Source organism: Pseudomonas sp. GW821-FHT09E12 (assembly GCF_059416085.1).
In genome coordinates, this window is record NZ_JBWKOM010000001.1 from 1,048,059 (window position 1) to 1,104,200 (window position 56,142).

Consider the following 56,142-nt stretch of genomic DNA (forward strand, 5'->3'; position numbering starts at 1 on the left):
GCAACGGCAAGTAGTTGCCTTCCACCTCCGACGGGAAGGTCTCGAAACTCAGGTTATCGGCGCCCACCACCATCGCGCCGCCCTCCTCCACCAGGAACTTCGCCGCGTCCAGGCTCATGCCCGGCGGGTTGGCCATATAGGCCTGGGCCTTTTCATAGTCGCGCATGCGCCCGGTGCGGATCAGCACCACGTCGCCCTTTTCCAGGCTGACCTTCTGCGCCTTCAGCGCCTGTTGCAGGTCGGCGCGGGTCACCCGGTAATTGTCCGCCAGCATGTCCACGCCCTTGGCCGCGGCGACGTCGATCAGCACCCCGCGGGCAACGATCGGCGGCAGTTTTTCCGCGCCGGTGACGTTCCAGCCGCGATCGCCCAGGTGCTGGTCGGCGCGAAAGCCGTTCCAGATCTTGCCGTCGAGGCCGAAGTGGTTAAGCGCATCGATATGGGTGCCCATATGGGCGTACATCGACACCGCCGAGCCGGTATAGCTGACATGCCGGTTCATCGGTTCGCCGACCTGCATCGGGTCGGCGATCACATTGCCGTGGGGGGTGTGGGTCATCCACATCTGGTACGGCGGATCGCCCGCCGCCTGCCAGCTGGGCATGCCGACGAAATACTCGACTGCCAGGTCATAGGCCTGGCTGCCGCTGACCCGGGCCATGATCGCCGCCCGCGACTGCTCGGTGATCAGGTTCAGGCGGCCGATCTCATCCTTCGGCCCCCAGGGGCTGACGCCGACTTCGGCCTGGGGCGCGGCGCCGCACAGCGCACTGAACAGCGACAAGGCGGCCAGGCCGGGGATGACAGGCAACAAACGGGAAACAGCCATGACGACACTCCTGTGAAATGAAGTGTCCATGGTATGGATTAACAATTCGGCGATAATCAGCCGTTTCGTTAAGACATATTCAACCCAGGAGAAACAATATGGATGTGCTGGCAGCCATGCGCACCTTTCGCCGCGTGGTGGAGCGCGCCAGCTTCAGCCTCGCGGCCAACGACCTGGGGCAATCCACCGCCGCGGTCAGCAAGCAGGTGCGCCAGCTGGAGGAACACCTGGGCAGCCTGTTGCTGCTGCGCACCACGCGTCGCATGAGCCTGTCGGACGCCGGCCAGGCCTACTTCAGCGAGTGCTGCCACCTGCTCGACGAACTGACGGCCCTGGAATGCGCGACCCGCGCCGGCACCCGCGAGCCCGGCGGCCGCTTGCGGGTCAACGCGCCGCTGTCGTTCGGCCTCAAGGTGCTGTCGCCGATCCTGGCCGACTTCATGCGGCGCTACCCGCAATTTCACATCGACCTGACCCTCGACGACCGCCTGCTGGATGTGGTGAGCGAAGGCTTCGACGTGTCGTTGCGGATACGCCGACAGTTGAGCGACTCGTCGCTGATCGCCCGGCGCCTGGGGGAAATCGAACAGGTGATCTGCGCCGCCCCGGTCTACCTGCAGGCCAAGGGCAGCCCACAGACGGTCGATGATCTGCGCGAGCACAGCTGCCTGGCCTATCGCCTGGCCGAACACCCCGGCCACTGGCAGCTGGAAGGCCCGCAAGGCAGCAGCCGCCTGGAACTGCCGGTGCGTTTTGCCGTGGACAACAGCCTGATGCTCAGCGACATGCTCCAGGCCGGGCTGGGCATTGGCGCCCTGCCCTCGTTCATCGCCCAGCCACTGCTCGACAGCGGCCAGTTGCAGCGGGTCCTGCCCTGCTATTCCATGCCGCGCCGGACCATCTACGCGGTGTATGCCAGCAATCGCCATGTGTCGCAGAAAATCCGCTTCTTCGTCGACTTCCTGGCCCAGGCCCTCGGCCCACTCCAGGAAGCCGATCAGGCAATGCCTCAGGCGGACTGAGCCTGGGCCACCAGCCAATCGATCAGCCAGGACGCCGCCGGCCCCGGTGGCGTGTCGAGGCGGTAGATGGCGTCGAAGCCATAAGGCAGGCCCTGGCTGCCCGGCAGATCGAGTTGCACCAGGCGCCCGCTGGCCAGGTCCTCCTCGACCATCGGCGCCGGCATGTTGCCCCAGCCGATGCCTTCCCTGAGCAGCATATGCTTGGAGCCCAGGTCCGCCAGGCGCCAGCTGTGGGTGCCGACCACGCCGAAATCCTGGTTGCGCGTCAGCTCGGAACGGTCCGACAGCACCAGCTGCACATGTTCGCGACCAGCCCCCGGCAGGTTGACCGATGCTTGCACCAGCGGATGCTCCGGAGCCGCCACCGGAATCAGCTGGACGAACCCCACCTGCACCCGCTCGATACCGCCCAGATCGCGGTGCACCATGCCGCTGACACCCACCGCGGCGCGTCCCGCCAGCACCATCTCGGCCACTGCGCCCAGGGCCTCCATGTGCAAGTGCAGCTGAACCGTGGGGAACTCGCGGCGGAAGTTTTTCAGCGCATCGACGATGCGCGCCGCCGGGAACATCACGTCGATCACCAGGTGAACCTCTGCTTCCAGGCCTTGCAGCAGCCCCTTGACCTTGGCCCGCAGGCCGTCGATGCCGTTATAGATGCTCCGCGCCTCGGCCAGCACCGTGCGCCCGGCCTCGGTGAGCTGGGGTTTGCGGGTGGTCTTGCGGTCGAACAGGCTGACCCCCAGTTGCAGCTCCAGGTTGGCCATGGAATAGCTGATCACCGAGGTGGCGCGATGCAGCTTGCGCGCCGCGCCGGCAAAGCTGCCGACCTCGACGATGGTGAGGAAGATGCGCAATTGATCGAGGGTGGGCGTACCGGGGTTGCTGGACATGGGGCTGTTCTCGCAAAGGCTACGTTCTAAAAAATCGAACCTGACACTCGAAATTATTCGGCTATTACGTTCATAACGCCAGTGGCAAACTTCTCTCCATCGCGGCGCACCAAGGTGGTGAGGCCGAATCCACCGAGAGAATCCAGCATGTCCACACTGACCAACAGCCTGTCCACTACCTCGAACAGCAACGCCAGCATCAGCCTGATCGGGCGCGTCCTGCTCAGCGCCATTTTCATCCTTTCCGGTTTCTCGAAAATCGCCGCGCCGGCCGCGATGGTCGGCTACATCCAGTCGGTCGGCCTGCCCTTCCCGCAACTGGCCCTGGGCATCGCCATCGCCGTGGAACTGGGTGGCGGCCTGCTGCTGATCGCCGGCTATCGCACCCGCCTGGTCGCCCTGGGCCTGGCCGTGTTCAGCGTGGCCACCGCCCTGGCCTTCCACAACAACCTGGGCGACCAGAACCAGTTCATCCACTTCTTCAAGAACATCGCCATGGCCGGCGGCCTGCTGCAAGTGGTGGCCTTCGGCGCCGGTCGCTTCAGCCTGGATGCCCGTCGCCAGGGCTGATCGGCCTCCCCACGACAACACGGCGCCCAAGGGCGCCGCGTTGTCGTTTTTACCAGCCAGCCAGAACTACCCTGGGTTCTGTAGGAGCGAAGCTTGCTCGCGATAAGAACGACGCGGTCCGCCTGACAGACCGCGTTTTCGTTTATCGCGAGCAAGTCGAATCGCCGCCCGCTCGCTCCTACAGAAGAACTTTTGTTTTTGGCAAACCGGGGCCAATCACTCATCAAGGCTGGGTCGGCACATCCAGCCCGACCTTGACCCGGCTCATGGCCACCAGGGTCTTGAAGCGCTTGACGTTGTTGTTCTCGAAGAACAGCTCACGAGTCAATTCGTTGTACTGGGCCATGTTGCGCACGGCGAAGATCAGCACGAAATCGCACTCGCCCGCCACGTAGTAGCACTGCTGCACCTGCGGGCAGGCCTGGAAGCTGCGCTTGAGCGCATCGAGCTGATCGATGCGTTCGCTCTCCACCTCCACCTCGACAATGATGCTCAACTCATAGCCCAGGGCCTCGGGAGCGATGACCGCGCTGTAGCGTTCGATCACCCCTTCATCGCTCAGGCGCTTGAGGCGCCGGTTGACCGCCGCGGTGGACAGGTTCACCCGCAACCCCAACTCGCTTTGCGGGGTGCGCGCATCGCGTTGCAGTTCGGCGAGCAGTTTCAGGTCGTAGGCATCCAGGCTGGTGGTCATGCGGGCAATCCATGGGCGGGCAATCAGTGGTGGGCAATCAATGGAATGAAATTGTGCAAAGGCTGGCGATTATGCGAAACAAATTCGCCAGCCACGCAATATTATTTCCAGGGCTGCGAGCCGGGGCCTGGCCAGTGGCGCGCTGGGCTCGTCGATGGCTGGCCCGGCCTGGCGCTTCCTGCAACCTTCGAACGATTGCCTGGTCACACTCCCCGACGCGCTCACCGCCGGCGCCATGTGCCAGCTGGCCACCGGCAGCGCCCGGGACATTCCCCTGCTGGCCGGCGAATCCGCTGCCGCGGGCCTCGCGGGACTGAGCCTGATGTGCAAGGATGGCGCGCGGCGCAAAGTCGCGCACCTCGACGCCCACTCGCGCGTCCTGCTTATCCACACCGAAGGCGCCATGTCGCCGGCGGTGTATCAACAACGGGTCGGTGAAACGGCCGGCCCGGTCCTCCAGCGGCAACCGCCGATTGCCCGACAGGCGCCTGGAGCTGACCGCCAAGGATTTTTATGACAGCCCTCAACACCCACACCTCAGAGCAACAGATCAGCCCCGGCCGCCTGGAACAGATGGCCACGCGCATCGCCTTTTTCATCGCCGGTTTCGGCATCGCCGCCTGGGCGCCGCTGGTGCCCTACGCCAAGGCCCGGGCCGGGCTCGATGAAGGCACCCTGGGCCTGTTACTGCTGTGCCTGGGCGTGGGTTCGATCCTGGCGATGCCGATCGCCGGGGTGCTGGCCGGGCGCTTCGGTTGCCGGCGGGTGATGGCCGCCGGCAGCCTGCTGATCTGCCTGGCCCTGCCGTTGCTGGCCACGGTGAGCACGGTGCCGCTGCTGATCGCCGGGCTGTTCATGTTCGGCGCCGGGCTGGGCACGGTGGATTCCACGGTGAACCTGCAGGCGGTGATCGTCGAACGGGCCAGCGGCCGGCCGATGATGTCGGGCTTCCATGGCCTGTTCAGCCTCGGCGGCATCGTCGGCGCGGCCGGGGTCAGCGCCATGCTCGGCCTGGGCCTGTCGCCGCTGGGCGCGACCCTGGTGGTGGTGGCCTTGCTGGTCGTCGCCCTGCTCAAGGCGGCGCCGCACATGTTGCCGTATGGCAGCCGGAGTTCGGGCCCGGCCTTTGCCGTGCCCCACGGCGTGGTGCTGTTCATTGGCTGCCTGTGCTTCGTGGTGTTCCTCGCCGAAGGCGCGGTGCTGGACTGGAGCGCGGTGTTCCTCAGCGCCGAGCGCCAGGTGGATGCCGCCTATGCCGGCCTGGGTTACGCGGCCTTCGCCCTGACCATGACCGTCGGCCGCCTGACCGGCGATGCCATCGTGCACAAGCTGGGGGCCACGCGGGTGATCGTCATGGGCGGCTCGGTGGCCGCCGCGGGCCTGCTGCTGGCGACCCTGGCACCGGCCTGGGAAGCCGCGCTGGTGGGTTACGCGCTGGTGGGCGTCGGCTGCTCGAACATCGTGCCGGTGCTGTACACCGCGGTGGGCAAACAGACCGTCATGCCCGAAGCCATCGCCGTGCCGGCCATCACCACCCTGGGTTACGCCGGCATCCTCGCCGGCCCGGCGCTGATCGGCTTTATCGCCCACGGCAGCAGCCTGAGCATCGCCTTCGGCCTTATCGCGGTGATGCTGATCGGCGTGGCGGCCAGTGGGAAAGTGTTGAAGGTGTGAGCCCTTTCGCGGGCCATCGAGCGCCCACTGTGTTTTCAAGATTGCAGGAAGGCCCTGCGGGCCTTTGCGCAGCCTGCGGCAGCGGCTACAGGGATTTGCGCCGGGCATAAAAAATCGCGGGCAATCCTCGGGAGGCTTGCCCGCGATGGGCGCGACACGGTCGGTCAGAAGCCGACGCTGGCCTGGACGAAGAAGGTCCGTGGCGCGCCGACGTACATGCCGGCGTTGTTGTCGCTGGAGCGGGTGAAGTACTGCTTGTCGAAGACGTTCTTCACCCCGGCGCCGAGCTTGAGGTTCGACAGCTGCGAGCCGAAGTCATACCCCCCGCGCACGTTCCAGGTGACATAGCCCGGTATGTCACCGTACTGGCCGTCGGCGGTACCTTCGGTGATGTAGTTGTTGTTGAAGCTGCCGTCGGCGTTGACCATGCTGCCCGGCGAACGCTGCTTGGACTGGGCGAAAGCATCGAGGTTGTAGGTCCAGCGGTTGATGTCGTAGCGCAGGCCGAGGGTCGCCACCTGGCGCGAGTAGAACGGCAGGTCGCGGTCCTTGAACGCCGAACCGCCCTCTTCATAAGTGGCACGGGTGTAGGTGAAACCGGCGTTGGCGGTCAGGCCGTCGAGGCGCGGGTCCAGCGCGGCCAGGTCGTAGTGCACCGATGCCTCGATCCCTTGGTGCTTGGTCGCGCCGAGGTTGGTCCAGCCGACATCGTTGCTGATGTATTGCAGCTCGTCCGAGAAGTCGATGTAGAACGCCGTCAGCTCGCCGCCCCACACTTCATCGTTGTAGCGCGTACCGATCTCGTAGGTCTTGGCCTTCTCCGGGTTCAGGCCGCTGGCGGTCTGGTCGCCGACGCCGCCCTGGCCCAGCTGGAAGTACTGCAGGCTGCCGAACGACGTCTCGTAGTTGGCGAACAGCTTCCACGCATCGGAGAGGTGGTACATCACGCTCAGCGCCGGCAGCGGCTCGTTGCTGTTGATCTCCCGGCGCTTCTCCTCGACCCGCGCGCCATTGGTGCCGAGCACCGGGCGGTCGTGCCATTCGGTGCGGATGTTCTCGAAACGGATGCCCGGGGTGACGGTCCAGTTGCCGACGTCGATCTTGTCGTCGATATAGAAAGCCGTGGCCTCGGTGCCGCCGGTGCGGTCCTGGTACACATGGCCGTCGGACCCCGGGCGCACCACCGGCTGGTTGTTGACCAGGGCCAGGCGGCTGGCCTCTTCGTGCATGCCTTCTTTCAGGTAGCGCATGCCGACGCTGGCTTCCTGGGTGGTCGGGCCAAGGTCGAACACATGGGACACCCGCGGCTCGATACCGAAGGTGTAGTAGGTGCGCGGGTAGGAGACCAGGGTCTTCTGGTCGCGGGCGGCGATGGTGCTGCCGCGGAAACTGTCGGCGTAGTAGGTCAGCACCTCGAACTGGGTACGGTCGTCGATCTGGCGCAGGTACTTGAACGACACGTCCTTGCGGCGGCCGCTGAAGTTGTCCCAGTCGCGGTCCGACTGATAGGGGTCGGCGTCGTACTGCTTTTGCGTCAGGCCGCCGGGCATGTCGGCCTTGGCGTCGTAGTAGTGGAAGTTGAGGCTGAAATCGTCCTGGTCGGTGGGCGCCCAATGGGTCTTGAGGATCACGTCGTCGATGTCGTTGCCGTTGTTGCTGGCGCGATAACCGTTGCCGTTGACCCCCGAGTACAGCAGCGCCGCGCCGATGCCGTTGTCCGCGGTGCCGCCGAGGAACGCCGTGTCGATATGCTTCCAGCCTCCGCGCTGGGAGGTTTCCAGGGTGGTGCCGATTTCCCCGGTGGCTTTTTCCGGGATGGCCCGGGTCACGAAGTTGATCACCCCGCCGACGTTCTGCGGCCCATAGCGCACGGAACCGGCGCCGCGCACCACGTCGATGCTGTCGAGGTTGCCCGAGGAGATCGGCGCCATCGACAACTGTGGCTGGCCATAAGGCGCGAAGGCCGCCGGCACGCCGTCGATCAGCACGGTGGAGCGCGGCGACAGGCGCGAGGTCAAGCCGCGCACGCCGACGTTGAGGGAAATGTCGCTGCCGCCGGTGCCGTTGGCGTCCTGCACCTGCACCCCGGGCACCCGGCGCAGCACGTCGCCGACGTTCATCGCGCCCTGCTCGACCATGGCTTCGCGGCGGATCACCGTGCGCGCGCCGGGGTGGTTCTGCACCACCGCCTCGTTGGCGTCGCCCAGCCAGTCGCCGACCACGCTGATGCTGGTGGAGCCCAGCTCCAGGGCGCCCGCCGCGGCCGACGGCGCCGGGCTCAGGGTCACCGAGCCGGCATCGATCTGATATTGCAGGCCGCTGCCTTGCAGCAACTGGCGCAACGCCTGCTCCGGCGACAGGTTGCCGTCCACCGCCGGGGCCTGTTTGCCGGCCACCAGCTCGGGGCTGAAGAACACCTGCAGCGAGGTTTGCAGCCCCAGCTGGCTCAGCGCCTCGCCCAGGGGCTGGGCCTGGATATGAATGGCGCTCGGCGCCTGCTCGGCATGGGCCTGGGGCAGCGCGACACTGACCGCCAGGGCCAGGGCCAAGGCCAGCGGCAGCCAGCGGGTGGAAGGCAGGGACGGATTGTTGTTATTCAGGTCGTGGCGTTTCAAATTCGAGCAGTCCTGTTGATCGCAAGAAGATGCGGCTGTTAATGCAAACCAGTTGCAGTTGGACAAGAAGACGAAGAGCTCGAAAAAAACCTGAATCTATCGCGCAATTATTTCCTGGCTGCCGTCAGCATGGGTCTTCACCGCCACCGGCAGGATGCTCGGCAAGGCCTTGAGCAGCGCGTCGGTGTCGTCGGCCTTGAACACGCTGGTCAGGCGCAACCGGCCCACTGCCTCGTTGCCGACTCGCAGCGGCTGCTGGCGATAACGCGACACTTCGGCGGCCACGTCGCTGAGGCTGGCGTTGTTGAACACCAGCTTGCCGCTGCGCCATGCCGTCAACGCTTGCGAGTCGACCGCATAAGCCGCGGCCACCCGCCCCCGAGCATCGACCGCGGTGCCCAGGCCCGCGGTCAGGCTGACGAACTCGCCGTCGGCAGCCTCGCGGCCCTGGACCTTCACCGTGCCCTGCTCCACCGCCACCCGGGTCTGCGTGGCATCGCGGCGCACGTCGAAACGCGTGCCGGTGACCGTGACCTTGCCCGGGCCTGCCGCCACCACAAAGGGCCGACTGCTGTCGTGCTCGACGCTGAACATCGCCTCTCCCTCGCTCAGCTCGACGCTGCGCTGGCCTCTTTCAAAGCGCACCAGCAAGCGGCTGCGGCTGTTGAGGTCGACCAGGGAACCGTCGGGCAAGGCCACATGCCGGCGCTCGCCCAAGGCCGTGGCGAACTCGGCGCTGTAGACACCGGAGCGGCCCAGGCCGCTGAACAGCCCCAGGCCCAGCGCCACCGCCAGCACACTGGCGGCCACCGCGTAACGCAGCAGCGGGCGGCGCTTGAGGGAAGCGACGGGGGTTGCGCACAGCGCCTGCAAACGCTCTTTGGGCACCAGGTCGGTGGCCGCCCACAGCGATTGCAGCAGTTGGAATTCGTCCCGATGCGCGTCGTGCTGCGCCAACCAGGCGTCGAAACGCTGCCGCTCCTCGGCATCGATCGCCGGTTCTTGCAGGCGCACAAACCACAGCGCCGCCTCATCGCGAACCGTCGCCTGCCCGCACGCGCACTCACGAGTCTGCGTCATGGAACATCCTGTTGGGCTGGGGGTGAAAAAGTCATGGCATTCATCAGCGCGGCCCGTCCACGCGCTCGCGCAGATGCCGCAGGGTGCGGATCATATACTTTTCCACCATGTTTTTTGACAGCCCCAGGCGCTCGGCAATCTCGGCCTGGGTCAGCCCTTCGAGCTTTTGCCAGACGAACACCTTGCGGCAGTTCAACGGCAACTCGCCAAGGGCCCGTTCGATGGAGTCGGCCAGCTGGATCGCATGCATGAAATGCTCCGGGTCGCCGCTAGGCGACGCAACTGGATACACCGCCTCCGCCTCCATGGCGCCGCGCCGGTCCTCGCGACGGTAAGCATCCACCGCAATATTGCGCGCCGTCTGGTGCAGATACGCCCGCGGCTGCTGCACCGCCGCCGCATCCGACTCCAGCACCCGGACAAAGGTGTCGTGGGCCAGGTCCTCGGCCCGCGAACGGTTCTTCAGCCGACGCGTCCAGGTCCCGATCAACTCTTCGTAGTGCTCGAAAAAGCCTGGTCGGCGAGGCAGCTTGGGGGTCATTGCGGTGTGCTGAGGGTGGGGAGGCGTGAATAGTAATGCTTCTTATTAAAGGCGGCAATTGGTTCGGATGGAAGGATAGCCGGTGACGGAGCGCGACCTGACTACACCCGGCCAGCAGAATACGCTCAGCAGATAATCAACAAAAGCCCGTACCCCATTACGTCGGAGTTATAGCTGCCAGTGCTGCCGAGAACCTTTATGCGCCAGGCCGATACCTGAATGTTTAATATCAGTGAAAAGTGCTGGAGCAGGCACGGTGGGTAAACCCGGAACGAGCTCACGGAATCAAGCACTGTTCTTTGGGCGGAGCAATAAAGATTGCCCCCCATAAAAACCTGAAATAGACATTAGTATCCACAAGCACTCAGAACAAGTCTGTAGGAGTAATCCCACCCCAACTTTGTAGAGTGCACTAAAAATATTGAGTACAATGCCAGACCTGCTATTCCAGACAACAACCGCAACACAATTAACCTACAGGTCAATTGCTTAATCCCTAGCTGTATGCAGAAGCGCAAAGATCAATAAAGGGGTGGATAGATGTGCCGAATCATGATTATCGATTCACATCCAGTTATCAGATATGCCGTTCGCACAAGACTTGAAAGTCTGGGACACGAAATTGTCGCTGAATCAGGAACCGGGCTAGAGGCTCTTACAGTACATCGAGAGTTGCACCCTGACCTGGTAATCCTGGAGCTCAATACTCGAAAAATTGGCGGATTGGACTTGATTCGCAGAATGCGAATACACCATAACAGTCTCAAGATATTGATTTTCAGTTCTCAGAATGCGGAATATTTTGCAGGGCGCTGCCTACAAGCAGGAGCTGTCGGCTTTGTGAGTAAAGACGATGATTTGGAAGAACTGGACAGGGGTGTGAAGGCTGCCCTCTCTGGGCGCAGTTATTTTCCTGTCGGTGCCGAGGGATTGCTCGCAACCAAGCCCTCGGAGAATGAGGCTTTGCACCAGTTATCTGAACGCGAGTTGACAGTATTGCAATATTTGGCACAAGGACTGACGAATCAAGGTGTAGCCAACCTGTTGTCCATCAGTTTTAAAACCGTCAGCACGTACAAGACTCGGCTGATGCAGAAGCTTAACGTAACCTCATTGATTGAAGTTATCGAAGTTTACAATCGAAACAGCTTTGCTCACGGAGAAAACAACACACGCAAGATTCGCCCCGCCCTGCATGAAACATTGAAAGCCGAGAATGAGCTTTACATATCCCACTCCATCGTCAGCTCCATGCTCTTGCAGATACATGCATGCGACACGGAAGGACGTTTAATATTTTGCAACCAAGCGTTCTGTGACTTTATCGACAAGAGCGAAGCCGAAATATATGGCAAGCAGATCGCTGATCTAGGTTGGCCACCATTTGATGAAATAGAAAATTTCAAAACCCAATACTTTCTTATGATTCGTCAGATCAAGACTAACAACGACAATCTAGTGCTGCATATTGGTGGACGACGCATGATTGTCCAGTACTGGACTACACCCATTCATGATCATAACGGAGACCTGATAGGGATGATCTGTGGGGCATTGGATATGACTGACCGTGGGCAAATATAGTGGATGCCTCTTCAATCATTGCAAATAAGGCATTCGCTCGTGTTTTTCCAGAGAGCAACCAGCACCTGAAAAACACCAGGTCTTCACAGATAAAAACTAGCTGACCGATAATCTTCAGCCAAAATCTCGTTCTCCCAGGACTCAGAAAGAGCACCTTCAACAAAGTCGGTGCTCTTGTTTCTTGCTCCTCAGGGCCTGTAAAGACCCCAAGAAGCCCAAGAAAAATTGAAGAGCTCATGAGAACTTGATGATTATGGACACCCGCTAAGATGGCCGAAACCTAGTTGCAGGTTTAGTTCCCTCCCCAACGTAAACGGCTACTTTTTCGTACTGCCTACTGAATTGACTCAATACAGAAAGACATGATTTGCACATGGGAAGCTGAGAGTGTAAGTAGATTGCTCCTCTTGCATTAGTATCCGGAAATACTCTTTGGAATTTTTCAAGCAGCTTCACCTCGGTGTCGTAATCCCGAGAATGTCCAACGGCAAAGGTTCTGAACCTGCGTCTTACCGGTGGGCTGACTGTCCCCAACCTCTTGACCTGACCACTTACACTGGAAAAAGTACCTAGCTGCCCCTCAACGTCGTAGTCCATAAAAGCGATATTTCTTCCAGGCTCGGCATTAAACCTGCCCCTTATGAACTCAACTTCTTCGGACGGTGGATATCTTTTATTATCCAATGGCAACCTAGTTGGATACTCATCATTACCACCACCCCGTAAGCGTAATGGTGAATTGCGTTCAACTGCCATCTCCCTTCCGGCAGCTGTGGCCCCTCGGCCACTAAGCCCCTGCTCCTTGATTCGCCCCAACCGCCCAGAGAGCCCGCGTAGACCTTTCTGTACTTTGGCCGCCCCTGCCCCCACCCCGAACACTGCCGAACCCACACCCAGCCCCAACGATGCCCACTTCAGTTTCTGGGACACTTCCGGATTACTCTGTTTTGTTGCTTCAGAGGCTATTCCTGTTGCCGCTGAGGCGGCTCCTGCGGCGATGGCGAATCCACTTTCAACATTTGCAGTCACGGCAGCCGCTGCGGTAAGGCTGTCAGCCATGGCGGCTTTCATCCCCCATCGAATGGCCAATGTCGTCGCCTTCCTTAGTAGCCAGGTAATCGGGCCATGCCCGCTGGGGTCACTCAGGTTAATAGGGTCGCTGTCACAGTAGACGTAGGGATTAACCCCTCCGATGCCAAACGGACTTTCGCTGTCTGGGCAGGTAAAACGCCGTAATGCCGGGCTGTACGCCCGGTAGCCGTTCCCCAGGTGCGTCACCCCGGAGAACGGATCTGCGCGCTCCCCGTTAAAACCCGGCAAGGACGCTGCCGAGCCGGTCCGTGGGGCCGTGGCCCCGAATGGTGAATACGCAAAGGTTGAGATGACACCGCCACTCGAGGACAGCACCAGGCTGCCACGGTTGTCACTACCGGTTAATTGCAAGTTCATATTAAACCTCCTGCGGAAGTTCCCTACGTCTTGAAAGGGCTTCGGGGGTTAAAAGACATTCCATTCATTACCATTGCCTTTACGCCAGTTGGTTATGTACCTATTGGGTATAGAGGTTAGAAAGGAAACCTCAGGCGAGTCGGACTGAAGAGGTTGCTGTATAGCCACAAGTTCTGACCCAGAGTACGTTTCTCCACTCATCATCAAGTGCGGAAATAATCTGCCTGACCTCAATGGGTTGGCTCCAGCGCCTAAGATATCGGGGCCAAACTTATGAACATTGAAATTAGGTATTTTAATTTTATATATATAGCCACTGGAATAACCGCCGCATTGCTCGTCAACAGCCGTTGAAACGAAATCTGGATTTTTGAAAGCGACATGGTCTCGAGCAACACCGTCAGGCGACGATCTTAATTTGTCATAATATTCTTGCCGAACACCTGAAGCACTTTTACCGCTTTTGGGAGTGAATCCCCCTGCACTTCTTATTGCACCTGGTGAGCGAGAGTCGCCACGATAGAGAACTGTCTCATCATTACCACCACCCCGTAAGCGTAATGGTGAATTGCGTTCAGCTGCCATCTCCCTTCCGGCAGCTGTGGCCCCTCGGCCACTAAGCCCCTGCTCCTTGATTCGCCCCAACCGCCCAGAGAGCCCGCGTAGACCTTTCTGTACTTTGGCCGCCCCTGCCCCCATCCCGAACACTGCCGAACCCACACCCAGCCCCAACGATGCCCACTTCAGTTTCTGGGACACTTCCGGATTACTTTGTTTTGTTGCTTCAGAGGCTATTCCTGTTGCCGCTGAGGCGGCTCCTGCGGCGATGGCGAATCCACTTTCAACATTTGCAGTCACGGCAGCCGCTGCGGTAAGGCTGTCAGCCATGGCGGCTTTCATCCCCCATCGAATGGCCAATGTCGTCGCCTTCCTTAGTAGCCAGGTAATCGGGCCATGCCCGCTGGGGTCACTCAGGTTAATAGGGTCGCTGTCACAGTAGACGTAGGGATTAACCCCTCCGATGCCGAACGGACTTTCACTGTCTGGGCAGGTAAAACGCCGTAATGCCGGGCTGTACGCCCGGTAGCCGTTCCCCAGGTGCGTCACCCCGGAGAACGGATCTGCGCGCTCCCCGTTAAAACCCGGCAAGGACGCTGCCGAGCCGGTCCGTGGGGCCGTGGCCCCGAATGGTGAATACGCAAAGGTTGAGATGACACCGCCACTCGAGGACAGCACCAGGCTGCCACGGTTGTCACTACCGGTTAATTGCAAGTTCATATCGAAACTCCGGTGATATAGGCGTCCCGTCTTCTGAAATGCTCTCGGAGACGCCAATTACGGTTTATTGCAGTGGCTCATCGCTGACCGCAGCATGTCCGGTGGCCCCGGGGATAAAGCGACTGTGTTGGTTTTGCTCCAGGTGCACCTCATTCACCAGATGGCTACCCTGGTAATAAAGTTGTCGCGTTTCGTTGCCATTGAGGGACTGCATGACCAACTGATCAAAACCGTCATACCCGTATTGGCTCATGCCATCTTCGCCACTGATGCTGGATAACCGGCCTGCGACGTCATAGGTCAGCACCCGTCCGGTTTCATCCACCGTCATGCGTCCGTTGGCGTCGTATTTAAGGTCAATCCTGAGCGGATAATGGCTTGTCAGCGTATGAGTGACTGCTGTCAACTGAGTCGGATCGTCGGCGTTGGTGAACTCATAACTGGCAGTATCAATGCTGCCGTCCGCCAACGTGGTGACGCATGTTTTTATATTGCTATAAACATCCAGGGTGAATTTCTGCTCGGCGATGGGTTTACCGTAGGCATCCACCGGCGGCACGCTGCCGCTGCATGTGTATTGAGTCAGCCGGTTGCGGTTGTCATAGGAGAAAAGCTCGTGCCGTAGGGAAGTGCTAGTGCTGCCCTGTAACACCGTTCGGCACTCCAATTGATGGTTCTTTCGATAAGCCTGCTTGATGGTCAGGGTTTCGCCTGTCGATGGGACAATATCGCGCTGGACCTCCCGACTGAAATCGTCCCATGACAGAACAGTTTTCAAGGTGTCCCCTGCGCTATTGGCTGTGACGATTTGGGTGCTCAGGCGGCCGGCATCGTCATAGGTCAGCGCAACAGTGACTTGGGGGTCTACCAGGGTCTGAGGGCGGCCGTATGCATCATAGGTAATAGTCTGTGTGTTACCCCTGATGTCACAGTAACTCAGCGGTAGCCCCTGCAGTGACCAGGCATATCCCACCTCGCGGGCGAGGCCACTGATTGGTGTGAACTGCTGATCGTTGAGCTGTCCGGAGGCAGACCACGTCCGCGATTCGCTCTGACTTCCACTCTCGCTGGCAGACAAGAGTCGCCCGGTTGCTTTTTCATAGCTGAAACTTTGTGCCAGCGCCCCACCTGCCACCGTGCTGAGGGCGTTGCCGAGCTGGGGAATATAGCTGTAGGTCAGTGTTTGTCCTGCTGCATCGGTGGTTGTGGTCGGGACTTGATTGACCCCACTGTAGACACTGGCCAGAGTTCGTCCACCACAGGAACTCCCTGTCAGGCGTCCCAGCCCGTCAAATGTTTGTTGTCCCATCGTCACCGTTTTTTGAGTCAACGGATCGGTCACCGTGATCGTTATCGGCAACTCGCTGGTTGAAAATGGCGCGTAGGTTCGAGTCACCGTCGACTGGTCTGGCAGGGTCTGGGTCATCAGCCTGTCAAATTCATCGTATGAATACAGGGTGATATTCCCTAGTTCATCTGTTTGTTTACGTAACCGTTGCAGACCATCGAACTCGCTGAAGGACTGGGAGTACTGAGCCTGAGTGCTATCCAAGTTGCTTACGGCGATCGGGAGTCCCTGCACGTTAAAATCAGTACGTTGTGAGCCTAACGTCAGATTTCCAGAAATAACCTGCAAGTTCGTTACTGACTGGTGGTTAACTGGATCAAATAGCTGACATGCACTCTGTCCCGATGTGTACTGCGCCAAATACTGTTGCCCCCAGTCGTCGAATAGCGCGCTGGCACTAATAGCGACAGTTCTGCTTGCATCTGAAGTGTCGAGGTAATCCGTCGCTACTTGTTCGTACGGTCGCCCCCAGCCGTCGTAATTTACAGTCGAGATCGTGAACTGGCACTCAACAATACCATTGTCGACATCATTGCTTTTGCGTGTGATCGGGCGTCCCATGCCATCAACATGTTCCTCCCAGGCATTACCTTTCTCATCAGTATGGATGGTGTAAATCGCCGAAGCGATACCATCGCTACCGACATTCAGGGAATAAGTCTGTTTATAGTTCACCTCATAGTCTGTACCAGCATTATGTGTCCAAGAGGACAGGCGACCAAGGTCGTCGTAGGTAAAATCTTTTTTATTACCCAATTCGTCAGTATGGGACCGTAGCTGATCGGTAAAACGCGAGTTACTGCGAGAGCTACTCAGACACAGATTATCGTGAGTGGTTAACGTAGTGCTTTGGATCAGAGTGTCGTTCTGCAGCAGATAGCCGATGTCTATTGTCTGTACATAGTCATCACCAGCGGTGCTGGGCATGCTGAGCAATACCTTTTTAACCTTGCCATAGTCCGGCGAAGTCGTATCAGTCTGATATGACAGCAATTGGCGATGCAATGTCTTTTCAAGAGTGCTGGCAGAGGCTAGTTGCATGAAGGTCTCTTGCGCAGGGAGCACAGCAAAACCTAGTGGACTATCATTGATTGTGGTAGCGCTCGTATAACGATAACGAACTGCTCTTGTTGGAACATCGTAGTACCCAGACAGTAGTGGCGGATACGTAGTCTGAGCTTTTATCCAACGAACAAAACCATTTGGGTCAGCCGGACATCCTGTCGATTCGTCTGCATTGTTAATTTCCCCGGCAGCCGCATAGTACTCCCAAGTTGTCACAGCCTGGTCCGGACTAGTTTGTTTGATCAAGTTACCATCGACGTCATACTCAAACAAAGTGGTTTCACTGCGAGAATCCCCCCCAACGGGCAATGAAGTGTCTGTCCAAGTTTCGACTTGCTTAAAGGGATATTGAAACTGCGCGGGCTGTTCGTCAAAACTGGCATACCCTTGCGCATAGTAGCTCATCTCGGTGACATGGCGGGTACTACCTTGGTTCGCCTCGGTGGAGAGCAGCAGATGATAACTATCATAGGTGTACTTAGTAACGAGGTCGCTACCGCCGTCGACGGCTAGCTGCGTAACAGTAGTCTGATATTGGTAATCCGCATCCAAAACCCCGTATAAATTATCACTATCGGGAGACCAAGAGGCACCTAGTTTCCCGCCATACCCCAGGTAATTTGGGAAGTATCCTTTGGTGGGGGCATAGGTTGTCACTATAGGACTCTGCCCTTGGCCTGGGTTGACTGTAAGCGACGTTACAGCTGGAAGCGGCGGTAAGTTGGCTTCATCGGGAAACGCCATAATGCAGTCGGTCAGCCCGTTATTATAGATGGCTTCTTTTGTCAGCCCTGTCGGCGTCTGAGTCTTGAATAGTGTGTACAGGCCACTGACCCCTACTTCCTTATAAAAATAACGCCAACTGGCATTGGTAGGAAGTGCAGTGCTGGCGATTTGAGTAAGGTACCCATTGCCGGTATAGCATACGAGAGAATAGGACTCAGAGGTTTCTGGCCAAAACGTGATGGTGAGATACTTGTATTTATTATCGTAGACCGCAGAATATAATGTGTCAGTGCTATCTGTAATCCTAGCCAGATAGGATCGACCAAAATTATCGTACCCCCAATCCAATGTCAGGATATTTCCGAGAGGTGAGTAAATCTTTACCGGCCGGCAACTGCCTCCACCAATATCCCGCAAGTCCGTAACATTGCCGTTCCGACTGATGACGCGGTAGTTTTTTGCATCCAGCTTCTGGGCAACAAAGGTCTTGATCTTTTGTTGTTTTATTTCAAAATAAGTGTCGGCGGTTCCCGTATTCTCAAGAACCTTGAATACTTCTCCAGTATCCAGACTTAGTGTCGAACTGTTTTTATCATACGTCGTGAACGAAAACACAACCCCAATACCGAGTAGAAAATCGTCAGTGGAAGAGGTTGGTGAATAGGTCATCATCAGGTCTAACTCAGGCCCCATACCGTTATTTCCGGTGACCTTGCCCAACGACTGCTGGAAGCCGAAAAGGCGGGTACGGGGGTCGACATCATTAGATGTTGCGCTGATGAAATTAGGGGTTTGAGTGTAATAGCTTGAGTTCATCTGATCGGAGCCCCATTAAGGTCAAGCACCCTGCCTTTAGAGAGGCAGGGTGCTTTTATCTTTGTTGATTAAGCTACGGAGTTTATTTTTGGCGTATTGTCGTCATTGAAACCAACGATGACACTCAACTTATTTCCATAATTATCGAGAAATGGAACTGTATATGTATCCTGCCCAAAAGTTGAAACATTGTCCGATGTATGCTCATACTCGATATTCGCCCACGCCATGACAAAGCTGTAAGGCTGCAAGCTATTGACGCCCTTTGATGTAATAGTCCCTCCCTCATACAAGCCACCGCCATCGTCCCACATGTAAAGCTTGGCGATGACTTGGTCGTTTTGAATGCTACTGTTATTATTGATATCAGCATTGTCGGCTGTATTTTTCCGATCCATCGACCAGAATACAAGCTGCTTGAAATAGTTCCACATCGTCTTGTCTTTAAACTCACTCATACGGCATGGAGCAAAGTAGCTATCTTTTGCCGTGTGATAATTCTCAATGTCATCAATATGAGAGAGATAAAATGATGAGCCGTGGTCAGCGACGGTGTCTATATACACTCTATACAAGCGGGAAGAAAGTGAAGCATAGTCTTGATTCCCATTATTTGAATAATTATATGAATAAGTAACGTTATCAAATTTCAACCTGTGTGAATTGCTGCCGGAGTCGTTCGGGGCTGCATAGGTTTTATTTGGAACAAGGTTTACATTGAAGAATGCAGATAGCGAACCACTCGTGGAATTCGATTGATATATGAATGGCTCACCACTGGATCTGTCCCCTTGTAGCTTAATAGCGAGCTTATACTTGCTGCCAGCAGCTCCAGATGTGGCTTTTATCTGGTAGGCTATGGTGTTGCCATAGTCGCTTTCAAGGTTATCTTTATTGTTGGAGAGAGAAGCACCGTCGTAGTAGTAGAGGCAGTACTCACCAGAGTTACCCGTCTCAATAGACAGACCGTTCACTGGAGTGGCATCATCGTAGTTTATCCAAGTGAGAGCATCTATAACATCTTTATCACTGGGTCCTGGCTGGGTCTCATCCTTAAGATTGAAAAGGACTTTGAAGGAGAGTGGTAGTTGATGGTTTCCGTTAGTAAACACCGTACCGGATGTTGATGTCCCATTGTTAGCGTCGATAGCTACATCTGCGATTGAGGTTACATTATCCCAAACAGTCATATTTATTCCTCACTCATCAAAAATTATTTTCACATTGCCAATGTCGAGTGCAAAGTATTGAGTCGCAGTCGATACCTGCATTAATTTCAATGCTACACGCACTGAAAGTGTGATCATGAACTGCACAACAGCCTCCCCTGCTTAGGTTATGAACTGTTCTGCATGGCACTCTCCGTTTTCGATGCTTACCTCTCAGGACAATAGAAACTGACAATCAGCCGAACAAGAAACGCTCATGATTCATTTTTACAGAGGCGTCTCCATACAACTTCTCTGTAGGCATCAGACTATTTCGAGTGCAGAACATTGGTCTGTAGGAGGGACTCTTGAGATGTGGTAGGAGGAATCCCACAGGGGTTACGCCTTGTGCCTGACACCTGAAATGCTTGATATATTTGCGCCGCTCGACTTCAACTAACAGTCGTGACCAGCAGAGATTAGAGATCTCTGGGTTCGCAGCTTGACCAAGTGCACATGAGCTAAGAAAAGGAGGAAATAGTGAGTCGAGTAAAAGCCCTGCAGCCTACTTCGTTGATAGAGCACAAGAAGCGCCAAGCACAAGGATATAGATAGATTGATCCCGCCCCGCTATAAACTCACCCCCAGAGACTTTACTTTTGACATTGCAAGACTCCCTGAAAAATCACGGGAAGAGTTCATGATTCGCTGGTCAAGATGGAGGGCTATAACAACTTATCCCCTGAGGCGCGGAAGGACCTGGAAAGTCCGTTGATCTACACGGCTAAACTCTGGTGCGGAGTTCTCCTGGCCGGCGAACTGGGTGCGCATCTGGTACGGGGACAGACTGGTTGTCTGGCTACCCGGCATTCAAGGCGAAACCATGAGTCAATGCGATCGTCGCTCATAGTGGATTCCGCGCTAAAACTGAGCAAACACTCGATTAACAAGATAAAGGCAGAGTAGCCCCGCCCCGGAAATACACGCACGTACCCATTAGGTTACTGAAGCGACCTCCGCTCATTCACCTGATGCTCTGCAACCTGTCCCAACCTTCCTCAACACATCAGACAAAACAGACTTATCCCTTGCCGTTAGCCCTACCAAAAAATAAGAAATGTCTGATTTATCCCCCCGCCGCAAAACCCGCACGCTTCGCCTCCGCAAACCTGCCCAGAACCTGACCGCCCTCCCCGCGGTCCAGCCCCTTACCGGAGCACGTTGCCGCTTCCAGGCGCTGTCGCGCTTCGCGTCTGGACGAGAACAGCGCCACGTCACTCAGCCACAGGACCCAAGCCGCCATGACCTTTATCCTCAACGGCCACCCGCGTTCACTGGACCATCTGCCTCCCGGCACGCCGCTGCTGTACGCCCTGCGCAACGACTTCGGCCTCAATGGCCCCAAGTACGGCTGCGGCCTGGGGCAATGCGGTGCCTGTACGGTGCTGGTGGAGGGTGTTGCCGCCCGCTCTTGCACCCTGCCGTTGTCCAGTGTGCAAGGCAAACAGGTCACCACCTTGGAAGGCCTGCCGGAACAGGAGCGCCTGCACCCGGTGCAGCAGGCCTTTATCGATAAGCAGGCTGTGCAATGCGGCTATTGCAGCAACGGCATGATCATGACCCTGGTGGCGCTGTTCGAGCGCGAACCCGAGGCCGACGAGCAGCGGATCAAAAACGAACTGGCCTACAACCTCTGCCGCTGCGGCGCGCACTTCGAGATCCTGCGGGCCGCCACCCGGGCGCGCCAGCTGCTGGCAGGACGGAGGTCGGCATGAACCAGCTGCCGCTGACCCGTCGCCGCCTGCTCCAGGCCGGCGGCCTGATCATGATCAGCACCCTGCTGCCCAAACCCCTGCTGGCCACGGCCGAGATTCTTAACTCGAGCGCATTGCCAGCGGACCCGACGCCGGACCATGTCGACAGCTTTATCGCCCTGGACGCCGACGGCCACGTCACCGCGTTCTGCGGTCATGTCGATCTCGGCACCGGGGTACGCACCGCGCTGGCACAGATCGTCGCCGACGAACTGGATGTCGACTTCGAGCAAGTGCGGATGATCCTCGGCGACACCGCCAGCACCCCGGACCAGGGCCCGACCATCGCCAGCGCGACCCTGCAGGTCAGCGCCCTGCCCCTGCGCCAGGCCGCCGCCCAGTTGCGCCAGTGGCTGCTGGAAGGCGCAGCGGAAATCCTCGACCAGCCGATTGCCGGGTTGCGGGTCGAGCGCGGACAGATCTACGCCAGCGCTCGCCCCAAACGGCGCCTGAGCTACGCCGAACTGGCCCGCGGGCAGGACCTGCACCTGCCCCTGGACCCGCGCGTCAAACTCAAGGCGGTCGGCGCCGGTCGCTATGTCGGCCAGTCCACCCCGCGCGTGGACATCCCGGCCAAGGTCACCGGCCAACTGACCTATGTCCACGACCTGCGCCTGGACGGCATGCTCCACGGCCGCGTGGTACGCCCGCCCTACCCCGGCGCCGACGCCAGCGCGCCCTTGGGCCACGCACTGATCGCGGTGGACGCAGCGTCCATCGCGCACTTGCCGGGCATCGTCAGACTGGTGGTGATCGGTGACTTTGTCGGCATCGTCACCGAGCGCGAGGAGCAGGCCATCGACGCCATGCGCCAGCTCAAGGTCCAGTGGAAACCCTGGGACGCGCTGCCCGACCTGCGGCCGGACATCCTGCGTGAAACGCTCCAGGCCCACCCCAAGCAGGACCGCGTGCTGCGTGACGATCCCGGTATCGACAGCAGCCTGGGCACGCTCAACAGCCCGCTCGATGTCGACTATGTCTGGCCCTACCACCTGCATGCCTCCATCGGCCCGTCCTGCGCGGTGGCGATGATCGACGCCGAGCGCGCCGAGGTCTGGACCGGCAGCCAGAACCCCCATGACCTGCGCAAGGACATCGCCCTGCTGCTGGGGCGCGCGCCGCAACAGGTGCAGATCAACCGCATGGAGGCCTCGGGCTGTTACGGACGCAACTGCGCCGACGACGTGGCCGCCGACGCCGCCCTGCTCTCCCAGGCGGTCGGGCGCCCGGTGCGGGTGCAACTGATGCGCGAACAGGAAGCCGGCTGGGAACCCAAGGGCACCGCGCAGCTGATGCAGGTCCGCGGTGGCCTGGACGGCAAACGCGAAGTGGCCGCCTACGAATTGAAAACCTGCTACCCCTCGAACAACGCCCGCACCCTGGCGCTGTTGCTCACCGGCACCGTCGCCAACCGTCCCGACATCCAGCAGATGGGCGACCGCACGGCGATCCCGCAATACCGCTTCCCGCAGATGCGCATCGTCTGCCAGGACGCCGCGCCGATCGTTCGCGCCTCGTGGATGCGCGGGGTCTCCGCGCTGCCCAATGTCTTCGCCCACGAATCCTGGATCGACGAGCTGGCCTACATCGCCCAGCAGGACCCGATCGCCTTCCGCCTGCGCTACCTGGACGACCCGCGCGCCCTGGCGCTGATCGAGGCGCTGAAAAAACAGGCCGACTGGCAGGACGGCAGCGCCCACCGCTACCCGGCGCCGACCTCGCAGGAATGGGCCAAGGGCCGGGGTTTTGCCTATGCCCGGTATTTCCACAGCAAGTTCCCCGGCTTCGGCGCCGCCTGGGCCGCGTGGGTCTGCGACCTGAGCGTCAACCGGCGCACCGGGCAGATTCGCCTGGACAAGATCTTCGTCAGCCACGACTGCGGGCGCATGGTCAACCCGGCCGGCGTGCGTCACCAGGTGCACGGCAATATCGTCCAGTCGTGCAGCCGGGTGCTCAAGGAATACGTCAGCTTCGACCGCTCCGGCAGCACCTCCCTGGAATGGGGCGGCTATCCGATCCTGCGCTTCGACGAATTGCCCGAGGTCGATGTGCAGCTGCTGGACCGCCCGGAAGAACCGTCCATGGGCGCCGGCGAATCGGCCTCGGTACCCAGCGCGGCGGCCATCGCCAACGCGATTTTCGACGCGGTCGGCGTGCGCCTGCGACAAGTGCCCTTTACCCCGGAGCGGGTGTTGCAAGCCTTGCAGCGAGCTCCCGAGACTGACCGCCCTGGCCAGGAGGCTCGCCCATGAGCAAATTCAAGAGCATCGCCGGCTGGAGCCTGACCGCCTTGAGCCTGGTCGCCACCGCGGGCGCCTTTCTCAGTTGGCAGCCGGCTATCGCGCCGCTGGACAATCACGACACCCAGTACTTCAGCCATGAGCAAGTCGCCCGGGGCGAGCAGCTGGCGGCCGTGGGCGATTGCGCGGTCTGCCATACCGCGCCGGGCGGAGCACGCAACGCGGGTGGCCTGGCCATGCGCATCCCGTTCGGCACCCTGTACAGCACCAATATCACCCCCGATCCCGAGACCGGGATCGGCAGCTGGTCCTATCCGGCCTTCGAGCGCGCCATGCGCCACGGCATCGACCGCAACGGGCGTTACCTGTACCCGGCGTTCCCCTACACCGCCTTCACCAAGACCCGCGACGAAGACCTCAAGGCGCTCTACGCCTACCTGATGAGCCAGCCGCCGGTCCGCCACCAGCCACCGCAGACCGACCTGCATTTCCCCTTCAATATCCGCCCGGGCATCCTCGCCTGGAACTGGCTCTACCTCAGGCCCGGCGCCATGGCCGACGATCCCGGGCGCAGCGCCCAGTGGAACCGTGGCGCCTACCTGAGCGAGGGCCTGGGACATTGCAGCGCCTGCCACTCGCCCCGCGACCCGCTGTTCGGCGAACGCGGCGGTGCCCTCCACCTCAGCGGCGGCATCGCCGAAGACTGGAGTGCCCATGCCCTGGCCGGCGGCAATGCGCCGCTGGCCTGGACCGAGCAGGACCTGCTGGACTTCCTGCGCCACGGCTACAGCCCGCGCCACGGCGTCGCCGCCGGCCCCATGGCGCCGGTGACCCACGATGGCCTGATGCACTTGCCGGACGCCGACCTGCAAGCCATCGCCCACTACCTGCACAGCCTGCAACCGGTCAGCGGCGAACAGCCCGACGCCGCCACCCTGAACCGCCAGGCCGAGCAGCGCACCGAGCCCCTCGCCTCCCCCGGCGCACGCCTGTTCTCGGGGGCCTGCATGGCCTGCCACGCCCAGGAAAAAGGCCCGACCCTGACCGGCGTGCGCCCTTCCCTGGCCCTCAACAGCAACCTCTACGCCGACAGCCCCGACAACGCGATCCGCGTGATCCTCGAAGGCATCGCCCAGCCGGCCAACCCAGCGCTGGGCTACATGCCGGCCTTTCGCTACAGCCTCGACGACCAGCAGATCGCCGACCTGCTGGGCTTCCTGCGCCAGGACCTGGCAGGCCAGGCGCCGTGGCAAGGCGTGAAACAACGCGTCGGCCACATCCGCGCCAGCCTGCCACCCGGCTGATCCGTTCCCGCCCATGAAAAAGCCCCGCGAATGCGGGGCTTTTTATCGTTTGCGTTGGGCGCGCAACGCAGGCGGCGCAACAGGTCGATCGGGCACCGCTCAGAACAGGATCAGAAGGTCACGCTGGCACTCAGGCGCGCGGTGCGCGGCTCGCCGACATTAACCTGCAGCTGGCTGCCGGTGGACGACGGGTAGTACTGCTTGTCGAACAGGTTGTCGACGTTGAACTGCAAGCTGGTCTGGTAGCCGAACAGCGGCGACTCCCAACGCACGAAGGCATCGGCCACGGTGTAGCTGCTGAGCCAGAAGTCGTTGGCGTTGTTGGCCGCGCGCTCGCCGACGTAACGCGCGCCGCCGCCGGCATGCCAGGCGCCGAATTCGGCCGGTACGTTCAGGTGATGACTGAGGTACAGGCTGGCGGTGTGCTTGGGTGCGTTGGCCAGACGGTGGCCTTCATTGCTCGGGTCGTCGAGGATTTCCGTGTGGTTGTAGGCGTAGGTGCCGATCAGGTCCCAACGCTCGGCGATGCGCCCGGTGACGTCCAGTTCCACGCCCTGGGAGCCGACCTTGCCGGCGGCTTCCGAAAGGCTCACGCCATTGACCGTGGTGGTGGTCACCACGTTCTTCTTCTCGATGTCGTACAGCGCCAGGTTGATGTTCAGGCCCGGCAGCGGATCGTACTTGGCCCCCACCTCGTAGCTGCGGCCCTCTTCCGGATCGAAGGTCTTACCGGTGTCGTCGACATCGGTGTTGGGCTTGAACGAACGGCTGTAGTTGCCGTACAGCGACAGGCTGTCGGTGGCCTTGAACACCAGGCCGAGGAATGGCACGAAGGTATCGCCATTGCTGTCGCGGTTGACCTTGTAGCTCTTGCCCAGGCCCTGGTCGCTGTACTGGTCGTAATGCTGCTGGCGGCCACCGAAGACCAGGATCCACTGTTCACTTAAATGCCAGTTGTCCTTGAAGTACAGCGAGCTCGAAGTCAGCTGGTTGCGCAGGTTGCTCTGGGCAGCGCTGACCAGGCTCGGCTCGGCCAGGTTGCCGTAGACCGGCGCGGTGATGTTGAAACCGCCCTGGGCGGTGTTGCGATAGGTCTTGCCGCGGTACTGGTCGGAGTGCTCGCTGTCGACGCCCACCAGCAGGTCGTGGCGCTGGCCGAACAGCTCCTGCTGGCCGATGAAGTCCCAGCTGGCATAGCGGGTTTCGTCGTCGTAGTGGGCGCCGTTGGCGGCCCGGCGCAGGGTGTTGCCGGTCAGGCTGTTGGGCTGGGCGATCGACAGGCTGTAGCGGTCGTTGTTCCAGCCGTAGGTGACGCGGGTTTTCCAGGCGTCGCTCAGCTGGTACTCGAAGCGCGCGCTGGCCACTTCGCGGATGCCCACGCTTTTCGCCCAGCGTTCGTCCAGGCGCTTGTCGTAGTCGATGTCCGCCGGGTGCCCGTTGGTGAACACGGTGCCGCGGTCGAAGGGGCTGGAGTAGTCGTTGTATTCGTAGTTCAGGGTCAGGCTGGCGCGCTCGCCAGTCCAGGTCAGCGACGGCGCCACCAGGGTGTGCTCGTTGACTCCGTAGTTGCGCCAGTAGTCCTCATGGCCGCGCTCGGCGATCAGGCGGTAGGCCAGGCCGGTATCGCCCAGCGGCCCGGTGGTGTCCAGGGCCATGCTGCCGCCACCCTCGCTGTAGGCCGAGCCGCTGAGGGTGGTGCTCTGGGAATACTGCGGCTGCTTGCTGATGATGTTCACCAGGCCGCCAGGTTCCAGGGCGCCGTAGAGCATCGACGCCGGGCCCTTGAGCACTTCGACCCGCTCGGTGGTGGCGCTGAAGTTCTGCCCCAGGTTGGAACGCACGCCATCGCGCAGGATCGAGCCGTCGTCGTTGGTGCCGAAACCGCGCTTGACCAGCGAGTCCCGGGAGCCGCCCAGGGTGTTGCCCTGGCTGACGCCGCTGACGAACTTCATGGCGTCGTTCAGCGAGCGCACCTGATAGTCGGCCAGGGTCTGCTGGGTCACCACGTTGATCGACTGCGCCTCCTCCTTGATCGGCACATTGCTTTTGCTCGCCGTGCTGGCTTGCGACGTGGTGTAGCCGGTGTCCTGGCCGAGGCGATCGGCCTGGATATCGGTGGTCGGCAGTTCGACCGCCTCCTGTGCCCACAGCGGGCTGGCGACCAGACAGCAGGACAGTGTCGGCAACAGGCGTTTGATCAGGGTTTTACGGCGGGCACGCGGACAGGATGACTTCAAGGTGTGCACTCAAGGGAGGGAAGGACATGAATAGCAATGATTATCATTGTAATCAGCGCCTGATTCTCAGTAAATCCCCTACCCCACGGGAGTTGGCGCTTTTTTAATCCTTCTCCCGAGCAACGGCGGGACTGATGGCCAGTCGGCCTGTCACTGCGCCACGGCCTGGGTCAGGTGATCGATCAGGGCCCGCGCCGCTGCCGACAGCTGGCGGTGCGGCGGGTAGATCACCGAGAACGGCCGCGAACGTCCACCCGCCTGCGGCAGCAGTTCCACCAGGCGGCCGCTGGCGATCCGCTCGCGAACGATGAACTCGTAGGTCTGACAGATACCCATGCCGTGTTCGGCCAGGGACACGATGCCCAGCACATCGTCGGCCACCTGGATATTCGCCTGGGGCGTCCACTCCAGGTCCCGCCCCTGCTCGCGCAGCAGCCAGGCACCGACCCGGCCGCTGCTGGGCATGATGAACGGCAGGCAGGCATGGGCCGCCAGGTCCTCCAGGCGCCGGGGCGTGCCGGCGCGGCGCAGGTAGTCGGGGGACGCCACCAGGCACAGCGGCGCGTCCTCCAGCTTGCGCCCGACCAGGCCGCTGTCGGGCAGTGGCCCGAGGCGGATCGCCAGGTCGTAACCCTCGGCCACCAGGTCGACATTGCGGTTGCTGATGCTCAGCTCGATGCGCACCTGCGGGTAGTGCCGGGCAAAGCCGCCGAGCAGCGCCGGCAGCCGGTAATGGCCATAGGTGGTCGGCACGCTCAGGCGCACTCGCCCGTTCAGCTCGCCGTCCTGGCCCTGGATGCTGCGCTCCGCGCCGTCGATCAACTCGAACGCCGCCCGCGACTGTTCCAGGTACAACAGGCCGGCTTCGGTCAGGCTCAGGCGTCTGGTGGTACGCCGTAGCAACTGCACGCCCAGGCGCGCCTCCAGCCGGGAAATCGCCCGGCTGACCACTGAAGGCGTGGTGCCCAAGGCCACCGCGCCGGCGCTCAACGAGCCCTTTTCCACCACGCTGACGAACACCTCGACGTCAGCCAGATAATCGAATCGACGGCTCACCTTTATCTCCAGGGAACAAGTGATTTCCAGTGGCGCGAGTTTATCGCCCACAAAGGCATGAATACAGTGAATCACCCGTCGGTCACCGCCGGCTCCCTGACCTCACACCCTGGAAACCCACATGCGCCCACTCAGTACCCTCGCTCTTGCCATGAGCATCACCGCCGCCACCTTCAACGCCCAGGCCGCAAACGTCCTGGTGGTGCTCTCGGACGCCGACCACCTCGACCTCAAGGACGGCAAGGTGTTTGCCACCGGCTTCTACCTCAACGAACTGATGCAGCCGGTCAAACAGCTGCTCGACGCCGGCCACTCGGTGACCTTCGCCACCCCGCAGGGCAAGGCCCCGACCCTGGACCGCTCGTCCACCGACAAGATGTATTTCAACAACGATGTCGCCGCGCTGCAGGCGCACCAGGCGCTGCTCGACCAGTTGAAAATCACCTCCTCCGGCGAATCGCCGGTGATCAGCCTGGCCCGGGTCGAGCAGATCGGCTACGAGCATTTTGATGCGTTGTATGTGCCCGGCGGCCACGCGCCGATGCAGGACCTGCTGCACAGCCCCGAGCTGGGCCGGCTGCTGAGCAATTTCCATCAGAACAACAAAACCACCGCCCTGGTCTGCCACGGCCCGATCGCCCTGCTGTCGACCCTGCCCCAGGCGCAGGACTTCACCCGGCAACTGGCCAACGGCGGCAAGGCCAGCGCCCCAGGCTGGATCTACGCCGGCTACCGGTTCACGGTGATCAGCAACCAGGAAGAGGAATTGGCCAAGGGCCTGCTGGGCGGCGGCGCCATGCGCTTCTACCCGCAAACCGCCCTGGAACAGGCCGGCGGCCTGTACCGCAGCAACCGCTCGCCATGGAGCGAGAACGTGGTGATCGACCGCGAGCTGGTGACCGGGCAGAACCCGGGCTCGGCCCAGGGCGTGGCCAAGGTGTTGCTGGAACGCTTGCAGGAGCGCGCCGGCAAAGGCGCGTAAAGGCCGGTGGATCCGACGAGCCGGCATGCCGCCAGCCGTCTGCCAGCGCGCTGGTTGTCTACGCTCAAATGGCTAGCCTGAAAGGAATCCCGTACTCGCCAGGAGCTGCCCATGAGCAAGACGCCAGATGCCGTTGCCACTGCCCGCCGAAGCAACATGGCCAAAGCCCTGCAACGCTGGAACCAGCAGGCCGGAGCACGCAGCGAATCGCAGTCGCGCATCCGCGAACTGGGCCCGGGCGCCGGCGACTCACCGCAGCAATTGGCCAAGTGGATCGCCCGCGAGAACGCCCGTGCCCTGTTGACCCGGGCCGGGCTGGAACGCCGGATCGGCACCTGGGACCCAACCTTCTACGCCCCCAGCGAGGCCGCCCGCCAGGCGGCAAGGCCGGTGGCGCGGTTGGTCAATGCGCCACGCCCGGGCACGGTGGTCGAGGGTTTCGCTACCGGTTTCCTGGTCTCGCCCAGCCTGTTGCTGACCAACCAGCATGTGTTTCCCCGGTATGTGGATGCCGTGGATTGCGCCGCCAACTTTCTCTACGAAAGGCAGGAGCGCGGCATCAACGAAGGCACCTACTTCAACCTGCAGCCGGACCAGTTCTACTTCGCCGACGAGGCGCTGGACTTCTGCCTGGTGGCCATCTCCACGCAGGGCTCACGCGGCGAGGCGCTGTCGGACTACGGCTGCATCCGCCTGATCGAAGCCACCGGCAAGACCCTGCGTGGCCGGCCGATGAACATCATCCAGCACCCCGATGGCGGCCCGCGCCAGTACGCCACCACCCACAACCGGCTGCTGGACATCCTCGACCAGGGCTTCCTGCATTACGAAACCGACACCGCCGAAGGCGCTTCCGGCTCCCCGGTGTTCAGCGACAACTGGGAGCTGATCGCCTTGCACCACTGCGGCATCCCCAGGACCGACGAAGCCGGCAACATCCTCAAGACCGACCACAGCATCTGGAACCCCGAAGGGGACGAGGAAAGCACGGTGGACTGGGTGGCCAACGAGGGCACCCGGGTCAGCAGCATCATTGGCGCGCTCAAGGCCCTGCAACTGAGTGGCAGGCCGGCCGAGCTGCTGGCCCAGCTCATGGAGCTGACCCCCGACCCGCTAGCCGTGCTCAGCACCAACGAAACCCTGCCCGCGGCGCCACACCGCCCAGGAGCGCCCGATATGTCGCAGAACATCTTTCATATCTCCGGCCCCACCACCATCAGCATCGTCAGCCACGCCGCGGACAGCCCGGCCAGCGTCATGCCCATCCTCAATCTGGCGCCTGCCGAGCCGGTGCCTGCCGCGCCGGCTCCGGCAGCCGCGGCGCTGGAAAAGACCCTGACCTTCGACCTCGACTACGCCGCCCGCAAAGGCTACGACCCGGATTTTCTTGGGGTGCCCGTCCCGCCGCCCGCTATCGAGGGCATGCGGCTGGCCCAGCTCTACCGGGTCGGCGACTACCGCGAACACCTCGCCTCGGCCCGCAACGTACCGCCAGTGCCGCTTGCCGGCCTGGATGACGAGGCGCCGCTGGCCCTGCCCTACCACCACTATTCGCTGGTGATGAACAAGGATTACCGCATGCCGATGTGGACCGCCTGCAATGTCGACTACCGGCCCGAGGTCCGTGGCGATACCCGCGCGCGCAAGAAGTACGGTGGCGAAAGCTGGCGCCTCGACCGCCGGGTGCCGAGCCGCTACCAGCTCACCAACGGCGATATCTACGGGCCGGCCGGCAACTTCGATCGTGGCCATATCGTGCGCCGCGAAGACAGCTGCTGGGGGCAGCCGGGGCTCGATACCGAGTACGCCAACGCCGACACCTACCACTGGACCAACTGCACGCCGCAGCACGAGCTGTTCAACCAGGAATCGCCCGACGGTGCCGAATACCGCAATCGCAAAGGGGTCTGGGGTTACTTCGAAAACGAGCTGGCCGAGCAGATCGAAACGGGCGGCGGCCAGGCGATCATCTTCGCCGGCCCGGTACTGGACCAGACCTCCTGCGTGGAACAGGACTTCGGCAAGGGCCCGGTGCGCTACCCGACCCGCTTCTGGAAAATCGTCATAGTGCCCAAGGACGAATCGCGCACCCCGGAACTGCTGGCCTACGGATTCCTGTTCGATCAGAGCGAGGTCATCAAGGAGTTCGGCCTCAACGTCAAGGAAGCCGTCCAGGACCTGGCCAACACCTTCCAGAAGCAGAAGGTGCCGCTCACGGCCATCTGCCTGCTCACGGGGATTTCCCTGACGCCGTCGATCATGGCCGCCGACCAGTACAAGCAGCCTGACCGCCCGGTACCAGGAGTCTTGCGGCTGAAACCTGGCAGGTGAAACCGGGCGGCTTCAGCCCTGCCCCAGGCGCTCGCGGACCAGGGCCTGGGCGTTGCGGGTCATCTGGTCGAGGTGGCGGTCACGCTGTTTTTCGGCATCGAGCATTGCCCGCTTGCCATGCTTTTGCAGCAGGTAGCTGTGGATCTGCCGTACCTCCAGCGAGCGATAGATCGGCGCCGTGTCCAGCAGGCCCATCAAACCGTCGGTAGCGTGATCGCGGGTATTCATCAGCACCTGCGGGCCACGCACGCCCAGCACCTGGAAACCCAGCGCTTCGAACCAGGCCACCTTGCCCACCGCGCAGGTCAGTTCGGCATGGGGGTAGCGCTCGCGCATCCGTGCCAGCAGCGCCCGCGCGATCCCCTGCCGGCGATGGCTGGCACGCACCGCCATATAGGCCACGCCGCACGCCTCGGGATCGTCCTTGACCGGCAGGTACAGCACAAAACCCAGCACCTGCTGCGGGTCGTCCTCGTCAGTGGCCACCAGCAGTTCCACGGCGATGCCCCGGGAGCCGTCCAGGGCCTGCAGATACAGATGCACCTCAAAGCCGATGGCGTACTGGTAGATGTTGTACAGCAGGTTGCTGGGCGGGATCGCTACCGCGCTGATGTCGGTCAGGTAGTCGACCACCATTTGCAGGATCTGGCTGTTGACGGCTTCCGGGCACGGGGTCTGGAAGTGGCTGATGATCGGCATTGCGCGGTGGGCTCCAAAGGTTGAGGCACGCCTGGGACAGCAGGCGTCGGCGGCGGGCCGGCATGATACTCCGCCCGCGTATTTGACGCAGTCCCTGTAGGAGCGAGCTTGCTCGCGATGCGGCGTGTCAGCACGGACGCTATCGCGAGCAAGCTCGCTCCTACAGATGGCCTGGGTAAACCGGGCTAACGGGCGCTGTCGCCTCGTGGTTTGTAGAACAGGAACTTGCCGGTCTCGGCGGTCTTGCGGTATTGCCTGGCCCAATCGGGCCGCACGCGCCGGTCATGGAAATACAGGGCGCCGTGGGTGCGGTCCGCGAGTTGCTGGTTGAGCGCCTTGCGCGCGATTTCCTTGGCCGCGATGTAGGGCTCATCTTCCTTCACCTGATCCGCACGCCCGTCGCACCACCAGGAAAACTGACAGGCGCGCTGCTCCGACCCCTGCTTGACCACCGCGCACACCGTATCGGGAAACCCCTCATGGCCGAGCCGGTTGAGCACCACGCTGGCCACGGCTTCCATGTCGGCGGCGGCCCCGCCCTTGGCTTCCCAGTAGATGGACCGCGCCAGGCAAGTAATGGCGTCGTCCAGCGGCGCGGCGCCCGCCGGGTCCACCGCCTGGGCCTCGGGAGGGGTAATGGTTTCGCTGCGTGGCGCCGGCTGCTGGTCCGCGGCTTTCTGCTCCAGGACCTGGGCCTTGTCCTGCGCCACTTCGGGGTCCGCTGTTTCAGCCTCGGCCATCGCCAGCCCTCCGCACAGGAGGATCAGAAAACCGCCGGCAATCGCTGTCGGACGCATGCTCGTACCTTCGCCAAAAGCCCGATCCGGGCACGGGAAAGCCGCCGCCAGCCTGCCGGCCGGCAGCGACTGGACTTGAGTGTAGTTCGCCGCCGTCCACCCGTAACCTGCACCGCGCCGGCAACGGCAAGGACGGATAACGGCGCCGGTTTTCGGCAAAAAGACCTTGCGCCGAACGGGGCAAAATCGCGCATCATGGGCGCAATTCGCTCAAGGGAGACCTCCATGCGCTGCCTGTCCTCCGTTCTGCCGCTGACCCTGTTGTCGCTGAGCATGGCCTTCGCCACCGCTGCCGTGGCGAGCGACGAGACGCAACTGGTGACATCGATCAATAGCTACCGCAGCCAGGTCCAGCGCTGCGCCGGCCAGGTGTCCCAGGAACTGCCGCCGCTGGCCGCCGACCCGCGCCTGGTGCTGCCGGCCAACAGCATCGGCAACCTGCAGCAGGCCCTGGCCAGCAGTGCCTACCCGATGGTCAATGTGCAGGCCATCAGCCTGTCCGGACCGCGCAATGCCCAGGCGGCCATGAAGGCGGTGCAGGAAAGTTTCTGCCAGGTGGTGCTGGACCCGCAGTTCGTCGATATCGGTGTCAGCCGCACCGGCCAGGAATGGCGCATCGTCCTCGCCCGGCCACTGCTGACCGCACGCCTCGGCGACTGGCAGGCCGAGGGCCAGAAGCTCCTGGAAAGCCTCAACAGCGCCCGCGCGCAACCGCGCCAGTGCGGCAACCAGATCTTCGCCGCCGCCACCCCGCTGGCCTGGAACGCCACCCTGGCCAGCGCGGCCCAGGACCATACCCGGGACATGGCCAATCACAACTTCTTCGATCACAAGGACCGCGACGGTCGCACCCCCGGCGACCGTGCCGAACTGGCGGGTTATGCCGGCCAGCAGATCGGCGAGAACATCGCCGCCGGCCAGGACAGCGTGCGCAAGGTGGTCGATGGCTGGCTGGCCAGCCCGGGCCATTGCGCCAACCTGATGAACCCGCAGTATCGCGAGCTGGGCGCGTCCTATGCGGTCGATCCGAAAAGCGATGCCGGCATCTACTGGACCGCGATGTTCGGCACGCCTTGACGGCCTGACCGACCTTGCCCCGGGGCGCCGTCAGCGGCGCCCCGCCCCCTCATCGGCCAATCCCGCGACGCCCCCTCCGGGCAACTAAACTGACTCATCTACCGACCAGCAATCGCTTGCTCCGGGCGTCCCGGAACCCACGCGCAGCCTCGCCTGCCGCCACGGGTTCGACGCCCAGGCCCGATGGCCAGCCTCATCTGCCTGAACGGTAGGCACGCACCCCGTCCCCCGCGGGAGGCGTGCGTCAGTTCTTCAGAACACGGGCCGGCCCTGCCAGGCCCGCTCATTCGGCAGCGCCGGGACATGGCCTCCCCGCGCACGCCGCGTATCTCCATCCGGCCACTGCCGGGCCGTCGGCGGCAGTGCCCCTCACAGCGGAGGACCAGGCCATGGACGAAGCCAAGCTCAACGATTTCATGGGCAAGCTGGTGTCAGACATGGGCGGCGCGGCGATGCTCGCCAATATGATTGTCGGCGAAGAACTGGGCCTGTACCGGGCCATGGCCGACAGTCGTTTCGTCAGCCCCGAGGCGCTGGCCGCCAAGACCGGCTGCAACGCGCGGCTGCTGCGCGAATGGCTGAGCGCCCATGCCGCGTCCGGCTACATGGAACACCAGGGCGGCCAGTTCCGCCTGCCGGAAGAACAAGCCCTGGCGCTGGCCATCGAGGACTCGCCGGTGTACGTGGCCGGTGGCGCCGTGGTGGTCTCTGCGCTGTTTCACGACAAGGACAAACTGCTGGCGGCGATGCGCGGCGACGGCGCCCTGGCCTGGGGTGATCACCACCCCTGCATGTTCAGCGGCACCGAGCGCTTCTTCCGCCCCGGCTATCGGGCGCACCTGGTGGCCGAGTGGCTGCCGGCCCTGGACGGCGCGGTGGAAAAACTCCAGGCCGGGGCCAAGGTGGCCGACATCGGCTGCGGCCATGGCGCCTCGACGGTGATCATGGCCCAGGCCTTCCCCGCCTCGCGGTTTTTCGGTTTCGACTACCACCAGCCCTCCATCGCCACCGCGACGCAACGGGCCGAGGAAGCCGGGGTGACCGGCCGCGTGCAGTTCTCCCAGGCCAGCGCCAAGACCTACCCCGGCAACGACTACGACCTGATCTGCTTCTTCGACTGCCTGCACGACATGGGCGACCCGGTGGGCGCCGCGCAACATGCCTTCCAGGCGCTGAAAGACGACGGCAGCGTGCTGCTGGTCGAACCGTTCGCCAACGATAAACTGGACCAGAACATCACCCCGGTCGGCCGGCTGTTCTATGCCGCCTCGACCTTTATCTGCACGCCCAACTCGCTGTCCCAGGAAGTCGGCCTGGGGCTCGGTGCCCAGGCCGGCGAAGCGCGCCTGCGCCAGGTCTTCAGCGAAGCCGGCTTCAGCCAGTTCCGCCGGGCCGCAGAGACGCCGTTCAACCTGATTCTCGAGGCACGTAAATAAAGGAGAATCGTGCAAGTAACAGGGTCATGTCGGCGTCGTGCCCTGAAAACGCAAAACGGCACCCGGGAAACCCCGGGTGCCGTGCTTCTGTACCGCAATGGATAGCGCCTTACGCCGCCGGCAGATCCACCAGCACCACCGCCTGTTGCCCTACGCACAACAGCCGGCCGCCATGATGGGCCACATACTCCCGGGCCTCGTCCGGCGACGAGAACCAGCAGTTGAGATGGCCCGCCTGGCGGTAGACCAGTTCAAAATGCTGCAACTGCTCGGGCGCCAGCTCGTCGAGAACCTGGCGGTAGGTCTCCCAACTGGCAAAACCGGCCTCGCTGGCCAGGGTGCGCAACAGATGTTTGCGCTGCACCTTGTCGCGCTGCCGATACAGCTCGGGCAACGACAGGCCAGGCAAACTGTTGCTCGCCAGCAAGCGCCGCAGGATCGGCAAGGCGCCGGCCAGCGAACCGCTGGTCGCAGTGCGATGCAGGCGTTTGGCTTCGCGCAGTACCAGGCTGGCGGCCTGACTGGCGGGTGAACGGGGAACGGATTTCTGGATAGGCATACCAACTCCAAGAGAATCGGCCTGCTCGCTATTGGCCCGGAGGGGGTATGCAAGCGTGCTGCTTGCGGGAATTGAAGGTGCTTGCGCTTTCGCGAGGTGGGCGCCCAGGAAGCCCGGCCGCCATACTAACCAATCCATCCCGGGCTGCCCATCCCTGCTTCAGGTCTTCCAGCCCGGCTGTTTCTCCAGCAGGAAATCGATAAAGGCGCGCAGGCGCAACGGCACGTGCCGGCTGTGGGGATACAGCAGGCTGAAGGGCCGCGAACGGCCGCCGTAAGGCTGCAGCACCTCCACCAGGGAACCCTCGGCCAGCTCGCGCTCGACCATGAAACGGTAGGTCTGGAACAGGCCGGCGCCGTGCCTGGCCAAGATCACGCCCCCCTGTAGGTCTTCCGAACACACGTAGGCCCCCTCGGCGAGCACTTCGCAGGGGCCATCGGCGCCGTTGAACAGCCAGGCGATGCGCCGGCCGCTGCTGGGCAGCTCGAACTGGATGCACTCGTGCTGCGCCAGGTCGTCGAGGCGCTGCGGGGTACCGGCCCGCGCCAGGTAATCCGGGGCGGCGAACACCACCAGTTCGGCGTCCTCCAGCAACCGCGCGACCAGCCCGGAATCCGGCTGCGCGCGCACCCGGATCGCCATGTCGTAGCCCCCTTCGACGAAATCGATATTGCGGTTGCTCAGATTGACCTCCACCCGCATCTGCGGGTAGCGCCGGCGAAACTCCGGTAGCAGCGGCAGGATCCGCAGATGGCCGTAGGTGGTCGGCAGGCTGATGCGCAAGGTGCCGGAAGGCGCCAGCTGCTGCCCGGTCAACTGGCGCTCGGCTTCGAGCATCTGGTTCAGCGCGCTGCGGCATTGCTGGTGATAGTCACGCCCGCCGTCGGTCAGGCGGATGCTGCGGGTGGTGCGCACGAACAGGCGGACGCCGAGCCGCTCTTCCAGGCGCGACACCGAGCGGCTGACCGCCGCCGGCGTGACCCCGGCCGCCAGCGCCGCGCCGGTAAAGCTGCCGATCTCCGCCGCCATGCAGAACAGCTCGATGCTGCCCAGCAGCACGTCGTCGAATTGCCGACTCATTGATTACACCATGTATCAAGTGAAGTACCTGACGCGCTGTTTATCAGCATTCGGCACACAAATATAGTTCTGCCCAACAGCGCTGGAACCCCTCTCACCGCAAAACAGGACTATCCCCATGAGCCACACCCTGAACCACAACAGCACCGTCATCATCACCGGCGCCTCCAGCGGCATCGGCCTCGGCCTGGCCCAGGCCTACCTGGCCCGCGGCTACAACGTGGTCGGCAATGCCCGCTCGGCACAGCGGCTGGCCGCGGCGGCCGAAACCCTGGGCCACAGCGAGCGTTTTCTCGGGGTCGAAGGCGACATCGCCGACCCGGCCACCGCCACGCAACTGGTCGAACGCGCCATCGACCGTTTCGGCCAGGTCGATGTGCTGGTCAACAACGCCGGCTTCTTCCTGCCCAAGGCGTTTATCGACTACAGCCCCGAGGAGCTGGAAAGCCTGCTGCAGACCAACCTCAAGGGCGTGGTCTACGCCTCCCAGGCCGCCGCGCGGCACATGATCGAGCGGCGCCGGGGCCGCATCATCAACATCAGCGCCAGCGTCGCGCTGCAACCGAACCTGGCGGTCCCGGCGGCGTTGCCGGTGCTGATCAAGGGCGGCGTGAACCAGATGACCCGCGCCCTGGCCCTGGAGCTGTCGCCGTTCAACATCCAGGTCAACGCGGTGGCCCCGGGGATCATCGACACGCCGATGCACGACCCGGCGCACCGTGCCTTCCTCGACGGCCTGCAACCGGCCGGACGGGTCGGACGCATCGAGGAAATCGCCGACGCGGTGCTCTACCTGTCCGGCGCCGGCTTCACCACCGGCGTGGTGCTGCCGGTGGACGGCGGCATGAGCAGCGGCAAATGGTAAACCCGGTGGGAGGCCCGCGTGCCTCCCGTCCCTTGCAACCCCATCTTTTCCTCAGGAGTAATGCCATGCCTTTCGTCAACGTCCGCATCACCCGTGACGGCGTGACCCGCGAACAGAAAGCCCAGGTCATCCGCGAGATCACCGAAACCCTGCAACGGGTGCTGAACAAGGCCCCGGAACTGACCCACATCGTCATCGAAGAAGTCGACACCGACAACTGGGGCTACGCCGGCATGACCACCACCGAATACCGCCAGCGAACGGCGCAATGAAAAAAGGGCGGGCCAGCATCGGGTCCGCCCTTTGTTCCTGGCGTTGAATCGATCCGCGACCTGCCGAATACGCCGCGACGCCCGCATCCTCAAGCCCTGCGCCGAGCCTTATACTGTCGCCCCTCCAGACCCGGGGCAGACCACATGGACGTCGTTCTCGAATGCCCGCTCACCGAACAGATCCTTGCCTTTTTCGCCACGGTGATCGGCAAGGACCTGCCCGGCTATCGCAATCATGTGTATCGCGTGCTGAGCTTCTACACCGCGCTCAATCCGCAGGACCGGCCGCTGTCCTGCGCGGTGCAGATCGCCGCGGCCTTTCATGACCTGGGTATCTGGACCCACGGCACCCTCGACTACCTGGCGCCGTCGATCCAACTGGCCCGGGCCTTTCTGGCCGAGCGCGGCGAGTCACAGCTGGCTGAGCAAGTCAGCGCGCTGATCGAGCAGCATCACAAACTGCGCCCTTATCGCTAGGCCCACGCCGCGAGCGTCGAACCGTTCCGGCAGGCCGACACGATCGACGTCTCCTTGGGCTTGCTCAACTTCGGCCTGCCCCGCCCGTTTATCCGCGAGGTACAGGCACGCTACCCCGACCAGGGGTTTCACTGGATGCTGGCACGCGCTTCGGCCCGACAGTTGCTGCGTACGCCGATGCGGCCGCTACCGATGTTCCGCTGGTGACGCCTCAGGCATTCACCAGCATCGTGAACCCGCCATAAATCATGCGCTGGCCGTCGAACGGCATCGGGCAGACATCGGGCTTGAGCCGCGGGTCTTCCATGGCTCTTTGCATGCCCGCGTCGCGGATTTCACGGGACGGCCAGATGATCCAGCTGAACACCACCGTCTCGTCCGCCTTGAGCTTGACCGCCATGGGGAACGAGGTCAGCTTGCCCTCGGGCACGTCGTCGCCCCAGCAATCGACCACGCTCAAGGCGCCGAACTCCTTGAACACCTTCGCCGCGACCTGCGCATGCTGCTTGAAGGCCTCGCGGTTGGCGGTGGGTACCGCCAGTACACAACCATCGACATAAGACATGATCCTGCTCCTGCTGATTGGGGTTGAACATCGGATCCCGACCTTGCTGTCGGTCACTCTGGGAACTGGTCGATCCGCATCGCCGACAATCGACAAGTCGGCGCGAAAAAACCTGAATCGGCCGACCGCCGGACTTCATGGCTCCGGCTGCCAACCGGTTTGCGGGGCGCTCAGGCCCGGCGTCGCGGGCGGATGCACAGTGCCCGGTACCGTCTCCAGCGGGGGCTCCGGTACCGCGCTTTGGCCCAGTTCGCCCTCGATATGCCCGGCCAGGTAATACACCCCGGCCATCACCCCGTTGCCGGTGTTGTTCAACAGCTTGAACCAGGCCTGGTCGAACGCCTTGCCCAGGCTCTGGCGAATCTGCGCCTCGGTCTCGGCCCGGTCGCTCTCATGGGCAATCGCGCGAAACCCCGCGGCGCCCAGGGAGATCACCGCGCCGGCGACCTTGCCGGCCACCGCCGACGCGGCGCCGGCAATGCCACGGCCGGCCATCTGCGCTTCGAATTTTTCGCTGGCCTGCCTGGCCACCGAGACAATCCCGGCCTCGGACGACACCTCGCCGGTGCCCGCCGGCGCGCTATGGATCTGCTGGTACAGCGCCGAGTAGGCCGGCAGCGTAGTCAGGGGCTTGGCATGCAACACCTGATACAACGACGCATCGCGCGCCGGCGGCGGCCCCAGGCGAATCGCCTGGATGCCATTGAGCCGTTGATCGAGTTGCCTGGCCGGCAACCGATAACGCTGGGCGATAACCTGCACCTGCTTGTCCAGCAGCTCGATATAGAACTCCGTGGCCTGGTTGAGAATCGCATCCGGGTCGATCTCCACCGCCACCGGTGCCAGCACCTGCTCCTGATACTGTTCCTTGAGGTACTCCGCCAGCCGCGTCGCCGCCGCGTCCTGCTCGTCGCCGGCGGTGAGGCTGTACCAACTGACTTTCATGGCCATCCACTCCTGGGTCCAGTAACTGCTGAACCAGGGGATGAAGGTTTCCTCGGTAACGGCATAGACCCGCACCCGCCAGTGCTCCATAGAGCCGCGGGCAAAGACCTTGACCTGGATCACCGCCTGCTGCGAAGCTTCGGCAATCTCCCGGTCCACCTGGCGCCAGGTGCTGGCCGGCACCACCACCGGCGCCACCACCTCGCGGACACGTTGGGTCGCGGCGCATCCGGCCAGCACCAGCAGCATCACGACGATCAGCGCACGCAGGTACAAGATGGCAACCCTCGCACAGCGTCGACCACGGCCACCCGCTCACGACGGGGCAGGCTTCAACCGGATACCACACGACCATGCCTGGATTGAGTATAGGTGCTGGGGGTTTGCGCCCCAGGCTCGAGAAGGGGTTCGCGACGGCGTATCCGACCAGCCGCTTACCCGCGATGGCGTCCGGCCTGATACACCGCGGCGCCTCGATCGCCGGCAAGCCTGGCTCCTACAGAAGCAGGTCAGTCGTGGTCAGCGTGGACCGCCACCGCCGGGACCTGCGCCAAAACCGCCATGCGGGCCGCCGCCACCGCCGCCATGCCCGCCACCGCCGCCACCCGGCGGGAAGAACATCCAGCAGCCCGACAGGGACGACAACAAGGCGATCACTACCGCCACTTTTGCAACTCGACTCAATATCATCGCTTCACTCTCTTTCAGGACGAGAACCACAAGTTTCTCGCCGTTTCAGACAGCGTTTGTGCGACATCGAGCACCGCATGAAGGTAAAGAATGGGTAAGGGTTGTATCGAAAAACCCACAGATTTCCAGGGACTTGCACGCTCATTTCGGCAGCAGCGAACGGCAACCCCGCAGCCCCTGGCCGGGCCGGAGGTGATTGGCCTGTGCAAGGATTTCGATACATGGCCAATGCCGCGGCACTGTCAATTACGCGCCTGTGCCTCCCCCGCCGCCGGTAACCCCTGCGGACGACGCAGAGTCAGCACACCACGGGCCACCAGGCCAAACAGCAGCCCCCAGAAGGCCGCCGACAAACCGAACAGCGACATGCCCGACGCCGTCACCAGGAAGGTGATCAACGCCGCCTCGCGATCCCGCGGTACGGCCAGGGCGGCGAACAGGGCGAGCCCGACGAGGGCCGCCTGGAAGATGATCACCGGCGGCCCGGCATAGGAAATCAGCGTGGCGATAAACCCGGCCACCAGCGCCGACAATGAAAAATCCTCGATCAACGGCTGCATGCAAGCCCCGAAGCCCTGAGGCATGGCATGACTGAACCACCGGCGCAGGCACCTGGGCGCCCGCGCCGGTCATGGCCCCAGCTACAGGGACGGCGCGCTGGCCTGGCTGACCGGCAGCGCCTTGGCGGGCCGCGGGTAGACGAAACACATCGCCAGCGCCGCCACCGCCCCCGGAATGGCAAAGGCCATGAAGTTATAGTGCAGCGGCAGCTCGATGCTCACCAAGGCACCGCCCAGCAGCGGCCCGACAATGGCCCCGCTGCGGCCGATACCCGAGGCCCAGCCAATGCCGGTGGAGCGGATCGTCACCGGATAGAACTGGGCGACACAGGCGAAGGCCAGGATCTGCGTGCCGATGGTGGTGGCCCCGGCAATCGCGATCAGGGCGTACAGCAACCCGTGCGGGCTCTTGAAGCCAAGCAGGCTGATGGACACCGCGGCCACGATAAAAAACGCCACCAGGACCTTTTGCAGCTGCAGGCGATCGCCGATCCAGCCGCCGCCCACGGCGCCGAAAATCGCCCCGAGGTTCAGCACCAGCAGGAACATCAGGCTCGAGCCCAGGCTGTAACCGGCGCTGGCCATCAGCTTGGGCAGCCAGGAGTTGAGCGCGTAGACCATCAGCAGGCAGCAGAAGAACACCACCCAGAGCATCAGGGTGCTCAGCGCCCGGCCTTCGCGGAACAGCTGCACCACCGGCGCGCCGGCGGTCTTGAGGTTGGCCTTGACGAACGAGTCGCCGGGTTGCGCGACGAAGCCCGGCTCGACCCATTGCAGCACCTGGCGCGCTTCGTCGTCCCGGCCCTGGCGCAGCAGGAAGCCCAGGGATTCGGGCAGGAATCTGAGAATCAGCGGCAACAGCAACAACGGGATCGCCGCCACATAGAACACCGCCTGCCAGCCGAAATTCGGCAGCAGCACGATGCCCAGGCCGGCGGACAGCGTGCCGCCCACCGAGTAGCCGCTGAGCATGATCGCCACCAGGGTGCTGCGGATTTTCTTCGGCGCGTATTCGTTCATCAGCGCCACCACGTTGGGCATCACCCCGCCGATGCCGAGGCCGGCGATAAAGCGGCAGATGCCGAACTGGGTGGGCGTGGTGGTGAAGCCGTTGAGCAGGGTGAAACCGCTGAACAGCACCACGCAAATGGCGATGACTTTCTTGCAGCCGATGCGCTCCGACAGCGTGCCGAAAAACAGCGCGCCGAACATCATGCCGAACAGCGCATAACTGCCCAGCGCCCCGGCCTGCAGCGGGCTCAGGCCCCACTCCTGCATCAGCACCGGCAGCACCACGCCGTAGATCACCAGGTCGTAGCCGTCGAAGATGATGATCATCGCGCACCAGAACAGCACGCGCCAGTGAAAGGCATTGAAGCGTGCCCCGTCGATCAATTGATTGCTGTCTATGTTTCGCATGGCATCTGACTCTTGTTGTTGTTTTATGAGAAACCGGATGTGCGTTTGCGCAGTCCTGTAGGAGCGAGGCTTGCCCGCGATTGGAGCGCTGCGGTGTGCCAGGCCGGACGCCATCGCGGGCAAGCCTCGCTCCTACAGTCAGGGTGCGATTTTCGATGACGCCTGATACTTCAGCCCTGGTCGCCACCGCCTACCGGCATGACCAGGCCGGTGATGTAGGACGCCTCGTCGGAGGCCAGGAACAGGATCGCCGCGGCCTGCTCGTCGATGGTGCCGTAGCGTTTCATCAGGGTGCTATCGACGGTCTGGTCGACGATCTGCCGGTACCAGACCTGTTCCTCGGCGCTCTGCTCGGCGCTGTTGCGTGGAATGCGCCGTGGCGGCGCTTCGGTGCCGCCGGGGGCGGTGGCGTTGACCCGCACCCCGCGCCCGGCGGTCTCGAACGCCAGGCAGGCGGTCAGGGCATTCACCCCGCCCTTGGCCGCGCCATAGGGCACGCGGTTGATGCTGCGGGTGGCGATGGACGACACATTGACGATGGCACCGCTGCCCTGCTCCAGCATGTACGGCAGCGCCGCGTGGCAGCACCACAAGGTGGGGAACAGCGAACGACGCACTTCGGCTTCGATCTGCTGCTCTGCATAGTGCTCGAACGGCTTGGCCCAAATGGTGCCGCCGACGTTGTTGACCAGCACGTCGATGCGCCCGAAACGCTCGACGGCCGCGGCCATCGCCCGGCTGCATCCGGCGTACTGCTCAAGGTCGGCGGTCAACGCCAGCACCTCGAACCTGGGGGCCAGCTCGGCCTGCAACTCGAACACCAGCTCGGAGCGATCCACCAGCACCAGCCGCGCGCCCTCCTCGGCCAGGCGCTCGGCGACCCGCCGGCCAATGCCCTGCGCCGCCCCGGTGACCAGGGCGACTTTTTCCTCGAATCTGCTCATCTCAAAACCTCATGCCAATGTACCGACGCACCACCCCCCTTCATCTGTAGGAGCGAGGCTTGCCCGCGATCAGCCGACAGGCTGAAAGGTCAGCGTTGCCCCACTATCGCCATCGCGGGCAAGCCTCGCTCCTACATAGGGCGCGGGGGCTGTCAGGCCGCGCTGGCGGCGAATTTTTCGTAGTAGAAATTGGCCGGGGCGATGCCCTGCTCGCGAATGAACTGGCTCACCGCCTCGACCATCGGCGGCGGGCCGCACAGGTACACATCCACATCGCCGTCGTTCAGGTGCCTGGGCTCGATATGCTGGGTCACGTAGCCCTTGAGCGGGTGGCGACTCTCGGGGTTGGCCACGCAGGCGCTGAAGCTGAAGTTGGGGATGCGCGCGGCGAAGGCTTCCAGGCGATCCATTTCCACCAGGTCGAAATCGTTGGTCACCCCGTAGATCAGGTGCAGCGGATGCTCGCTGCCCTGCTCGGCGATTTTCTCCAGCATCGCGGTGAACGGCGCCAGCCCGGTGCCCCCGGCCAGCAGCAACAGCGGCCGGCGAATATCGCGCAGGTAGAAGCTGCCCAGGGGCCCGGCCAGGCTCATGGGGTCACCGGCTTTCGCCAGGCCGGTGAGGAAGCTGCTCATCAGGCCGCCCGGCACGTTGCGGATCAGGAAGCTGACCTCGCCGTCGCGCTGCAGCGAGCTGAAGGAATAGGCCCGGGTCTGCTCACTGCCGGGCACGCCGAGGTTGACGTATTGCCCCGGCAGAAACGCCAGCTTGCTCAGGGCCTCGCCCTTGATCGACAGGGCGATGGTGCTGTCGGATAGCTGGCGCACCGCGCTGATGGTGGCGTCGAAGGTGGCCTGGGCGGTGCGGCAAACCTGCGACGAAGCCGGCACCCGCACCACGCAGTCGCTCAAGGCGCGCATCTGGCAGGTCAGCACGAAGCCCTGCTCGGCTTCAGCCGCTGTCAGCGCGTCGTCGATGTATTCCTCGCCCAGGTCGTAGCGCCCGGCTTCGGCGAAACACTTGCAGGTGCCGCAGGCGCCGTCGCGACAGTCCAGGGGGATATTGATGCCCTGGCGGTAGGCGGCATCGGCCACGGTTTCGCCGGCGTTGGCGGCGACGAAGCGGGTCACCCCGTCTTCGAAATTGAGTGCGATGTGATGAGTCATGGCGGTCGCCTCAGAGGTGGTAGACATCGACGACCTGACGAACGTAATCGTTCTTCAGGATGACTTTCTTGGCCAGGATCCGCGGGGTCTCGCCCCGCACATCGAGGGTGTAGAAGCTGGTGCCGAAGTAGCTGTCGACGGTCTTGTAGCGAAAGCTCAGGGTGTGCCAGTTGAAGCGCACCTTGCACAGGCCGTCGGCCTGCTCCAGCAGCTCGATGTTGCTCAGGTTGTGCGAGGTGCGGGTGTCGGGAATGCTCGCGCTGGAGCGCTCGGTCTTGATCCGGAACACCCGGTCTTCCAGGCCGCAGCGGCTGCCGTACCAGATCAGCGAGATTTCCCGCTGCGGGTCTTCGGTGAGTTCGTCGTTGTCGTCCCAGGACGGCATCCAGAAGGTCGCGTCGGCGGCATAGAGTTCCAGCCAGCTGTCCCAGTCCTTGTCGTCCAGGTAGCGCGCTTCGCGGTAGAGAAAATCGCGCACGGTGTCATGGGAAATGCTCATCACACAGCCTCCACGGCAATGGTTCGCGCGGCTTCGGCGGCCACCGCCTCGAGCATGGTTTGCTGCCAGTACTTGTGCTGCATCACGAACAGGCCTTCGTCTTCGGTACGCACGCCGCTGAGGATCGGTTGCAGGTCGATTTCCCGGGCCGCATCGTCCGCGCCCTCGACCCAGTGTTCGGCACCGCGGGACATGTCGTTCCAGGCGCTGTTGCAGCCCTGATAGCCCATCTGGCAGGAACGGAATTCCTCCAGGTCGTCCGGGGTGGCCATGCCGCTGACGTTGAAGAAGTCCTCGTACTGGCGGATGCGCGTTGCGCGGGCTTCGTCGCTTTCGCCCCTGGGCGCGATGCAGTAGATGGTGATCTCGGTGCGGTCCACCGAGATCGGCCGGGCGATGCGGATCTGCGAGCTGAACTGGTCCATCAGGTAGACGTTGGGGTACAGGCACAGGTTGCGCGAGTTCTCGATCATCCAGTCGGCGCGGGCCTGGCCGAAGTCCCGGGCCAGCTCATCGCGACGCTCGTAGAGCGGGCGGTCCTCGGGGTTGGACCAGCGGGTCCAGAGCAGCATGTGGCCCTTGTCGAAGGAATAGAAACCGCCGCCCTGCTTGGCCCAGCTGCCGGCGCTCATGGTCTTGATCTCTTCGCCGGCTTCGCGCTGCTTGCGCTGGCTCTGGGTGGCCGCGTAGTTCCAGTGCACCGAGCTTACGTGGTAGCCGTCGGCACCGTTTTCCGCGGTGAGTTTCCAGTTGCCTTCGTAGATGTAGCTCGAGGAACCGCGCAGCACTTCCAGGCCGTCGGCGGACTGGTCGACGATCATGTCGATGATCTTCGCCGACTCGCCCAGGTGCTCCACCAGGGGCAGTACGTCGGGGTTGAGACTGCCGAACAGGAAGCCGCGATAGGACTCGAAGCGCGCGACCCTGGTCAGGTCGTGGGAGCCTTCGCAGTTGAAGCTCGGGGGGTAACCCGCGGCGGCCGGGTCCTTGACCTTGAGCAGCTTGCCGGAGTTGTTGAAGGTCCAGCCGTGGAACGGGCAGGTGTAGGACGACTTGTTACCGGTCTTGTGCCGGCAGAGCATGGCGCCGCGGTGGCTGCAAGCATTGAGGAAGGCATTGAGTTCGCCGTCCTTGTTGCGCGCGATGAACACCGACTGCCGGCCCATGGTGGTGGTGTAGTAGTCGTTGTTGTTGGGGATCTGGCTCTCGTGGGCAAGGTACAGCCAGTTGCCCTCGAAGATGTGCTGCATTTCCAGGTCGAACAGCCGGGGGTCGGTGAACATCTCCCGCTTGCAGCGGTAGACGCCCCGGTCACGGTCTTCTTCAAGCAGGGAGTGAAGGTATTCGGGTCGCAGGGTCATGGCCGCCGCCTCCATTGTTTTTATTCAGGCAAGGCTCATGCTAGGGCGGGGTGTGCGGGGGCAATATCCGTTGCGTGCAGACCACTATCCGTTTTCTGCAGAGTTTTGTAGGGCAAGTCCTACATCCGTATGAAGAATCAGGAATGACGCGGCGGGCACGGCTTCTGTAGGAGCGAAGCTTGCTCGCGATGACGTCGGATCAGACACCAACGCGTCGTTCCCGATCGCCGGCAATCGAGCGCCACCGGCCGCTCCTACAGAAACACAATCTGGATCAAGGCCGGCGTCTGAGGGTGTCGGACGGCAGTTCGCCGAACTGTTTGCGGTAGCTTTCCGAGAAGCGTCCCAGGTGCAGGAAACCGAAGTCCATGGCCAGTTCGGTGATGTTGCGCACGTTGCAGCCGGGGTCGCGCAGGCAGGCGTGGATCCGCTCGAGTTTCTTCTGGCGGATGTAGCGCATGGGCGTGGTGCGGGCGTTGCGCTCGAACAGCGCATACAGCGAACGCAGGCTCATCTGCGCCTGTTGCGCCAGCTCTTCGCAGCCGATGTCCTGCTTGAGGTTGCGCTCGATGTAGTCGGCGATGGCCTCGAAGGTCGCCGACGACGAGCCCAGGCCCACCCGCCGGATGTTGGTCTTCATCAGGCTGAGCATCTTGCTCGCGACGATCTGCGCGTAATGCTCCTGCACCCGGGGGATGCATTCGGCGGCTTCGGCTTCGCGGCAGACCACGTTCAGCAGGTTGATAAAACCTTCCAGCTCATCCAGCTGGTAGCGGTTGCCCACAAAGCGCACGCCCTGCCCCGGATACAGCCAGCGCTGCTCATCGCACACCGACTCCAGCAGGCGGGTGGGCACCTTGATGATGAATTTCTCGCAATCGTCGGAGTAGGTCAGGTCCACCGGATCGTCAGGGTTGATCAGCAGTAGCTCGCCGGGGGCGAAGTAATGCTCCTGGCGATGGCCGCGCCACAGGCAGTGGCCGCGTAGCAACACTTGCAGGTGGTAGATGGTTTCCAGCGCCGGCGAGGTGACGCGCACGCTGCCGCCGTAGCTGATCGAGCACAGGTCAAGGCTGGCGAACTGCCGATGATTGAGGCTGGCCTGGGGGCTGCCGGCCTTGGGCAAACGGATGCAGTGGCTGCCCACATGCTGGTTGACATAGCCGGACACAGCGTAGGGATCGGCCTGGGCGAATACCCGGCTGCGCTCACTCAACAGATGGGTTTCCATAAGCGGGTCACTCCCCGTTTTTGTTATTGGGATTGTTATTGCCGGGCGGTGATCGTTCGCCACCGCTGGCCCATCACGCAAGACTTCGACCACGGCTCACAACGGCAAAAACCACGGGATCACTCACGTTATCCCGTGGCCCCGAATCGGGATCTGCCGCGCTGTCAGTCCTCCAGCGCTCGCACCCGCTCCAGGCGTTGCTGCTCCTCGGGCTGGGCCGACGACTGCAGGGTGAAGTCGAAGTCGATCTCGGCGAAACGCCCGCTGACCCCGTATTGCGCCGCACGCTGCTGATCGTCGCTGAAGGTGATCTTGGCGATCAGTTCGTCACGGGTGGCGTAGGCGAAATCGTCGTGCAGGTATTCGTCGCCATCGAGGTTGATCTGGGTGGTCAGGTGACGGTGGTCATCGGCCGAGATGAAGAAGTGGATATGCGCCGGACGCTGGCCGTGGCGGCCCAACTGGTCGAGCAACTGCTGGGTCGGACCGTCCGGTGGGCAGCCGTAGCCCGAAGGCACGATGCTGCGAAAACGGTAGCGGCCTTCGGCATCGGTGACGATGCGCCGACGCAGGTTGAACTCGGACTGGGTGGTGTCGAAGTAGGAATAGGTGCCGCCGGTGTTGGCGTGCCAGACATCGACAATGGCCCCGGCCAGCGGTTCGCCGGCGGTGTTGCGCACCTGGCCCTGCATGAACAGCACCACGCCCGGATCGACGCCATCGTCGAGGCGCGCTTCACCCTGGCTCAGCGGCGCGCCGGCCACGTACAGCGGGCCTTCGATGGTGCGCGGGGTGCCGCCGGTCTTGCCGGCCTGTTCGTCGGCGGCGTCCATCAGCAGGTCCAGGTAGTGCTCCAGGCCCAGGCCGGCCACCAGCAGCCCGGCTTCCTGGCGCGCGCCGAGCACGTTGAGGTAGTTGACCGCCTTCCAGAACTCTTCCGGGGTCACATCGAGGTCCTCGATGATGTTCACCGTGTCACGCAGGATGCGGTACACCAGGGCCTTGGTGCGTGGGTTGCCCTGATCGTTGAACTGGCCGCTGACTTCTTCGAGAAATTTCTGGGCGCTGGCAGTGTGGGAAATTCGGACGTTCATGGTTATTCCTCATCTTGTATTTATTAGAGTGTGGAGCAGGCTGGCGCGGGCTCAGCGGTCATCCGCACGAATGGACGAAGGATGCCTGCACAGCGCGTTCACTTCGATAGCCATGTACGGGTACAGCGGCAGTTGCATCAGCAGGTCGTGCAGTTCCTGCACGCTGTCGACGTCGAACACGCTGTAGTTGGCATACAGGCCGGCGATGCGCCACAGATGCCGCCACTTGCCCTGCTCTTGCAGGCGCTGGGCCAGGGCCTTTTCGTCGGCCTTGAGCTGGGCGGCGCGCTCGGGGTTCATGTCGACCGGCAGGTTCACGGTCATTTTGACGTGGAACAGCATGGTGCTCTCCTTAAGACGTGATGAATGGCAGTTCAGGCTTGGTCGCGGCGGAAGAACGCCAGGCGCTCCTCGTCCAGGCTCAGGCCGAGGCCCGGCGCCCGGGATACGTGCAGCTGGAAATCGCGGTACAGCGGCGGCTCGGCGAGGATGTCCTCGGTCAGCAGCAGCGGGCCGAACAGTTCGGTGTCCCAGCTCAAGGTATTGAGGGTCAGGAAGGCATGGGCCGACGCCAGGGTGCCGATGCCGCCTTCGAGCATGGTGCCGCCGTACAGGCCGATGCCCGCCGCCTCAGCGATCGCCGCGGTGCGCAGTACCGCGCGCGGGCCGCCGTTCTTGGCGATCTTCAGGGCGAACACCGAGGCCGCGCCTTCGCGGGCCAGGTTGAAGGCGTCTTCCACGCATTCGATGGATTCGTCGGCCATGATCGGCGCCGGGCTGATGGCGTTCAGGCGCACCATGCCGGCGCGGTTGTTGCGCGAGATCGGCTGTTCGATCAGGTCGATGCCGTTGCCGCCCAGCACCCGGCAGGCACGCACCGCCACCGCTTCGTCCCAGGCCTGGTTGACGTCGACCCGCACGCTGGCGCGGTCGCCCAGGGCCTTCTTGATCGCGATCACATGGGCCAGGTCGCGGTCCACCTCGCCGGCGCCGATCTTCAGCTTGAAGATGCGGTGGCGGCGCAGGTCGAGCATCTTTTCCGCTTCGGCGATGTCCTTGGCGGTGTCGCCGCTGGCCAGGGTCCAGGCCACTGGCAAGGCGTCGCGCACCCGGCCGCCGAGCAGTTCGCTGACCGGCAGCCCCAGGCGTTTGCCCTGGGCGTCGAGCAAGGCGCTTTCGATGCCGGATTTGGCGAAGGTGTTGCCGCGAATGCTGCGCTCCAGGCGCTGCATGGCGGCATTGATATTGGCGCCGTCCTGGCCGAGCAGCAGCGGCGTGAAGAAGCGGTCGATATTGGTCTTGATGCTGTCCGGGCTTTCATTGCCATAGGCCAGGCCGCCGATGGTGGTGGCTTCGCCCAGGCCTTCGATGCCGTCGGCGCAGCGCAGGCGGATCAGCACCAGGGTCTGGTTCTGCATGGTGTGCATCGCCAGCTTGTGCGGGCGGATGGTGGGCAGATCGACAATGATCGTTTCGATCGATTCAATGACACTTGAAAGCATTTCCATACCCATCAGGTTCTTGAAGTTATGGAACCGATTCTCGTACGGCTTTTTCCGGGGTTCCAATATAGAATTGGTCTGGCTCGATACCTTGAAGGTATCCAACCTTTGCCCGCGGAGGCCTTATGGAACTGCGTCATCTGCGTTACTTCCAGGTGCTGGGCCAGACCCTCAACTTCACCAAGGCCGCCGAGCGCCTGCACATCGCCCAGCCGCCCCTGAGCCGGCAGATCCAGCAACTGGAAGAAGAACTCGGGGTGTTGTTGCTGGAGCGCGGCCGGCCGTTGCGCCTGACCGAAGCCGGGCGCTTTTTCTATGAGCATTCCAGCGTGCTGCTGGAGCAACTGGCCAAGGTCTGCGACAACACCCGGCGCATCGGCCACGGCGAAAAGACCTGGCTCGGCATCGGCTTTGCCCCCTCGACCCTGTACGGCCTGCTGCCGGAACTGATCCGCCGCCTGCGCAGCCACGAGACCCTGGCCCTGGAACTGGGGCTGTCGGAAATGACCACCCTGCAACAGGTGGAAGCGCTCAAGGCCGGGCGCATCGATATCGGCTTCGGGCGGATCCGCATCGACGACCCGGCCATCGTGCAGAAGGTGCAGACCGAGGATCGCCTGGTGGCCGCCCTGCCCGCCGGCCATCCGCTGATCGGCCAGCCGGTGAGCCTCGCGCAACTGGCCGACGAGCCTTTCGTGCTCTACCCCGGCAACCCGCGCCCGAGCTACGCCGACCATGTGATCGCGCTGTTCAACACCCACGGCCTGAACATCCGCATCGTGCAGTGGACCAACGAACTGCAGACCGCCATCGGCCTGGTGGGCGCCGGCATCGGCATCACCCTGGTGCCGGCCTCGGTGCAATTGCTGCACCGCGACGACATCGGCTTCAGCCCGCTGCTGGAAGCCAACGCCACCTCGCCGATCATCATCAGCCGGCGGGTCGGCGATGTGTCGGCGGGGCTCAGCCACTGCTTGCGCATGATCGACGAACTGCGCGCCGAACACCCCGACGCCTGACTCCTCGCGCGCAGCCGACTCGCGGTTGCGCCCACCTCCCCTTACCGCAAAAAAGCGCACCTGCAGAAAAGGGATACAGGTCTGCAGGCAATGGATAGCACCCGCCCCACACCCGCCCCTAGCCTGCCGGGCAGTGAACTGCTTTCCATAACAATAAGAGTAAAAGCAATGAAACCTGCAAAGACCCTCGCCGCGCTGGGCACCAGCGCGGTGTGCCTGAGCGCGCCCCAGCCGCTGGTGGCCGCAGAAGGCGGTTTTATCAAGGACGCCACCGCCACCCTCCAGGCCCGCAACTACTTCTTCAGCCGCGACTATTCGGATATCCGCGGCACCGAGCAGTCCATGGCCCAGGAATGGGCCCAGGGTTTTATCCTCAACCTCAAGTCCGGCTACACCCCCGGCACCCTAGGCCTGGGCCTGGATGCCATCGGCACCCTGGGGCTCAAGCTCGACAGCGGCAAAGGCCGGGTCAACAGCGGCCTGCTGCCAGTACAGGAGGATGGCGAAGCCGCCGACAACTACAGCCGCCTCGGCCTGGCACTGAAACTGCGGCTGGCGAAAAGCGAGCTGCGCATCGGCGAACTGCAACCCAACCTGCCAGTGCTGAGCTTCAGCGATATCCGCCTGTTGCCGCCGTCCTACCAGGGCGCGAGCATCGTCTCCAACGACATCGACGGCCTGACCCTGCAAGGCGGCCGCCTGCGCTCCACCAGCCTGCGCAACGAATCCGGCGACGGCAAACTGCAAGCCATGCTCGGCCACGTACCGAAACGCGCAGTCAGCAGCGACGCCTTCAACTACGCCGGCGCCGACTACGCCTTCAACGACAAACGCAGCAGCGTCAGCGCCTGGTACGGCCAGCTGGAAGACATCTACCACCAGCGCTTCCTCGGCCTGAAACACAGCCAGCCGCTGGGCAACTGGATACTCGGCGCCAACCTCGGCTACTACGACAGCGAAGAAGACGGCAAACAGCTGCTCGGCGCCATCGACAACCAGGCCTTCTTCTCCCTGCTATCGGCCAAGCGCGGTGGCCACACCCTCTACATCGGCTACCAGGGCATGTTCGGCGACAGCGCCTTTCCCCGGGTCTTCGCCAACATCACCCCGCTGGGCAACGAAGTGCCCACCTACGAGTTCGCCTACACCGACGAACGCTCCTGGCAACTGCGCTACGACTACGACTTCGCCGCCAGCGGCCTGCCCGGCCTGACCACCACCCTGCGTTACATCCGCGGCGACAACGTCGACACCGGCAAAGGCTTTGAGGGCAAGGACTGGGAGCGCGACCTGGATATCGGTTACGTGATCCAGTCCGGCCCGTTGGGCGGGCTGGGAATCAAGGTGCGCAATGTGCTGGCGCGCTCGAATTATCGGACCGATATCAATGAGAACCGGTTGTTGCTGAGTTATAGCTGGAAGTTGTTTTAAGTCAGGGTGGCGAGCGCGATATGGGATATCGCGCTCGGCCAGTTCTTTACCCATCATTGTGTAATGTACGGGTCCTGCGTCTTGATAAAATCGTCGAACGCCTTGGAGTTATAGATATCGAGGCAGGCATAGAACACGACTTTCTTATCCGTATATTTGCTACTGGCTTGGGTTTTCTCATACATGGAAAATACAAAATTCGTCGTTGCATCATAAGGATTATGCAGAGTCTCCAGGGTATCTTCATTCTGAAGAATGGTGTGCATACCACTCCCCATGAAGGAATAGGCGCCAATAGCCGACTCTATATCGCTCTTCACATCGGACTCATTTTTGAACTGATTAACGATGCAATAGCCAAGGCCGTAATTCTTCAACGACTGCCGGGCCGCTGTAATATCGCCCCCAGCATAGGCAACACTCCCCATGTTGCCGGCAATCAACAGCCATACCGCTAAAATCCGTTTCATCCTTTCAGTTCCTAATAGTTGCTCTTCCAGTGATGCCGAGAATCATGTGCAATCCAAAGTAGTAGCTACCTCATGAATTATTAATTCCAGTTAAAAGTCGATCAGAATAATTCAAAGGCCATCAGAGACATCGCCTTAACTGGTATCTGCTACCAGCAAACTCTTGGTATAACGCTGTACCCAAGCGGCGATGGAACCTGAGCCGGGTCCGATACGCCTTAACAGCTAGCAAAAACCTGGAATATTACTTCAAAAATAAGGACGCTCCCCATGATCGACTTCAACAACAAAGGCTTCTTCAAGCTCAAGCAAAACGACGAATACGCCGAGCGGGTCAGCGACCTGTTGCTGGAAGGCGAGCAGGTGATCGACGCCTATAAGGCCATGCGCGACGGCGTGGTGTTTACCAACAAGCGCATTATCGCGGTCAACGTTCAGGGCATCACCGGCAGCAAAAAGGATTTCACCTCCCTGCCCTACAAAAACATCGTCGCTTACTCGGTGGAAACCTCCGGCACCTTCGACCTGGACTCCGAGCTGGAGATCTACTTTTCATCGCTGGGCCAGGTGAAGTTCGAGTTCACTGGCAAGACTTCGATGGTGGAAATCTCGAAGCACATTTCCAGGCACCTGCTGGGCTAAGGCGCTCCGTTATCAATCGGCGCTCAGCCCCCACAGCACCTCCAGCACATGCTGGGTCGAGCGTTCCACCTCGCCGTCCCGATGGGCAATGCCCAGCTGGCGCCACAGCGGCGGCTGCAACGGGCGCATGGCGATCCGGGTGTCGGGCAGCGGCGTGGCGGCTTCGTGGGGCAGCAAGGTGGCGCCATAACCGGCGGCCACCAGGCTCTTGATCGCGTCGTTGTAGTTGAGCTGGATGCGCGCCGTGGGCTGCTGGCCGCCCAGTGCGAACCACTCCGAAGTCAGGCGCGACAGCCGGGTGCTGTGGTCGTTGAGGATCAGCGGCTGGGCGGCCAGCCATTGCGGTGTCACCGGATCGGGGCATTGCCAGCGGGCCGGCAGGAAAGCCATGACCGGGTCCTTGCGCCAGGGCTCGATGCGCAAACCCTTGACCGGGGTTTGCGGCAAGGCCACCAGGCCGATATCCAGCGAACCTTCGGCGAGCTTCTTCAAGCTCTCCTGGGAGGTCAGCACCGCCACCTGCAGGTCGATGCCCGGATGGCGCTGGCCGAGGGTTTCCAGGGCCTGGGGCAGCAACTGAGCAATGGCCCCGGTGGACGCCCCCAGGCGCACCCGCCCGGCCAGGCCCAGCACCTGGCGCTGCACATCCTCCAGCGCCTGCTCGGCATCGGCCAACAGCCGCCGCGCCCGTTCCACCAGGGTTTCGCCAATGGCCGACGGCTGCACCCGACCCCGGGTGCGCGACAACAGCGAGCCGCCCACCCGCGCCTCCAGGTCGGCGATATGCAGGCTGACCGTAGGCGGCGCCAGGTTCAGCGCGCGGGCCGCTTCGGCAAAGGACCCCAGGTCGACAATCGCCACCAGGGTGCGCAACCGGTCGAGGCTGATCTCACGCATGGTCTGCTCCAGATTCAGAAAAACTGAAGCTTAGTGTTATTAAATTCAACTTTCTCTATTTCAGCTTCAGCCGGAAGATTTGCCCAATCTATTCCCGCTTGCGAGCACACAGCATGAGCACACCCCTCGTATTTATCGACGGCGACCAGGGCACCACCGGGTTGCAGATCCACCAGCGCCTGCAAGGCCGCAGCGACCTGCACCTGCTGACCCTCGCCGCCGACCAGCGCAAAGACCCGCAACGTCGCGCCGAAGCCATCAATGCCTGCGACATCGCCCTGCTCTGCCTGCCCGACGATGCCGCCCGCGACGCCGTCGCCAGCATCCGCAACCCGGCGGTGCGGGTGATCGACGCCAGCTCGGCGCACCGCACCCACCCCCACTGGACCTACGGCTTCGCCCAGATGCATCCGCAACAGGCACAGCGCATCGCCACCTCCAAGCGCGTAAGCAACCCCGGCTGCTACCCCACCGGCGCCATCGGCCTGCTGCACCCCGTGCTGCAAGCCGGACTGCTGCCGAAGGACTACCCGATCAGCATCAACGCCATCTCCGGTTACTCCGGTGGCGGCCGCGCTGCGGTCGAAGCCCACGAAAGCCCGAATGCTTCCCAAGCCGCCCCTTTCCAGGTCTATGGCCTGGGCCTGGCCCACAAGCATGTGCCGGAAATCCAGCAACACAGTGGCCTGAGCGAACGGCCGCTGTTCGTCCCGGCCTACGGTGCCTTTCGCCAGGGCATTGTGCTGACCATTCCTCTACAGCTGCGCCTACTTGCTCCGGGGGTGGATGCCGCACGCATTCATGCCTGCCTGGAACAGCACTACGTCGGCAGCGGTTGTGTGCAGGTGATGTCGCTTCGGCAGGCACAAGAACTCACGGGGCTTGATCCGCGGGCGCTGAACGATACCGACGCGATGCGCTTGATGGTGTTCGAGGGTGAGGGGCAGGTGTTGTTGGCGGCGGTGTTCGACAATCTGGGTAAAGGCGCGGCGGGGGCGGCGGTGGAGAATCTGGATTTGATGCTGGCCGCGCTGGGCTGAAGGGACTGCCTGCGCATTGCAACGGGTCAGATACAGCCTGGCTGGGTGCAACCCTTTGGCAACTGAGAGAAAGCCCCACCCGACCGGGCAGGGCTTTCAACGTGCTGGC

At 62.4% G+C, this 56,142-nt stretch carries 50 protein-coding genes and 3 pseudogenes (1 of these 53 cut by a window edge); 20 read left to right on the forward strand and 33 right to left on the reverse strand.

Annotated features, from left to right (window positions below):
- A protein-coding gene (locus tag AC07PQ_RS04735; protein WP_007932749.1) for a cyclase family protein crosses the window boundary here: on the reverse strand, nt 1–829 show its 5' portion. 164 nt of this gene lie to the left of the window's left edge; 829 of the gene's 993 nt are visible here — the first part of the coding sequence; its start codon is at nt 827–829; its stop codon lies off the left edge, out of view.
- 98 nt (nt 830–927) lie between these two features.
- Between AC07PQ_RS04735 and AC07PQ_RS04740 the strand changes: the two genes are divergently transcribed.
- Complete coding sequence (locus tag AC07PQ_RS04740) at nt 928–1,851, forward strand: LysR family transcriptional regulator (protein ID WP_493184347.1); 924 nt, start codon at nt 928–930, stop codon at nt 1,849–1,851.
- Here the strand turns inward: AC07PQ_RS04740 and AC07PQ_RS04745 are convergent.
- Nucleotides 1,839–2,744 (reverse strand): LysR family transcriptional regulator, encoded by a 906-nt coding sequence (locus tag AC07PQ_RS04745; RefSeq protein ID WP_493184346.1) that lies wholly within the window; start codon nt 2,742–2,744, stop codon nt 1,839–1,841. The genes AC07PQ_RS04740 and AC07PQ_RS04745 overlap by 13 nt on opposite strands.
- 147 nt (nt 2,745–2,891) lie before the next feature.
- Here AC07PQ_RS04745 and AC07PQ_RS04750 point away from each other — a divergent pair, with 147 nt between their 5' ends.
- Nucleotides 2,892–3,314 carry a DoxX family protein gene (locus AC07PQ_RS04750; RefSeq protein ID WP_007932743.1) on the forward strand — a complete coding sequence of 141 codons (423 nt, stop codon included), beginning with the start codon at nt 2,892–2,894 and terminating at the stop codon, nt 3,312–3,314.
- Nucleotides 3,315–3,537: 223 nt separating this feature from the next.
- On the opposite strand, the gene AC07PQ_RS04755 is transcribed toward AC07PQ_RS04750, so the two are convergent.
- A complete protein-coding gene (locus AC07PQ_RS04755; protein WP_007932741.1) occupies nt 3,538–4,008 on the reverse strand; it encodes an Lrp/AsnC family transcriptional regulator in 471 nt (156 codons plus the stop codon).
- A 154-nt stretch (nt 4,009–4,162) separates the two neighbouring features.
- On the opposite strand from AC07PQ_RS04755, the gene AC07PQ_RS04760 reads away from it, so the two are divergent.
- A complete protein-coding gene (locus tag AC07PQ_RS04760) occupies nt 4,163–4,525 on the forward strand; it encodes a PALP domain-containing protein (protein WP_007932739.1) in 363 nt (120 codons plus the stop codon).
- The gene (locus tag AC07PQ_RS04765) at nt 4,522–5,682 is read left to right on the forward strand and encodes an MFS transporter (RefSeq protein ID WP_114762364.1); all 1,161 of its coding nucleotides are present in this window, start codon (nt 4,522–4,524) and stop codon (nt 5,680–5,682) included. Before AC07PQ_RS04760 ends, AC07PQ_RS04765 begins: the two co-directional genes overlap by 4 nt.
- A 164-nt stretch (nt 5,683–5,846) precedes the next feature.
- Here the strand turns inward: AC07PQ_RS04765 and AC07PQ_RS04770 are convergent, their stop codons facing one another.
- The 3 genes from AC07PQ_RS04770 to AC07PQ_RS04780 form a co-directional block, all read right to left on the reverse strand.
- Nucleotides 5,847–8,297 carry a TonB-dependent siderophore receptor gene (locus tag AC07PQ_RS04770; protein WP_493184345.1) on the reverse strand — a complete coding sequence of 817 codons (2,451 nt, stop codon included), beginning with the start codon at nt 8,295–8,297 and terminating at the stop codon, nt 5,847–5,849.
- A gap of 96 nt (nt 8,298–8,393) precedes the next feature.
- Nucleotides 8,394–9,377: a FecR family protein gene (locus AC07PQ_RS04775; protein WP_493184344.1), complete on the reverse strand. Its 984-nt coding sequence runs from the start codon at nt 9,375–9,377 to the stop codon at nt 8,394–8,396.
- A gap of 43 nt (nt 9,378–9,420) precedes the next feature.
- Nucleotides 9,421–9,918 carry a sigma-70 family RNA polymerase sigma factor gene (locus AC07PQ_RS04780; RefSeq protein WP_493184343.1) on the reverse strand — a complete coding sequence of 166 codons (498 nt, stop codon included), beginning with the start codon at nt 9,916–9,918 and terminating at the stop codon, nt 9,421–9,423.
- A gap of 552 nt (nt 9,919–10,470) precedes the next feature.
- Between AC07PQ_RS04780 and AC07PQ_RS04785 the strand changes: the two genes are divergently transcribed.
- Nucleotides 10,471–11,502 carry a response regulator gene (locus tag AC07PQ_RS04785; RefSeq protein WP_162136167.1) on the forward strand — a complete coding sequence of 344 codons (1,032 nt, stop codon included), beginning with the start codon at nt 10,471–10,473 and terminating at the stop codon, nt 11,500–11,502.
- Between the two features lie 264 nt (nt 11,503–11,766).
- Here AC07PQ_RS04785 and AC07PQ_RS04790 read toward each other — a convergent pair whose 3' ends face one another.
- The 6 genes and pseudogenes from AC07PQ_RS04790 to AC07PQ_RS04815 all read right to left on the reverse strand — a co-directional run bounded on the left by AC07PQ_RS04790 (nt 11,767) and on the right by AC07PQ_RS04815 (nt 19,374).
- Nucleotides 11,767–12,561 carry a deaminase domain-containing protein gene (locus tag AC07PQ_RS04790; protein ID WP_493184849.1) on the reverse strand — a complete coding sequence of 265 codons (795 nt, stop codon included), beginning with the start codon at nt 12,559–12,561 and terminating at the stop codon, nt 11,767–11,769.
- A gap of 126 nt (nt 12,562–12,687) precedes the next feature.
- Nucleotides 12,688–12,951: pseudogene (locus tag AC07PQ_RS04795) on the reverse strand (RHS repeat-associated core domain-containing protein); the annotation flags it as partial.
- A 48-nt stretch (nt 12,952–12,999) separates the two neighbouring features.
- Nucleotides 13,000–13,839 (reverse strand): enterotoxin A family protein, encoded by an 840-nt coding sequence (locus AC07PQ_RS04800; RefSeq protein ID WP_493184848.1) that lies wholly within the window; start codon nt 13,837–13,839, stop codon nt 13,000–13,002.
- 78 nt (nt 13,840–13,917) lie between these two features.
- Nucleotides 13,918–14,229 (reverse strand): annotated as a pseudogene (locus tag AC07PQ_RS04805) (RHS repeat-associated core domain-containing protein); the annotation flags it as partial.
- A 64-nt stretch (nt 14,230–14,293) separates the two neighbouring features.
- Nucleotides 14,294–18,184: an RHS repeat domain-containing protein gene (locus AC07PQ_RS04810; protein WP_493184342.1), complete on the reverse strand. Its 3,891-nt coding sequence runs from the start codon at nt 18,182–18,184 to the stop codon at nt 14,294–14,296.
- 68 nt (nt 18,185–18,252) lie between these two features.
- Nucleotides 18,253–19,374, reverse strand: a complete 1,122-nt coding sequence (locus AC07PQ_RS04815) for a hypothetical protein (RefSeq protein ID WP_493184341.1) — start codon at nt 19,372–19,374, stop codon at nt 18,253–18,255.
- Between the two features lie 1,259 nt (nt 19,375–20,633).
- On the opposite strand from AC07PQ_RS04815, the gene AC07PQ_RS04820 reads away from it, so the two are divergent.
- Genes AC07PQ_RS04820 through AC07PQ_RS04830 form a run of 3 tightly spaced genes read left to right on the forward strand, consistent with a single transcriptional unit; the run spans nt 20,634 to nt 24,690 of the window.
- A complete protein-coding gene (locus AC07PQ_RS04820; RefSeq protein WP_493184340.1) occupies nt 20,634–21,107 on the forward strand; it encodes a (2Fe-2S)-binding protein in 474 nt (157 codons plus the stop codon).
- Entirely contained in the window at nt 21,104–23,398 is a 2,295-nt protein-coding gene (locus tag AC07PQ_RS04825; protein WP_493184339.1) for a xanthine dehydrogenase family protein molybdopterin-binding subunit, read from the forward strand. Before AC07PQ_RS04820 ends, AC07PQ_RS04825 begins: the two co-directional genes overlap by 4 nt.
- Nucleotides 23,395–24,690, forward strand: coding sequence for a cytochrome c (locus AC07PQ_RS04830; RefSeq protein ID WP_493184338.1), 1,296 nt, complete (start codon nt 23,395–23,397; stop codon nt 24,688–24,690). Before AC07PQ_RS04825 ends, AC07PQ_RS04830 begins: the two co-directional genes overlap by 4 nt.
- A 110-nt stretch (nt 24,691–24,800) precedes the next feature.
- On the opposite strand, the gene AC07PQ_RS04835 is transcribed toward AC07PQ_RS04830, so the two are convergent.
- On the reverse strand, nt 24,801–26,927 hold the full coding sequence (locus AC07PQ_RS04835; RefSeq protein WP_493184337.1) for a TonB-dependent siderophore receptor: 2,127 nt from the start codon (nt 26,925–26,927) through the stop codon (nt 24,801–24,803).
- Nucleotides 26,928–27,077: 150 nt separating this feature from the next.
- Entirely contained in the window at nt 27,078–27,983 is a 906-nt protein-coding gene (locus AC07PQ_RS04840; RefSeq protein WP_007922821.1) for a LysR family transcriptional regulator, read from the reverse strand.
- Between the two features lie 121 nt (nt 27,984–28,104).
- Between AC07PQ_RS04840 and AC07PQ_RS04845 the strand changes: the two genes are divergently transcribed.
- Nucleotides 28,105–28,965, forward strand: a complete 861-nt coding sequence (locus AC07PQ_RS04845; protein WP_493184336.1) for a type 1 glutamine amidotransferase domain-containing protein — start codon at nt 28,105–28,107, stop codon at nt 28,963–28,965.
- Between the two features lie 111 nt (nt 28,966–29,076).
- Nucleotides 29,077–31,296: a DNA/RNA non-specific endonuclease gene (locus tag AC07PQ_RS04850; RefSeq protein WP_493184335.1), complete on the forward strand. Its 2,220-nt coding sequence runs from the start codon at nt 29,077–29,079 to the stop codon at nt 31,294–31,296.
- Nucleotides 31,297–31,308: 12 nt separating this feature from the next.
- Here AC07PQ_RS04850 and AC07PQ_RS04855 read toward each other — a convergent pair whose 3' ends face one another.
- A complete protein-coding gene (locus tag AC07PQ_RS04855) occupies nt 31,309–31,995 on the reverse strand; it encodes a GNAT family N-acetyltransferase (protein WP_007922837.1) in 687 nt (228 codons plus the stop codon).
- A gap of 185 nt (nt 31,996–32,180) precedes the next feature.
- Entirely contained in the window at nt 32,181–32,792 is a 612-nt protein-coding gene (locus AC07PQ_RS04860; protein WP_493184334.1) for a cell wall hydrolase, read from the reverse strand.
- Between the two features lie 225 nt (nt 32,793–33,017).
- Here AC07PQ_RS04860 and AC07PQ_RS04865 point away from each other — a divergent pair, with 225 nt between their 5' ends.
- Both AC07PQ_RS04865 and AC07PQ_RS04870 read left to right on the forward strand, forming a co-directional pair.
- A complete protein-coding gene (locus tag AC07PQ_RS04865; protein WP_053261951.1) occupies nt 33,018–33,869 on the forward strand; it encodes a CAP domain-containing protein in 852 nt (283 codons plus the stop codon).
- Between the two features lie 389 nt (nt 33,870–34,258).
- Complete coding sequence (locus AC07PQ_RS04870; RefSeq protein WP_102681487.1) at nt 34,259–35,305, forward strand: class I SAM-dependent methyltransferase; 1,047 nt, start codon at nt 34,259–34,261, stop codon at nt 35,303–35,305.
- Between the two features lie 109 nt (nt 35,306–35,414).
- Here AC07PQ_RS04870 and AC07PQ_RS04875 read toward each other — a convergent pair whose 3' ends face one another.
- On the reverse strand, nt 35,415–35,864 hold the full coding sequence (locus AC07PQ_RS04875; protein ID WP_007922843.1) for a hypothetical protein: 450 nt from the start codon (nt 35,862–35,864) through the stop codon (nt 35,415–35,417).
- A 159-nt stretch (nt 35,865–36,023) separates the two neighbouring features.
- Nucleotides 36,024–36,944: a LysR family transcriptional regulator gene (locus AC07PQ_RS04880; protein ID WP_493184333.1), complete on the reverse strand. Its 921-nt coding sequence runs from the start codon at nt 36,942–36,944 to the stop codon at nt 36,024–36,026.
- A 118-nt stretch (nt 36,945–37,062) separates the two neighbouring features.
- Between AC07PQ_RS04880 and AC07PQ_RS04885 the strand changes: the two genes are divergently transcribed.
- The 4 genes from AC07PQ_RS04885 (at nt 37,063) to AC07PQ_RS04900 (ending at nt 38,765) form a co-directional block, all read left to right on the forward strand.
- Nucleotides 37,063–37,809, forward strand: a complete 747-nt coding sequence (locus AC07PQ_RS04885; RefSeq protein WP_007922846.1) for an SDR family NAD(P)-dependent oxidoreductase — start codon at nt 37,063–37,065, stop codon at nt 37,807–37,809.
- Nucleotides 37,810–37,874: 65 nt separating this feature from the next.
- Nucleotides 37,875–38,081, forward strand: coding sequence for a tautomerase family protein (locus tag AC07PQ_RS04890; RefSeq protein WP_007922853.1), 207 nt, complete (start codon nt 37,875–37,877; stop codon nt 38,079–38,081).
- A gap of 144 nt (nt 38,082–38,225) precedes the next feature.
- The gene (locus AC07PQ_RS04895) at nt 38,226–38,558 is read left to right on the forward strand and encodes a hypothetical protein (RefSeq protein ID WP_493184332.1); all 333 of its coding nucleotides are present in this window, start codon (nt 38,226–38,228) and stop codon (nt 38,556–38,558) included.
- Between the two features lie 54 nt (nt 38,559–38,612).
- Nucleotides 38,613–38,765, forward strand: coding sequence for a hypothetical protein (locus AC07PQ_RS04900; protein WP_493184331.1), 153 nt, complete (start codon nt 38,613–38,615; stop codon nt 38,763–38,765).
- 4 nt (nt 38,766–38,769) lie between these two features.
- On the opposite strand, the gene AC07PQ_RS04905 is transcribed toward AC07PQ_RS04900, so the two are convergent.
- The 13 genes and pseudogenes from AC07PQ_RS04905 to AC07PQ_RS04965 all read right to left on the reverse strand — a co-directional run bounded on the left by AC07PQ_RS04905 (nt 38,770) and on the right by AC07PQ_RS04965 (nt 50,534).
- Complete coding sequence (locus tag AC07PQ_RS04905) at nt 38,770–39,123, reverse strand: DUF1428 domain-containing protein (protein ID WP_492570906.1); 354 nt, start codon at nt 39,121–39,123, stop codon at nt 38,770–38,772.
- A 135-nt stretch (nt 39,124–39,258) separates the two neighbouring features.
- Complete coding sequence (locus tag AC07PQ_RS04910; protein ID WP_007922856.1) at nt 39,259–40,344, reverse strand: hypothetical protein; 1,086 nt, start codon at nt 40,342–40,344, stop codon at nt 39,259–39,261.
- 243 nt (nt 40,345–40,587) lie between these two features.
- A complete protein-coding gene (locus AC07PQ_RS04915) occupies nt 40,588–40,758 on the reverse strand; it encodes a hypothetical protein (protein WP_177323779.1) in 171 nt (56 codons plus the stop codon).
- Between the two features lie 242 nt (nt 40,759–41,000).
- Nucleotides 41,001–41,282: pseudogene (locus AC07PQ_RS04920) on the reverse strand (benzoate/H(+) symporter BenE family transporter); the annotation flags it as partial.
- 117 nt (nt 41,283–41,399) lie between these two features.
- Complete coding sequence (locus AC07PQ_RS04925; RefSeq protein WP_493184330.1) at nt 41,400–42,737, reverse strand: MFS transporter; 1,338 nt, start codon at nt 42,735–42,737, stop codon at nt 41,400–41,402.
- Nucleotides 42,738–42,907: 170 nt separating this feature from the next.
- The gene (locus AC07PQ_RS04930) at nt 42,908–43,681 is read right to left on the reverse strand and encodes a 1,6-dihydroxycyclohexa-2,4-diene-1-carboxylate dehydrogenase (RefSeq protein WP_493184329.1); all 774 of its coding nucleotides are present in this window, start codon (nt 43,679–43,681) and stop codon (nt 42,908–42,910) included.
- A 152-nt stretch (nt 43,682–43,833) separates the two neighbouring features.
- Nucleotides 43,834–44,847, reverse strand: coding sequence for a benzoate 1,2-dioxygenase electron transfer component BenC (benC, locus tag AC07PQ_RS04935; RefSeq protein ID WP_007922864.1), 1,014 nt, complete (start codon nt 44,845–44,847; stop codon nt 43,834–43,836).
- 10 nt (nt 44,848–44,857) lie between these two features.
- Complete coding sequence (gene benB / locus AC07PQ_RS04940) at nt 44,858–45,346, reverse strand: benzoate 1,2-dioxygenase small subunit (protein ID WP_007922866.1); 489 nt, start codon at nt 45,344–45,346, stop codon at nt 44,858–44,860.
- Nucleotides 45,346–46,707, reverse strand: a complete 1,362-nt coding sequence (gene benA, locus AC07PQ_RS04945; RefSeq protein ID WP_493184328.1) for a benzoate 1,2-dioxygenase large subunit — start codon at nt 46,705–46,707, stop codon at nt 45,346–45,348. The genes benB and benA overlap by 1 nt, the downstream gene beginning before the upstream one ends.
- 274 nt (nt 46,708–46,981) lie before the next feature.
- Nucleotides 46,982–47,938, reverse strand: coding sequence for an AraC family transcriptional regulator (locus tag AC07PQ_RS04950; RefSeq protein WP_101338563.1), 957 nt, complete (start codon nt 47,936–47,938; stop codon nt 46,982–46,984).
- A 164-nt stretch (nt 47,939–48,102) separates the two neighbouring features.
- Nucleotides 48,103–49,032, reverse strand: coding sequence for a catechol 1,2-dioxygenase (catA, locus tag AC07PQ_RS04955; protein ID WP_007922461.1), 930 nt, complete (start codon nt 49,030–49,032; stop codon nt 48,103–48,105).
- A 51-nt stretch (nt 49,033–49,083) separates the two neighbouring features.
- Nucleotides 49,084–49,374 carry a muconolactone Delta-isomerase gene (catC, locus tag AC07PQ_RS04960; RefSeq protein ID WP_007922462.1) on the reverse strand — a complete coding sequence of 97 codons (291 nt, stop codon included), beginning with the start codon at nt 49,372–49,374 and terminating at the stop codon, nt 49,084–49,086.
- Between the two features lie 32 nt (nt 49,375–49,406).
- Nucleotides 49,407–50,534 (reverse strand): muconate cycloisomerase family protein, encoded by a 1,128-nt coding sequence (locus AC07PQ_RS04965; protein WP_492571087.1) that lies wholly within the window; start codon nt 50,532–50,534, stop codon nt 49,407–49,409.
- Nucleotides 50,535–50,659: 125 nt separating this feature from the next.
- Between AC07PQ_RS04965 and AC07PQ_RS04970 the strand changes: the two genes are divergently transcribed.
- Both AC07PQ_RS04970 and AC07PQ_RS04975 read left to right on the forward strand, forming a co-directional pair.
- Nucleotides 50,660–51,553, forward strand: a complete 894-nt coding sequence (locus AC07PQ_RS04970; protein WP_023964142.1) for a LysR family transcriptional regulator — start codon at nt 50,660–50,662, stop codon at nt 51,551–51,553.
- Between the two features lie 168 nt (nt 51,554–51,721).
- Complete coding sequence (locus AC07PQ_RS04975; protein ID WP_493184327.1) at nt 51,722–52,984, forward strand: OprD family porin; 1,263 nt, start codon at nt 51,722–51,724, stop codon at nt 52,982–52,984.
- A gap of 53 nt (nt 52,985–53,037) precedes the next feature.
- Here AC07PQ_RS04975 and AC07PQ_RS04980 read toward each other — a convergent pair whose 3' ends face one another.
- Nucleotides 53,038–53,454, reverse strand: a complete 417-nt coding sequence (locus tag AC07PQ_RS04980) for a T6SS amidase immunity protein Tai4 family protein (protein ID WP_493184326.1) — start codon at nt 53,452–53,454, stop codon at nt 53,038–53,040.
- A 270-nt stretch (nt 53,455–53,724) separates the two neighbouring features.
- On the opposite strand from AC07PQ_RS04980, the gene AC07PQ_RS04985 reads away from it, so the two are divergent.
- On the forward strand, nt 53,725–54,096 hold the full coding sequence (locus AC07PQ_RS04985; protein WP_009044741.1) for a PH domain-containing protein: 372 nt from the start codon (nt 53,725–53,727) through the stop codon (nt 54,094–54,096).
- A 12-nt stretch (nt 54,097–54,108) separates the two neighbouring features.
- Here the strand turns inward: AC07PQ_RS04985 and AC07PQ_RS04990 are convergent, their stop codons facing one another.
- On the reverse strand, nt 54,109–54,993 hold the full coding sequence (locus AC07PQ_RS04990; RefSeq protein WP_009044742.1) for a LysR family transcriptional regulator: 885 nt from the start codon (nt 54,991–54,993) through the stop codon (nt 54,109–54,111).
- Nucleotides 54,994–55,106: 113 nt separating this feature from the next.
- On the opposite strand from AC07PQ_RS04990, the gene argC reads away from it, so the two are divergent.
- A complete protein-coding gene (gene argC / locus AC07PQ_RS04995; RefSeq protein WP_493184325.1) occupies nt 55,107–56,033 on the forward strand; it encodes an N-acetyl-gamma-glutamyl-phosphate reductase in 927 nt (308 codons plus the stop codon).
- Nucleotides 56,034–56,142: the final 109 nt, after the last annotated feature.

What these genes read in the sequence shown, in the direction of transcription:
- AC07PQ_RS04740 (WP_493184347.1), top strand. Translation starts at nt 928, where the DNA reads ATGGATGTGCTGGCAGCCATGCGCACCTTTCGCCGCGTGGTGGAGCGC.
- AC07PQ_RS04745 (WP_493184346.1), bottom strand. Translation starts at nt 2,744, where the DNA reads ATGTCCAGCAACCCCGGTACGCCCACCCTCGATCAATTGCGCATCTTC.
- AC07PQ_RS04750 (WP_007932743.1), top strand. Translation starts at nt 2,892, where the DNA reads ATGTCCACACTGACCAACAGCCTGTCCACTACCTCGAACAGCAACGCC.
- AC07PQ_RS04755 (WP_007932741.1), bottom strand. Translation starts at nt 4,008, where the DNA reads ATGACCACCAGCCTGGATGCCTACGACCTGAAACTGCTCGCCGAACTG.
- AC07PQ_RS04760 (WP_007932739.1), top strand. Translation starts at nt 4,163, where the DNA reads ATGGCTGGCCCGGCCTGGCGCTTCCTGCAACCTTCGAACGATTGCCTG.
- AC07PQ_RS04765 (WP_114762364.1), top strand. Translation starts at nt 4,522, where the DNA reads ATGACAGCCCTCAACACCCACACCTCAGAGCAACAGATCAGCCCCGGC.
- AC07PQ_RS04775 (WP_493184344.1), bottom strand. Translation starts at nt 9,377, where the DNA reads ATGACGCAGACTCGTGAGTGCGCGTGCGGGCAGGCGACGGTTCGCGAT.
- AC07PQ_RS04780 (WP_493184343.1), bottom strand. Translation starts at nt 9,918, where the DNA reads ATGACCCCCAAGCTGCCTCGCCGACCAGGCTTTTTCGAGCACTACGAA.
- AC07PQ_RS04785 (WP_162136167.1), top strand. Translation starts at nt 10,471, where the DNA reads ATGATTATCGATTCACATCCAGTTATCAGATATGCCGTTCGCACAAGA.
- AC07PQ_RS04790 (WP_493184849.1), bottom strand. Translation starts at nt 12,561, where the DNA reads ATGGCTGACAGCCTTACCGCAGCGGCTGCCGTGACTGCAAATGTTGAA.
- AC07PQ_RS04800 (WP_493184848.1), bottom strand. Translation starts at nt 13,839, where the DNA reads ATGGCTGACAGCCTTACCGCAGCGGCTGCCGTGACTGCAAATGTTGAA.
- AC07PQ_RS04810 (WP_493184342.1), bottom strand. Translation starts at nt 18,184, where the DNA reads ATGAACTCAAGCTATTACACTCAAACCCCTAATTTCATCAGCGCAACA.
- AC07PQ_RS04815 (WP_493184341.1), bottom strand. Translation starts at nt 19,374, where the DNA reads ATGACTGTTTGGGATAATGTAACCTCAATCGCAGATGTAGCTATCGAC.
- AC07PQ_RS04820 (WP_493184340.1), top strand. Translation starts at nt 20,634, where the DNA reads ATGACCTTTATCCTCAACGGCCACCCGCGTTCACTGGACCATCTGCCT.
- AC07PQ_RS04825 (WP_493184339.1), top strand. Translation starts at nt 21,104, where the DNA reads ATGAACCAGCTGCCGCTGACCCGTCGCCGCCTGCTCCAGGCCGGCGGC.
- AC07PQ_RS04830 (WP_493184338.1), top strand. Translation starts at nt 23,395, where the DNA reads ATGAGCAAATTCAAGAGCATCGCCGGCTGGAGCCTGACCGCCTTGAGC.
- AC07PQ_RS04845 (WP_493184336.1), top strand. Translation starts at nt 28,105, where the DNA reads ATGCGCCCACTCAGTACCCTCGCTCTTGCCATGAGCATCACCGCCGCC.
- AC07PQ_RS04850 (WP_493184335.1), top strand. Translation starts at nt 29,077, where the DNA reads ATGAGCAAGACGCCAGATGCCGTTGCCACTGCCCGCCGAAGCAACATG.
- AC07PQ_RS04855 (WP_007922837.1), bottom strand. Translation starts at nt 31,995, where the DNA reads ATGCCGATCATCAGCCACTTCCAGACCCCGTGCCCGGAAGCCGTCAAC.
- AC07PQ_RS04860 (WP_493184334.1), bottom strand. Translation starts at nt 32,792, where the DNA reads ATGCGTCCGACAGCGATTGCCGGCGGTTTTCTGATCCTCCTGTGCGGA.
- AC07PQ_RS04865 (WP_053261951.1), top strand. Translation starts at nt 33,018, where the DNA reads ATGCGCTGCCTGTCCTCCGTTCTGCCGCTGACCCTGTTGTCGCTGAGC.
- AC07PQ_RS04870 (WP_102681487.1), top strand. Translation starts at nt 34,259, where the DNA reads ATGGACGAAGCCAAGCTCAACGATTTCATGGGCAAGCTGGTGTCAGAC.
- AC07PQ_RS04875 (WP_007922843.1), bottom strand. Translation starts at nt 35,864, where the DNA reads ATGCCTATCCAGAAATCCGTTCCCCGTTCACCCGCCAGTCAGGCCGCC.
- AC07PQ_RS04880 (WP_493184333.1), bottom strand. Translation starts at nt 36,944, where the DNA reads ATGAGTCGGCAATTCGACGACGTGCTGCTGGGCAGCATCGAGCTGTTC.
- AC07PQ_RS04885 (WP_007922846.1), top strand. Translation starts at nt 37,063, where the DNA reads ATGAGCCACACCCTGAACCACAACAGCACCGTCATCATCACCGGCGCC.
- AC07PQ_RS04890 (WP_007922853.1), top strand. Translation starts at nt 37,875, where the DNA reads ATGCCTTTCGTCAACGTCCGCATCACCCGTGACGGCGTGACCCGCGAA.
- AC07PQ_RS04895 (WP_493184332.1), top strand. Translation starts at nt 38,226, where the DNA reads ATGGACGTCGTTCTCGAATGCCCGCTCACCGAACAGATCCTTGCCTTT.
- AC07PQ_RS04905 (WP_492570906.1), bottom strand. Translation starts at nt 39,123, where the DNA reads ATGTCTTATGTCGATGGTTGTGTACTGGCGGTACCCACCGCCAACCGC.
- AC07PQ_RS04915 (WP_177323779.1), bottom strand. Translation starts at nt 40,758, where the DNA reads ATGATATTGAGTCGAGTTGCAAAAGTGGCGGTAGTGATCGCCTTGTTG.
- AC07PQ_RS04925 (WP_493184330.1), bottom strand. Translation starts at nt 42,737, where the DNA reads ATGCGAAACATAGACAGCAATCAATTGATCGACGGGGCACGCTTCAAT.
- AC07PQ_RS04930 (WP_493184329.1), bottom strand. Translation starts at nt 43,681, where the DNA reads ATGAGCAGATTCGAGGAAAAAGTCGCCCTGGTCACCGGGGCGGCGCAG.
- benC (WP_007922864.1), bottom strand. Translation starts at nt 44,847, where the DNA reads ATGACTCATCACATCGCACTCAATTTCGAAGACGGGGTGACCCGCTTC.
- benB (WP_007922866.1), bottom strand. Translation starts at nt 45,346, where the DNA reads ATGAGCATTTCCCATGACACCGTGCGCGATTTTCTCTACCGCGAAGCG.
- benA (WP_493184328.1), bottom strand. Translation starts at nt 46,707, where the DNA reads ATGACCCTGCGACCCGAATACCTTCACTCCCTGCTTGAAGAAGACCGT.
- AC07PQ_RS04950 (WP_101338563.1), bottom strand. Translation starts at nt 47,938, where the DNA reads ATGGAAACCCATCTGTTGAGTGAGCGCAGCCGGGTATTCGCCCAGGCC.
- catA (WP_007922461.1), bottom strand. Translation starts at nt 49,032, where the DNA reads ATGAACGTCCGAATTTCCCACACTGCCAGCGCCCAGAAATTTCTCGAA.
- catC (WP_007922462.1), bottom strand. Translation starts at nt 49,374, where the DNA reads ATGCTGTTCCACGTCAAAATGACCGTGAACCTGCCGGTCGACATGAAC.
- AC07PQ_RS04965 (WP_492571087.1), bottom strand. Translation starts at nt 50,534, where the DNA reads ATGCTTTCAAGTGTCATTGAATCGATCGAAACGATCATTGTCGATCTG.
- AC07PQ_RS04970 (WP_023964142.1), top strand. Translation starts at nt 50,660, where the DNA reads ATGGAACTGCGTCATCTGCGTTACTTCCAGGTGCTGGGCCAGACCCTC.
- AC07PQ_RS04975 (WP_493184327.1), top strand. Translation starts at nt 51,722, where the DNA reads ATGAAACCTGCAAAGACCCTCGCCGCGCTGGGCACCAGCGCGGTGTGC.
- AC07PQ_RS04980 (WP_493184326.1), bottom strand. Translation starts at nt 53,454, where the DNA reads ATGAAACGGATTTTAGCGGTATGGCTGTTGATTGCCGGCAACATGGGG.
- AC07PQ_RS04985 (WP_009044741.1), top strand. Translation starts at nt 53,725, where the DNA reads ATGATCGACTTCAACAACAAAGGCTTCTTCAAGCTCAAGCAAAACGAC.
- AC07PQ_RS04990 (WP_009044742.1), bottom strand. Translation starts at nt 54,993, where the DNA reads ATGCGTGAGATCAGCCTCGACCGGTTGCGCACCCTGGTGGCGATTGTC.
- argC (WP_493184325.1), top strand. Translation starts at nt 55,107, where the DNA reads ATGAGCACACCCCTCGTATTTATCGACGGCGACCAGGGCACCACCGGG.